At 72.8% G+C, this 54983-nt stretch carries 52 protein-coding genes, 1 tRNA gene, 1 pseudogene and 1 riboswitch (2 of these 55 running past the window's edge); of the genes and pseudogenes, 20 read left to right on the top strand and 34 right to left on the bottom strand.

What is annotated here, in order from left to right; all coding sequences use genetic code 11:
• A protein-coding gene (locus R2D22_RS17905; protein WP_318104749.1) for a SpoIIE family protein phosphatase crosses the window boundary here: on the bottom strand, positions 1-830 show its 5' portion. 1255 nt of this gene lie to the left of the window's left edge; the window shows 830 of its 2085 coding nt (coding positions 1-830); the start codon lies at positions 828-830; its stop codon lies beyond the left edge, outside the window.
• 135 nt (positions 831-965) lie between these two features.
• Between R2D22_RS17905 and aspS the strand changes: the two genes are divergently transcribed.
• Positions 966-2786: an aspartate--tRNA ligase gene (aspS, locus tag R2D22_RS17900; protein WP_318104747.1), complete on the top strand. Its 1821-nt coding sequence runs from the start codon at positions 966-968 to the stop codon at positions 2784-2786.
• An 83-nt stretch (positions 2787-2869) separates the two neighbouring features.
• Here aspS and R2D22_RS17895 read toward each other — a convergent pair whose 3' ends face one another.
• Complete coding sequence (locus tag R2D22_RS17895; RefSeq protein ID WP_318104745.1) at positions 2870-3406, bottom strand: helix-turn-helix transcriptional regulator; 537 nt, start codon at positions 3404-3406, stop codon at positions 2870-2872.
• Between R2D22_RS17895 and R2D22_RS17890 the strand changes: the two genes are divergently transcribed.
• Positions 3368-3446: transfer RNA gene (locus R2D22_RS17890), tRNA-OTHER, on the top strand. The two genes, R2D22_RS17895 and R2D22_RS17890, sit on opposite strands and share 39 nt — an antisense overlap.
• Positions 3447-3691: 245 nt before the next feature.
• Here R2D22_RS17890 and R2D22_RS36135 read toward each other — a convergent pair.
• Positions 3692-3853: pseudogene (locus R2D22_RS36135) on the bottom strand (HTH domain-containing protein); the annotation flags it as partial.
• A 108-nt stretch (positions 3854-3961) separates the two neighbouring features.
• Between R2D22_RS36135 and R2D22_RS17885 the strand changes: the two are divergent.
• Positions 3962-4540 (top strand): TIGR03086 family metal-binding protein, encoded by a 579-nt coding sequence (locus R2D22_RS17885; RefSeq protein ID WP_318104743.1) that lies wholly within the window; start codon positions 3962-3964, stop codon positions 4538-4540.
• Positions 4541-4621: 81 nt separating this feature from the next.
• On the opposite strand, the gene metG is transcribed toward R2D22_RS17885, so the two are convergent.
• The 5 genes from metG to R2D22_RS17860 form a co-directional block, all read right to left on the bottom strand.
• Complete coding sequence (gene metG / locus R2D22_RS17880) at positions 4622-6232, bottom strand: methionine--tRNA ligase (RefSeq protein ID WP_318104740.1); 1611 nt, start codon at positions 6230-6232, stop codon at positions 4622-4624.
• Between the two features lie 56 nt (positions 6233-6288).
• Entirely contained in the window at positions 6289-6750 is a 462-nt protein-coding gene (locus R2D22_RS17875) for a DUF4913 domain-containing protein (protein WP_318104739.1), read from the bottom strand.
• On the bottom strand, positions 6747-10817 hold the full coding sequence (locus tag R2D22_RS17870) for a trypsin-like peptidase domain-containing protein (RefSeq protein ID WP_318104737.1): 4071 nt from the start codon (positions 10815-10817) through the stop codon (positions 6747-6749). The genes R2D22_RS17875 and R2D22_RS17870 overlap by 4 nt, the downstream gene beginning before the upstream one ends.
• Before the next feature lie 30 nt (positions 10818-10847).
• Positions 10848-11165 (bottom strand): trypco2 family protein, encoded by a 318-nt coding sequence (locus R2D22_RS17865; protein ID WP_318104736.1) that lies wholly within the window; start codon positions 11163-11165, stop codon positions 10848-10850.
• Positions 11166-11297: 132 nt separating this feature from the next.
• Complete coding sequence (locus R2D22_RS17860; RefSeq protein WP_318104734.1) at positions 11298-12911, bottom strand: VWA domain-containing protein; 1614 nt, start codon at positions 12909-12911, stop codon at positions 11298-11300.
• Between the two features lie 258 nt (positions 12912-13169).
• Here R2D22_RS17860 and R2D22_RS17855 point away from each other — a divergent pair, with 258 nt between their 5' ends.
• On the top strand, positions 13170-15254 hold the full coding sequence (locus tag R2D22_RS17855; protein ID WP_318104732.1) for a PhoX family protein: 2085 nt from the start codon (positions 13170-13172) through the stop codon (positions 15252-15254).
• A gap of 141 nt (positions 15255-15395) precedes the next feature.
• Here the strand turns inward: R2D22_RS17855 and R2D22_RS17850 are convergent, their stop codons facing one another.
• The 8 genes from R2D22_RS17850 to R2D22_RS17815 form a co-directional block, all read right to left on the bottom strand.
• Positions 15396-16367 carry a hypothetical protein gene (locus tag R2D22_RS17850; protein WP_318104731.1) on the bottom strand — a complete coding sequence of 324 codons (972 nt, stop codon included), beginning with the start codon at positions 16365-16367 and terminating at the stop codon, positions 15396-15398.
• A 38-nt stretch (positions 16368-16405) separates the two neighbouring features.
• The gene (locus R2D22_RS17845; RefSeq protein WP_318104730.1) at positions 16406-17878 is read right to left on the bottom strand and encodes an APC family permease; all 1473 of its coding nucleotides are present in this window, start codon (positions 17876-17878) and stop codon (positions 16406-16408) included.
• Between the two features lie 194 nt (positions 17879-18072).
• Complete coding sequence (locus R2D22_RS17840; RefSeq protein WP_318104729.1) at positions 18073-20043, bottom strand: FUSC family protein; 1971 nt, start codon at positions 20041-20043, stop codon at positions 18073-18075.
• 104 nt (positions 20044-20147) lie between these two features.
• The gene (locus tag R2D22_RS17835) at positions 20148-20384 is read right to left on the bottom strand and encodes a DUF2630 family protein (RefSeq protein WP_318109837.1); all 237 of its coding nucleotides are present in this window, start codon (positions 20382-20384) and stop codon (positions 20148-20150) included.
• Positions 20385-20411: 27 nt separating this feature from the next.
• A complete protein-coding gene (locus R2D22_RS17830) occupies positions 20412-21443 on the bottom strand; it encodes an endonuclease/exonuclease/phosphatase family protein (protein ID WP_318104728.1) in 1032 nt (343 codons plus the stop codon).
• 4 nt (positions 21444-21447) lie between these two features.
• Positions 21448-21885, bottom strand: coding sequence for a hypothetical protein (locus tag R2D22_RS17825; protein WP_318104727.1), 438 nt, complete (start codon positions 21883-21885; stop codon positions 21448-21450).
• Positions 21886-21893: 8 nt separating this feature from the next.
• Positions 21894-22319 carry a DUF7144 family membrane protein gene (locus R2D22_RS17820; RefSeq protein WP_318104726.1) on the bottom strand — a complete coding sequence of 142 codons (426 nt, stop codon included), beginning with the start codon at positions 22317-22319 and terminating at the stop codon, positions 21894-21896.
• A 121-nt stretch (positions 22320-22440) separates the two neighbouring features.
• The gene (locus R2D22_RS17815) at positions 22441-23028 is read right to left on the bottom strand and encodes a hypothetical protein (RefSeq protein WP_318104725.1); all 588 of its coding nucleotides are present in this window, start codon (positions 23026-23028) and stop codon (positions 22441-22443) included.
• 323 nt (positions 23029-23351) lie between these two features.
• Here R2D22_RS17815 and R2D22_RS17810 point away from each other — a divergent pair, with 323 nt between their 5' ends.
• From R2D22_RS17810 to R2D22_RS17800, 3 genes are all read left to right on the top strand, one after another.
• The gene (locus R2D22_RS17810; protein ID WP_318104723.1) at positions 23352-23771 is read left to right on the top strand and encodes a hypothetical protein; all 420 of its coding nucleotides are present in this window, start codon (positions 23352-23354) and stop codon (positions 23769-23771) included.
• A 113-nt stretch (positions 23772-23884) separates the two neighbouring features.
• Positions 23885-24868, top strand: coding sequence for an ATP-binding cassette domain-containing protein (locus tag R2D22_RS17805; RefSeq protein ID WP_318104720.1), 984 nt, complete (start codon positions 23885-23887; stop codon positions 24866-24868).
• Positions 24865-25734, top strand: coding sequence for an ABC transporter permease (locus R2D22_RS17800; protein ID WP_318104719.1), 870 nt, complete (start codon positions 24865-24867; stop codon positions 25732-25734). The genes R2D22_RS17805 and R2D22_RS17800 overlap by 4 nt, the downstream gene beginning before the upstream one ends.
• Here R2D22_RS17800 and R2D22_RS17795 read toward each other — a convergent pair whose 3' ends face one another.
• The 3 genes from R2D22_RS17795 to R2D22_RS17785 form a co-directional block, all read right to left on the bottom strand.
• Positions 25735-26109: a VOC family protein gene (locus R2D22_RS17795; protein ID WP_318104718.1), complete on the bottom strand. Its 375-nt coding sequence runs from the start codon at positions 26107-26109 to the stop codon at positions 25735-25737.
• Positions 26110-26206: 97 nt separating this feature from the next.
• Complete coding sequence (locus tag R2D22_RS17790; protein WP_318104716.1) at positions 26207-26830, bottom strand: FMN reductase; 624 nt, start codon at positions 26828-26830, stop codon at positions 26207-26209.
• A gap of 6 nt (positions 26831-26836) precedes the next feature.
• The gene (locus R2D22_RS17785) at positions 26837-27913 is read right to left on the bottom strand and encodes an LLM class flavin-dependent oxidoreductase (protein WP_318104714.1); all 1077 of its coding nucleotides are present in this window, start codon (positions 27911-27913) and stop codon (positions 26837-26839) included.
• A 109-nt stretch (positions 27914-28022) separates the two neighbouring features.
• On the opposite strand from R2D22_RS17785, the gene cbiE reads away from it, so the two are divergent.
• Both cbiE and cobM read left to right on the top strand, forming a co-directional pair.
• Entirely contained in the window at positions 28023-29303 is a 1281-nt protein-coding gene (gene cbiE / locus R2D22_RS17780) for a precorrin-6y C5,15-methyltransferase (decarboxylating) subunit CbiE (protein WP_318104711.1), read from the top strand.
• Positions 29300-30049: a precorrin-4 C(11)-methyltransferase gene (cobM, locus tag R2D22_RS17775; RefSeq protein WP_318104710.1), complete on the top strand. Its 750-nt coding sequence runs from the start codon at positions 29300-29302 to the stop codon at positions 30047-30049. Before cbiE ends, cobM begins: the two co-directional genes overlap by 4 nt.
• Positions 30050-30058: 9 nt before the next feature.
• Here cobM and R2D22_RS17770 read toward each other — a convergent pair whose 3' ends face one another.
• The 3 genes from R2D22_RS17770 to R2D22_RS17760 are packed head-to-tail and all read right to left on the bottom strand — an operon-like array spanning position 30059 to position 31779.
• Positions 30059-30337 carry a type II toxin-antitoxin system RelE family toxin gene (locus tag R2D22_RS17770; protein WP_318104709.1) on the bottom strand — a complete coding sequence of 93 codons (279 nt, stop codon included), beginning with the start codon at positions 30335-30337 and terminating at the stop codon, positions 30059-30061.
• A gap of 3 nt (positions 30338-30340) precedes the next feature.
• Positions 30341-30622: a type II toxin-antitoxin system Phd/YefM family antitoxin gene (locus R2D22_RS17765; RefSeq protein WP_318104707.1), complete on the bottom strand. Its 282-nt coding sequence runs from the start codon at positions 30620-30622 to the stop codon at positions 30341-30343.
• Positions 30623-30660: 38 nt separating this feature from the next.
• The gene (locus R2D22_RS17760) at positions 30661-31779 is read right to left on the bottom strand and encodes a cobalt-precorrin-5B (C(1))-methyltransferase (protein ID WP_318104705.1); all 1119 of its coding nucleotides are present in this window, start codon (positions 31777-31779) and stop codon (positions 30661-30663) included.
• A 12-nt stretch (positions 31780-31791) separates the two neighbouring features.
• On the opposite strand from R2D22_RS17760, the gene R2D22_RS17755 reads away from it, so the two are divergent.
• Positions 31792-32520, top strand: coding sequence for a cobalt-precorrin-6A reductase (locus R2D22_RS17755; protein WP_318104703.1), 729 nt, complete (start codon positions 31792-31794; stop codon positions 32518-32520).
• Between the two features lie 4 nt (positions 32521-32524).
• On the opposite strand, the gene R2D22_RS17750 is transcribed toward R2D22_RS17755, so the two are convergent.
• From R2D22_RS17750 to R2D22_RS17735, 4 genes are all read right to left on the bottom strand, one after another.
• Positions 32525-34570: a fibronectin type III domain-containing protein gene (locus R2D22_RS17750; protein WP_318104701.1), complete on the bottom strand. Its 2046-nt coding sequence runs from the start codon at positions 34568-34570 to the stop codon at positions 32525-32527.
• A 144-nt stretch (positions 34571-34714) separates the two neighbouring features.
• Entirely contained in the window at positions 34715-36199 is a 1485-nt protein-coding gene (locus tag R2D22_RS17745; RefSeq protein WP_318104699.1) for a precorrin-2 C(20)-methyltransferase, read from the bottom strand.
• Positions 36196-36849 (bottom strand): precorrin-8X methylmutase, encoded by a 654-nt coding sequence (locus tag R2D22_RS17740; RefSeq protein ID WP_318104697.1) that lies wholly within the window; start codon positions 36847-36849, stop codon positions 36196-36198. The genes R2D22_RS17745 and R2D22_RS17740 overlap by 4 nt, the downstream gene beginning before the upstream one ends.
• Positions 36846-38075: a cobalamin biosynthesis protein CobG gene (locus tag R2D22_RS17735; RefSeq protein ID WP_318109835.1), complete on the bottom strand. Its 1230-nt coding sequence runs from the start codon at positions 38073-38075 to the stop codon at positions 36846-36848. Before R2D22_RS17735 ends, R2D22_RS17740 begins: the two co-directional genes overlap by 4 nt.
• Positions 38076-38153: 78 nt before the next feature.
• Positions 38154-38293: riboswitch (cobalamin riboswitch) on the top strand.
• Between the two features lie 71 nt (positions 38294-38364).
• Between R2D22_RS17735 and cobN the strand changes: the two genes are divergently transcribed.
• The gene (cobN, locus tag R2D22_RS17730) at positions 38365-41970 is read left to right on the top strand and encodes a cobaltochelatase subunit CobN (RefSeq protein ID WP_318104696.1); all 3606 of its coding nucleotides are present in this window, start codon (positions 38365-38367) and stop codon (positions 41968-41970) included.
• Here cobN and abc-f read toward each other — a convergent pair.
• Entirely contained in the window at positions 41967-43547 is a 1581-nt protein-coding gene (abc-f, locus tag R2D22_RS17725; protein WP_318104695.1) for a ribosomal protection-like ABC-F family protein, read from the bottom strand. The genes cobN and abc-f overlap by 4 nt on opposite strands.
• Positions 43548-43651: 104 nt before the next feature.
• Positions 43652-43999 carry a DoxX family protein gene (locus R2D22_RS17720; RefSeq protein WP_318104693.1) on the bottom strand — a complete coding sequence of 116 codons (348 nt, stop codon included), beginning with the start codon at positions 43997-43999 and terminating at the stop codon, positions 43652-43654.
• Between the two features lie 92 nt (positions 44000-44091).
• Here R2D22_RS17720 and R2D22_RS17715 point away from each other — a divergent pair, with 92 nt between their 5' ends.
• The 3 genes from R2D22_RS17715 to R2D22_RS17705 all read left to right on the top strand — a co-directional run bounded on the left by R2D22_RS17715 (position 44092) and on the right by R2D22_RS17705 (position 45951).
• Positions 44092-44532: a MarR family winged helix-turn-helix transcriptional regulator gene (locus tag R2D22_RS17715; protein ID WP_318104692.1), complete on the top strand. Its 441-nt coding sequence runs from the start codon at positions 44092-44094 to the stop codon at positions 44530-44532.
• A 94-nt stretch (positions 44533-44626) separates the two neighbouring features.
• A complete protein-coding gene (locus R2D22_RS17710; RefSeq protein WP_318104691.1) occupies positions 44627-45589 on the top strand; it encodes a DUF1648 domain-containing protein in 963 nt (320 codons plus the stop codon).
• A 2-nt stretch (positions 45590-45591) separates the two neighbouring features.
• Positions 45592-45951, top strand: a complete 360-nt coding sequence (locus R2D22_RS17705; protein ID WP_318104690.1) for a GntR family transcriptional regulator — start codon at positions 45592-45594, stop codon at positions 45949-45951.
• A 260-nt stretch (positions 45952-46211) separates the two neighbouring features.
• Here R2D22_RS17705 and R2D22_RS17700 read toward each other — a convergent pair whose 3' ends face one another.
• Positions 46212-46790, bottom strand: coding sequence for a histidine phosphatase family protein (locus R2D22_RS17700; protein WP_318104688.1), 579 nt, complete (start codon positions 46788-46790; stop codon positions 46212-46214).
• A 134-nt stretch (positions 46791-46924) separates the two neighbouring features.
• On the opposite strand from R2D22_RS17700, the gene R2D22_RS17695 reads away from it, so the two are divergent.
• The 4 genes from R2D22_RS17695 to R2D22_RS36130 all read left to right on the top strand — a co-directional run bounded on the left by R2D22_RS17695 (position 46925) and on the right by R2D22_RS36130 (position 49577).
• Positions 46925-48124: an RNA-guided endonuclease InsQ/TnpB family protein gene (locus R2D22_RS17695; protein ID WP_318104686.1), complete on the top strand. Its 1200-nt coding sequence runs from the start codon at positions 46925-46927 to the stop codon at positions 48122-48124.
• A 261-nt stretch (positions 48125-48385) separates the two neighbouring features.
• Positions 48386-48616 carry a CbtB domain-containing protein gene (locus tag R2D22_RS17690; RefSeq protein ID WP_318104682.1) on the top strand — a complete coding sequence of 77 codons (231 nt, stop codon included), beginning with the start codon at positions 48386-48388 and terminating at the stop codon, positions 48614-48616.
• A 14-nt stretch (positions 48617-48630) separates the two neighbouring features.
• Positions 48631-49413, top strand: a complete 783-nt coding sequence (locus R2D22_RS17685) for a CbtA family protein (RefSeq protein WP_318104681.1) — start codon at positions 48631-48633, stop codon at positions 49411-49413.
• 89 nt (positions 49414-49502) lie between these two features.
• Positions 49503-49577 (top strand): 50S ribosomal protein bL37, encoded by a 75-nt coding sequence (locus R2D22_RS36130; RefSeq protein WP_411977145.1) that lies wholly within the window; start codon positions 49503-49505, stop codon positions 49575-49577.
• A gap of 88 nt (positions 49578-49665) precedes the next feature.
• Here R2D22_RS36130 and R2D22_RS17680 read toward each other — a convergent pair whose 3' ends face one another.
• Positions 49666-50214 (bottom strand): hypothetical protein, encoded by a 549-nt coding sequence (locus tag R2D22_RS17680; protein ID WP_318104679.1) that lies wholly within the window; start codon positions 50212-50214, stop codon positions 49666-49668.
• A 78-nt stretch (positions 50215-50292) separates the two neighbouring features.
• Positions 50293-50814, bottom strand: coding sequence for a hypothetical protein (locus R2D22_RS17675; RefSeq protein ID WP_318104677.1), 522 nt, complete (start codon positions 50812-50814; stop codon positions 50293-50295).
• Between the two features lie 132 nt (positions 50815-50946).
• Between R2D22_RS17675 and R2D22_RS17670 the strand changes: the two genes are divergently transcribed.
• Positions 50947-51612 (top strand): TetR/AcrR family transcriptional regulator C-terminal domain-containing protein, encoded by a 666-nt coding sequence (locus R2D22_RS17670; protein ID WP_318104676.1) that lies wholly within the window; start codon positions 50947-50949, stop codon positions 51610-51612.
• Positions 51613-51699: 87 nt separating this feature from the next.
• Here R2D22_RS17670 and R2D22_RS17665 read toward each other — a convergent pair whose 3' ends face one another.
• Positions 51700-52353, bottom strand: a complete 654-nt coding sequence (locus R2D22_RS17665; RefSeq protein ID WP_318104673.1) for a histone deacetylase — start codon at positions 52351-52353, stop codon at positions 51700-51702.
• Between the two features lie 89 nt (positions 52354-52442).
• Between R2D22_RS17665 and R2D22_RS17660 the strand changes: the two genes are divergently transcribed.
• Positions 52443-53258, top strand: a complete 816-nt coding sequence (locus R2D22_RS17660) for an alpha/beta fold hydrolase (RefSeq protein ID WP_318104672.1) — start codon at positions 52443-52445, stop codon at positions 53256-53258.
• Here R2D22_RS17660 and R2D22_RS17655 read toward each other — a convergent pair.
• Both R2D22_RS17655 and R2D22_RS17650 read right to left on the bottom strand, forming a co-directional pair.
• Positions 53245-53838: a GNAT family N-acetyltransferase gene (locus tag R2D22_RS17655; RefSeq protein WP_318104671.1), complete on the bottom strand. Its 594-nt coding sequence runs from the start codon at positions 53836-53838 to the stop codon at positions 53245-53247. The genes R2D22_RS17660 and R2D22_RS17655 overlap by 14 nt on opposite strands.
• Before the next feature lie 71 nt (positions 53839-53909).
• Positions 53910-54983: the 3' portion of an alkene reductase gene (locus tag R2D22_RS17650; protein WP_318104670.1), read on the bottom strand. Its footprint extends 27 nt past the window's final position; 1074 of the gene's 1101 nt are visible here — the last part of the coding sequence; the start codon falls outside the window, past its right edge; its stop codon occupies positions 53910-53912.

Genomic DNA, 54983 nt, shown 5'->3' with positions numbered 1-54983 from the left:
ACGGACCGCTCGTCCGGGGTGAAGGCGACCGGGTGCTTGAAGGCGGCCATCCAGGCGCCCATGGTCCGGCCGGCGACGGTCAGCGGCAGGAACGCCCAGGACTCCCGCCCGAACCGTTGCGCCAGCGGCCAGGTGGTGGGGAAGCGCCGCTTGTACTCCTCCGGCGAGGGCAGGTAGATCGCCCGCCCGTTCCGGGCCGCCTCGGCCGCCGGATAGTCCGTGTCCAGGGACATCTCGGTGAACGGGCCCTCGTCGCCCTCGCTGTGCCCGTGGTGGCCGATGACGGTGAGCCGGTCGCCCGCCACGCCGAAGACCGCGAGGCCGTCCGGCGAGAACCCCGGCATGGACAGCGACGCGGCGACCCGCAGCACCTCGGCGGTGGACCGGGCCTCCGCCAGGGCCCGGCCCGCGTCCAGCAGGAACGCCTCGCGGGAACGGCGCCAGTCGCCGGTGATCGGGGTGCGCGCGGCGGTGCCGGGCTGGGGCTCGGCGACCTCCTGGAGGGTGCCGACGAGCTGGTAGTCGCCGTCCGCGATCAGCGGCTTGGAGCGGCTGCGCACGGTACGGATCACCCGGCCGTCCGGGGCCATGATCCGCAGCCGGGCCTCGGCGAGGGTGCCCTCCGCCACGGCGAGGTTCACCACGCCGTCGATCTCGTTCCAGTCGACGGGATGAAAACGGGAGCGCACGGCCGCCTCGGTGAGCCGGGCGGGCTCGGCGGGCAGCCCGAGCAGCCGGGCGGCCTCGGCGTCGAGGGTGACGATCCCGGTTGCGTTGTCCCAGCGCCACAGGCCGGTCGCGATCGCGGCCAGGACGTCCTCGGTGCGCATTGCCCCACTTTATGAATATCGGACCGCAGGTCGCCACTGAGAGTATTCGATGAGCGATCTTGGGACGCCCGGTACCCTTGACGGGCCTGGATACGTCCGGGCTCCCCACCGATTCCGAAGACTGGATGAACGACGATGCATCGGTACAGGTCCCACACCTGCGGCGAGCTCCGCGCCTCTGACGTCGGCACCGACGTCCGGCTGAGCGGCTGGCTGCACAATCGGCGCGACCTGGGCGGCATCCTCTTCATCGATCTGCGCGACCACTACGGCATCACCCAGCTGGTCGCGCGGCCCGGCACCGCCGCCGCCGAGGTGCTCGACAAGCTGACCAAGGAGACCGTCGTCCGCGTCGACGGCAAGGTCGTCTCCCGCGGCGCCGAGAACGTCAACCCCGAGCTCGCGACCGGCGAGATCGAGATCGAGGCCGCCGAGGTCGAGGTCCTGGGCGCGGCCAAGCAGATCCCCTTCACCATCAACGCCGACGACGGCGTCAACGAGGAGCGGCGCCTGGAGTACCGCTTCCTCGACCTGCGCCGCGAGCGCATGCACCGCAACATCATGCTGCGGTCCGCCGTCATCGCCTCGATCCGCTCGAAGATGGTGGCCCTCGGCTTCAACGAGATGGCGACCCCGATCCTCGCCGCGACCTCCCCCGAGGGCGCCCGCGACTTCGTCGTCCCGTCCCGTCTGAACCCGGGCAAGTTCTACGCGCTGCCGCAGGCGCCGCAGCAGTTCAAGCAGCTGCTGATGATCTCCGGCTTCGACCGGTACTTCCAGATCGCGCCCTGCTTCCGCGACGAGGACGCCCGCGCGGACCGCTCGCCGGGCGAGTTCTACCAGCTCGACGTCGAGATGAGCTTCGTCGAGCAGGAGGACGTCTTCCAGCCGATCGAGAAGCTGATGACCGAGCTCTTCGAGGAGTTCGGCGGCGGCCGGCACGTCACGTCCCCGTTCCCCCGCATCCCGTTCCGCGAGTCGATGCTCAAGTACGGCAACGACAAGCCGGACCTGCGCACCGCCCTCGAACTCGTCGACATCTCGGACGTGTTCGAGAACTCCGAGTTCAAGGCCTTCGCCGGCAAGCACGTGCGCGCTCTGGCCGTCCCGAACACCGGTGACCAGCCGCGCAAGTTCTTCGACAGCCTCGGCGACTTCGCGGTCGAGCAGGGCGCGAAGGGCCTGGCCTGGGTTCGCGTCGGCGAGGGCAACGCGCTGACCGGCCCGATCGCCAAGTTCCTCACCGAGGAGAACGTCAAGGTCCTGACCGAGCGCCTCGGCCTCGAGCCGGGCCACGCGCTGTTCTTCGGCGCGGGCGACTTCGACGAGGTCTCCAAGATCATGGGCGCGGTCCGCGTCGAGGCCGCGAAGCGCGCCGGCCAGTTCGAGGAGAACGTCTTCCGGTTCGCCTGGATCGTCGACTTCCCGATGTACGAGCGGGACGAGGAGACCGGCAAGATCGACTTCTCGCACAACCCGTTCTCCATGCCGCAGGGCGGCCTGGAGGCCCTGGAGACCCAGGACCCCCTGGACGTCCTCGGCTGGCAGTACGACATCGTCTGCAACGGCATCGAGCTGTCCTCGGGCGCGATCCGGAACCACGAGCCCGAGATCATGTTCAAGGCCTTCGAGATCGCCGGCTACAGCCGCGAGACCGTCGAGCAGGAGTTCGCGGGCATGCTCCGCGCCTTCGAGTACGGCGCCCCGCCGCACGGCGGCATCGCCCCGGGCGTCGACCGCATCGTGATGCTCCTCGCCGACGAGCCGAACATCCGCGAGACGATCGCCTTCCCGCTCAACGGCAACGCCCAGGACCTCCTCATGGGCGCCCCGACGGAGCTCGACGAGGCCCGCCTGAAGGAGCTGAACATCCAGCTCCGCAAGCCGGTCGCCAAGGAGAAGCCCGCCGACGGGCGCCCGGTGACCGAGGCGGTCCACCCGGAGGCCGGCCGCTGAACGGCTGAGCAGTCGTAGCGCCGAGGGGCCCGGGATCGTGACGATCCCGGGCCCCTCCGCCTTTTCCGGCGGGCCGGTGCACGTCAAGGACGTCCCGCGTCCCGGCGTCGCCCGTACAGCTCCGTGACGGCCGCGGCCGCGGCCGCCAGTTCCTCCCGGGCCGCCGGCGGGTCCAGTACCTCGATGTCCGCGCCGAAGGGGAGGAGGGAGCGGACCGCCTCCACGACGGGGAACGCGAGCCGCACCTCCGTCCATCCGTCGTCGCGGGGGACCGGGGCGGCGACCACGTTCCCGGCCTGGAACCGCAGGAACATGTCCAGCCGGTCCTGGCGCACCAGGCAGGTCGTCGGCAGGGCGTCCGGGACGCGCTCCACCCGTTCCCGCAGCGTCGACCAGACCTCGGCGAGACCGATTCCCCGGCGCCGGCGCACCGGCTCCTCGGACACCACGGCCTCGACCACCCGGTCCGCGCGGAACAGCCGGGGTTCGCCGTCGCGGTCGGCGGCGAGGTACCAGACGCCCGCCTTGTTCACGAGGCCGTACGGGTCGACGGTGTAGTCGCGCGGTACGGTCTCGCCGCTGCGGCGGTAGCGCAGCAGCAGGCGCTTGTCCGCGAACACCGCCTGCTGCAGGACGCCGAGTTCGACCTCGGCCGCCGCACTGCCGCCGCGGGTCCAGCGCGCCGGATCGACCAGGATCCGCTGGCTGGTCGCCTCGGCCGCCGGGCGGTGCCCGGCAGGCAGTGAGGCCATCACCTTGCGCAGCGCCGAGCCGATCGCGCCGCCGAGCCCCAGTGCCTCGTACGCCCCGTCGGCGGTGAGGACGAACAGGGCGCGGGCCTCGTCACCGGTCAGTCCGGGGACGTCGGTGCGGTAGCCGGGCAGCAGCCGTACGCCGCCGTTGCGGCCGCGCTCGACCCAGACCGGCACGCCGGCGGCGGAGAGCGCCTCGACGTCCCGGTAGATCGTGCGGACCGAGACCTCCAGCAGCTCGGCCAGCTCGGGGGCCGAGGCTCCGCCCCGGGTCTGGAGCAGCAGCAGGATCGACAGCAGCCGGTCGGCCTTCATGAACGGTGGTCCTCGAATCCTGCCGGAGGGTGTCAGGTATCGGGCGGCAGAGTACTCAATGCCGGTCGGGGCAGGGGGCCCTGACCACCGATCGAGGAGTACCCACCGATGGACCGCACGTTCGATCCCCGTCCCGTCCTGCTGAGCGCCCTGGACCAGCTGGAGAAGCTGGCGGCCCGCCTCGACCCGGCGCGGCTCGACCGGCCGACCCCGTGCACGGAGTACGACCTGCGGGCCCTCCTGGGTCACACCCTCGGCGCGGTCCACCGCATCGCGTACGTCGGCGAGGGCGGCCGGGGCATGGACCTGCCGGCGGCGGCCGGCGCGATCGAGGACGCCGACTGGGGCGGCGCGTTCGGCCGGTCCCGCGACCGGCTGGCCGCCGCCTGGGCCGACGCGGCGAAGCTCGACCGGGAGGTCGAGGTGCCGTGGGGGCGCGTCCCCGGCCGGGTCGCACTCGGCGGCTACGTGATGGAGGTGGTGACCCACACCTGGGACATCGCCCAGGTGATCGACCCGGAGGGGGAGCTGGACGAGGAACTCGGCCACATGGCGCTCGGCATCGCGCAGAAGGTGCTGCCCGCCGCGCCGCGCGGCGGCGAGCTGCCGTTCGGCGACGTCCAGCCGGTCCCGGCCGACGCCGACGTACACACCAGGCTGGCCGGCTGGCTCGGCCGGAAGGTCTGACGCGGGCAGGGCTGACGCCCATGACGGAGCCCCGCACGGGCGTACCGTGCGGGGCTCCGATCGTGTCCGTTTCAGGCCGGACTACTGGTCCTTCTTCGGCTCCTCGAGACGCGGGAACAGCACCGCGCCCTTCGTGACCGTCGCGCCCGCTGGGAGCTGCCCCCACGTGCCCGCGTCCTGCACCGGCTGGGCCGGCAGGGCGCCCAGGGACGCCTCGGCGCCGAGGGAGTCCCAGAGGGCCTGCGAGGTCTCCGGCATGATCGGGTTCAGCAGGACCGCGACCGCGCGGAGCGACTCCGCGGCCGTGTAGAGGATGGTCGCGAGGCGGGCCCGGCCCTCCTCCGAATCGTCCTTGGCGACCTTCCACGGCTCCTGCTCCGTGATGTAGCCGTTGACCTGCTTCACGAAGTCGAAGACCGCCAGGATGCCGCCCTGGAAGTCCAGATCCTCGCCGATCTTCCGGTCGGCCTCGGCGACCGCCTTGGCCAGGCCCTCGTGGATCGCCTTCTCCGCGTCGCCGTCGGCCGTCGCGGCCGGCAGCTCCCCGCCGAAGTACTTGCCGACCATGGCGGCCACGCGCGAGGCGAGGTTGCCGTAGTCGTTCGCCAGCTCGCTCGTGTAGCGGGCGGTGAAGTCCTCCCAGGAGAACGAGCCGTCCTGGCCGAACGCGATCGCGCGCAGGAAGTACCAGCGGTACGCGTCCACGCCGAAGTGCGAGGTCAGGTCCTGCGGCTTGATGCCGGTCAGGTTCGACTTCGACATCTTCTCGCCGCCGACCATCAGCCAGCCGTTCGCGGCCACGCGACCGGGAACCGGCAGGCCCTGCGCCATCAGCATCGCCGGCCAGATCACGGCGTGGAAGCGCAGGATGTCCTTGCCGATCAGGTGCACGTTCGCCGGGAAGGTCTCGTCGAACTTCGCCGGGTTCTCGTTGTAGCCGACCGCGGTCGCGTAGTTCAGCAGGGCGTCGATCCACACGTAGATGACGTGCTTCTCGTCCCACGGGACGGGGACGCCCCAGTCGAAGGTGGAACGGGAGATCGACAGGTCCTCGAGGCCCTGCTTGACGAAGTTCACGACCTCGTTGCGGGCCGACTCGGGCTGGATGAAGCCCGGGTTGGCCTCGTAGAACTCGATGAGCTTCGGGCCGTACTCGCTCAGCTTGAAGAAGTAGTTCTCCTCCTTGAGGATCTCCACCGGCTTCTTGTGGACGGCGCACAGCTTGGTGCCGTCCTCGGCCTCGATGAGATCGCCGGGGAGCTTGTACTCCTCACAGCCCACGCAGTACGGACCCTCGTACCCGCCCTTGTAGATCTCGCCCTTGTCGTAGAGGTCCTGCACGAACTCCTGCACACGGTCCGTGTGCCGCTTCTCCGTCGTCCGGATGAAGTCGTCGTTCGCGATGTTCAGGTGCTCCCAGAGGGGCTTCCAGGCTTCGGAGACGAGCTTGTCGCACCACTCCTGCGGGGTGACGCCGTTCGCCTCCGCGGTGCGCATGATCTTCTGACCGTGCTCGTCCGTGCCGGTGAGGTACCACACCTTCTCGCCGCGCTGACGGTGCCAGCGCGTGAGCACGTCGCCTGCGACGGTCGTGTAGGCGTGGCCCAGGTGAGGAGCGTCGTTGACGTAGTAAATGGGGGTCGAGACGTAGAACGCCTTCGCCCCCTGCTTCTCGGATCCAGTGGCCGCCATGGTCGAAATCCTATCGGCCCTCCGGTGATCCACTCACCGCGATTACGGGCGGGCGCTCAGGGGCGGTCCACCTCGGGGGCGTCCAGGTCGAACGGGTCCTCGGTGACGAGCATGTACACAGGGTTGTCCAGAACGCCCGGTGCGACGGGCGTCACGGGCAATGCCGGCAGGGAGACGTGCTCGCCCGCCGCCTTGCAGGCGGCGAACGGCCCTGTGACGGGGTTCAGCAGCACCGCCAGGTGGGGGTCGGCGTGATGCAGCCACCAGGTCGACATGCCCAGCGAGCCGTCCGTGCACAGGTACTCGAAGGCGCGCCACATGGCATTGAGCCGGACGAGAGCCGCCGCGTGCCTCCACCAGTCCGGACACCAGGCGTGCACCGGCCCTGTCGTGTCACGCCCGAGGACCTCGGCGAGGTACTCCGTGACGAACGCCTCCAGGCTGGTGAAGACCAGGCGCACGCTCGGCTCCTCCTCCAGGAGGCGGCGGTCCTCGTCGTCGACGTGCTCGATGCTCATCCGTTCCTCCGATGGGTGACGAGGGGGCTGTGCCCCGCCCGCACGGCCGACGCGTCGTCCGGCCGTCCGAGCCGCTCCAGTACGCGGGCGAGGACGCCGACCGCGTTCCGCAGGGCCTGCTCGTGCGGACTGCGCCGCAGCAGTGTCACGGCCTCCTGCGCGGGGGCCAGAGCCTGCGCAGCGGCGCGCGGGTCGCTGTGCCGTGCGCAGGCCAGCAGGACCTCCGCCTGCAGGTGCAGGACGTGGGAGAGGTACGGGACGCCCTCCGTTCCGGCGGCGACGCCCCGCCGGGTCCTCGCGACCGCCCTGCGGGCCAGGTCCCGTGCCTCCGCGTACTCCGCAGCGCTTCGGGCCGTACGGGCACGGGCCTGCGCCAGGCAGATCAGGGCCGCTGCCGTCGGCGTGGGCTCCGTCTCATGCCGCGCCGCCTCCAGGGCGAGTTCTGCGGAGCGGGCGGCGCCCCGGTAGCGGCCGGCCAGCAGCAGGGCGTCGGCCAGCCGCTCGGCCCGGTGGCGGAGAACGGCGTACTCCTCGGGGCTGGGGCGCTCGGCCACCGCGCGCCGCTGGATGGACACTGCCTGCGCCAACAGTCGCCGTCCTTCCGCGGGGCGGAACGAGACCACGCTTTCGCCCAGCTGGAACGCCCAGTTCCCCAGGGCCGTGGGGTCGACCGGCCCTCCGGGCCGGAGCAGAAGCGGCCCCGCTCGGCGCAGCAGCACCCGCTCGGCCGCGGGCCGACCGGCGTCCGCGTAACAGGCCGCCAAGCGCAGGAGTGCGTCCGCCAGGTCGGCCCGCGAGTCCCGAACGTTGTCGGGCTCTGTCTCCGGCTGCTCCGCCTTCGCCCGCCCTTCCGTCTCCGCGCGCTCCGCCGTGGCTTCCGTCTCCGCCTCCTCCCGTACGCCGCGGCGCAGCGCGACCGCCTCCCACAGGGGTTCCGCCGCCTCGGCGTACCGGCCCAGTTTCATCAGACAACCGCCCAGGTCGTACGCCGACCACGCGAGCTGGCGGTCCACGTCCGTGCTCCGGGGCAGCTTCCGGCGCACCTCGTGCGCCTTCCGGTAGTACCCGGCTGCCTCCTCCCACTGGGTCTCGGCCTGCAGACTCATCCCGTGCCAGTAGAGCGAGTAGCCCAGCTGCTCCAGGCGGCGGCGCTCGGGGATGCTCCGAGAGGCGCGCAGTACGGCCACCGACTCGGCGAACGTCCGCTGCGCCTCCTCCTGCCGGGTCGCGTAGTAGTGGATCTGACCCAGGCGGAAGAGGTCGAGCGCGAGTTTCTCCGCGTACACGCTCGGCAGGTCGTGCGCGCGGCGGCGGCGGATCGCGACGGCCTCGCCGCACAGGGCGGTGGCCTCCTCCAGTCGCTCGGACCGCCGGTAGTTGGACGAGAGCAGTACCAGCGCGCCGGCCAGCTTCGACGCGTTGGCGTCCCGGTTCGCGGCGGCGAGGTGCCGCCACAGCGAGACGGCTTCCTCGACGGCTTCCACGGCCTGCTCGTACTCGCCGTCGTTCCAGAACAGGACGCTGGAGTCGCGCAGCGCTTCGGCGAGGAGACTCCGATGCGGTCCCGGCCGCTCCCGCTCCAACTGCCGGCTCAGTCGCAGGGCCTCCTGCGTATGCGCGTCGGACTCCTGCCGCTCGTCGGTGTGCCACAGCACGATCGCCGTGTCGATCAGGCTCCGTACCAAGGCGGGGCGTTGTCGCTCGGGGTCGGCGGCGGCCAGCCGGCGGTGAATGGCGAGTGCCCGCAGGACCGGCTCCCGCGCCTCCTCGGACCGGTCCAGGAAGTCCAGACAACTGGCCTGCAGCGCCAGGGAGGCGGCCAGGTCGGCCTCGTGCGCCGACGGGTCGGCGGCGGCCAGCTGCTCGCGCATGCGCACGGCGGTGCCCGCGCGTTCGAGCGCCTCCCGGTCGCGGCGCAGGCTCAGGGTGCGGCGGGCGAGGTTGTGGTGGGCCCAGGCGAGGTCGGCCTCGGTGATGTCCGTGTTGCCCGCCGTGCGTTCCTGCTCGTACACGGCGAGCAGGTCGGCGGCGATCCGGGCGGCGAAGCGGGCCAGGACGTGCGAGGTCTCCGGCAGGGCGGCCGACGTGCGGCGGAGTACTGCCGCGCTCAGCGGGACGGTGTCGAGAGCCCTGTGCAGCCGGGCCAGGACGATGCCCGCCTCGTCCGGCCGGTCCGCGTTGGCGTGGGCGACGACCGAGCGGGTCAGCACGGTCAGGGCCTGGACCAGCTGGTCGTCGGTGGCCTCGCGGAACAGCGAGGGCAGCAACGCCGGGTCCGCGATCACCTCCTTGGACGCCTGGAACTCGGCCACGCGGTCCGGCTGCAGCAGCCCCCAGTACCGGCCGTGCGAGGACGGGTAGAGCTCGTGGAGCCAGTCCGCGAGCGGGGCGTGCAGCCGGGCCCCGACGCCGGGGATACGGGCGACCGTGCGCAGCGCCTCGGCGCGGTCGGCCGCGCCGAGGAGGCCGGCCGTGGCCACGGCGGTCCGCAGCACCGGCAGGTCGCGCGGGCCGAGGCCGACGGACTCTGCGGTGTTCTCCCAGTACCGCTCCTCGTGCCGCAGCAGGCCGTCCTGGAGCGTGTCGAGGTCGTCGGCGAGCGGCCGCGGGCCGAGCTGGAGCAGGGCGGTCAGGGCGCTCATCTGGACCGTCAGGGCCGCCTCGAAGGCGGCTCGTCTCCGGCGGGTCGCGGGCCGGACCTCGCGGGCGAGGGCTTGCCAGTCGACGTCGCCGTGGCCGGGGACGTGGCCGAGCAGCGGCGCGAGGTCGGCGGCTGCCAGCGCGAAGGCCTCGTCGCGGGCCTCCACGGTGGCGTCCAGGGCGTGCAGCCGGACGACCGGGGCGGTGCTCAGGATGTCGTGCACGACGCCGGACGCACCGAGCGCGGCGGTCTTCCAGGTGCCTTCGGAGCGGGCCAGGAGCAGGATGCGGAACCGGCGGCCGGCTCGCCGGGCCTCGGCGATCAGCTGGCGTACGAGCCGGGGCTGCATCTCCGCGTAGTCGACGACCACGAGCGCGTCGACCTGGAGCGCGGCCAGTGGGCGCAGGTCCGGCTCCGCGCCGGGACCGCCTGCCGCCAGGTCGGAGCGGAGCTGGCCGGCGGCCCAGCCGCGGGCCCGCAGCGCGGCCGTGAGCCAGCGCGAGAGCCGGGTCTTGCCCTGGCCGGCGGGGCCGACCAGGGCTCGTACGGAGAGGATCTCCGGGTCCTGCTCGCACCAGGCCATCAGCTCCTCGCACACCTCCGCACGGCCGCGGAAGGCGACCGCCTCGGTGTCGGCGCGCAGCAGCATCAGCGGGGAGCGCAGGTCCCGTTCGGGCGGGGCCGGGTCGAGGAGCCCGGCGAGTTCGGCGGCCTCCAGCTCCGGGGCGACGGAGGAGTGCCGGGCCACGAGGGCGCGGAAGCCGGGGTCGGCGACGAGCGCGCGGGCGCGGGTGGCGGTCAGCCGGGCGCCGGTGCGGGCGTGGCGGTCGTGCCGGACGACCCCGACGAGCAGGTGGTCCCGGAAGACGGCCGCGCCGGACATGCCCGACCAGGGGGAGCCGGTGGCGTCCCCCTCCGAGCCGTACGGGGAGTGGGTGCTCAGCAGCTCGTAGCGGTGCGCGCCACCGCCGGTCAGCGGGTTGATGCGGGCGGCGAGCTGCTCCGCGGCGCGGCGCGGCGGACCGCCCGGCTCCGGCACCGTCCGGCCCATGCGGGGGAAGCCCAGGCAGCTGACCGGCTGTTCGACGGCTGCGGTGACCAGCAGGCCCCAGCGCTGCACGCGGCGGTTGGGGTTGCCGGCGAAGGAGGGCGGGGGCCGCCAGTCGTCGTCGGTCACCTCGACGAGGGCGGCGTCCGCCGCCTCGTCCTCGCGCCGCCAGCGCACCGCCGCGCGCCACGGGCGAGGCTCCGCCGCCGCGTCGGCGACGAGCCCGGGACCGGGCAGCGTCACGGTGATCTCCGTGCCCCGCGGGACGACGTGGGCAGCGGTCAGCACCAACCGGGGCGCGACGAGGTAGCCCGAGCCGAACCCTGCGGGCCCGTCGCCGAGGTGCGCGCGTACCTGCACGGCACGGTCCATCTCCATGCGCACCCCCGTACGCGCCGTTTCCGCTTCCTACTCGGTGTCGCCGATCGCCGTGTCGCCGCCGTCGGCGCGCTGCGGGCGGAGCTTGAGGGCGATCCGCTGGACGGACCTGCGGCTGCCCTCCGTACGCCCTCTCGCCTCGACGATGCCGAAACGCAGCCCGCCGCCGCCCTCGCGGGTGCGGACCAGTTCCGTCTCGAACTCGACGGTGATCTCGTCCACGCCGAACCGGACTTCGGACGTCCGCGCCCGGCGCTGTGCCTCGGCGACCTGGGTGCGCAGGAGGTCGAGTGCGTCGGCCAGGTCGAGCCAGTCCTCGCCGTCGTGGGTCGTGCCGTTGGTGGTCATCGGTATTTCCCCCGTCTGTACACGGTCAACACCCTTGAGTAACAACGGATTTGGGGTGGTGAATGGTTCCCGTGGTACGAAAACGGCGGAGCCCGCCCCGGAAGGGGGCGGGCTCCGCGGCAGTGGCTTCGGTCAGGCCTCGTAGCCGTCCAGAAGGCCCTTGAAGAACGCCGGGTGCGGGGTCTCGGCGGGGGTGGGGCCGGCGTGGAAGAACGCGGCGTTCGGGACGTCCAGCTTGCGGAGGTAGTCGAAGCCCTTCGCGTCCTCCTCGCCGAACGCGACGAACCGCCAGTGCAGCGGGCGGTCCGCGGCCTCGGCGAGCGCCTTGGTGGCGGCGGTACGGGACTCGGGGGCGCCGTCGGTCTGGAACACCACGAACGCGGGGCGGTCGGCGCCCGCCTTCTCGTGGTGGGCCAGCACCTCCGCGATGGCGCGGTCGTAGTTCGTACGGCCCATCCGGCCCAGGGAGTCGTGCAGTTCGGCGATGCGGCCGTCGGCGTTGTCGAGGGTGAGGTCGCCGGTGCCGTCGACCTCCGTCGAGAAGAACACGACCGGGACGGTCGCCTCCTCGTCGAGGTGCGCGGCGAGCGCGAGCGCCTGGTCGGCGAGGTGCTGGACGGAACCGTCCTTGTAGAAGCCGCGCATCGACAGCGACCGGTCGAGTACGAGGTACACGGCGGCACGGCTCCCCGAGAGCCCCTGCCGCTTGAGCACGGCCCCCGCGGCCTTGTACGCCTCCACGACCTGCGGCGCCCGAGCCTTGACCCGAGCCAGGGTGACGGCGGGCTTCCCGCCGGCCGCGGCGACGGCCTCCGGCTCGACCTCGGCGGGGGTCTCGTCCTGCGCCTCGGGCGCGGACGCCTCCGGCTGGGTCGCCGTGGCCTCGTCGGCGACGGACGCGTCGGTGGCGGCGGCCACCGGCTCGACCTCGGCGGGGGTCCCGGTCGCCTCCGTGGCAACCGCGGTCTCGTCCTGAGCCTCCGGGGCGGTCCCGACCTCGGCGGTCTCCACCAGGGCGGTGAGCTCCTCGATCGTCACCGGCGCCTCGTCCTGGACCTCCGCCTCAGCGGGCTTCCGCTCAGCCTCGTCCTCGACGTCAGCCTCGGCCTTCGGCGCGGCCTCAGCCTCCGCCGTCGGCTCGTCCTCGACGCCGGCCTCAGCCTCGGCCTTCGGCTCGGCCTCGGGAACGACCGCTTCGGGGCGCTCGGTCGCCTCGACCTCGGCGGCCTCCGCCGTGGCACCGGCCTCGGACGCAGCCTCGTCCTGGACCTCCGCCTCAGCGGCCTTCGGCTCAGCCTCGTCCTCGACGTCAGCCTCGGCCTTCGGCGCGGCCTCAGCCTCCGCCGTCGGCTCGGCCTCGACGTCAGCCTCGGCCTTCGGCGCGGCCTCAACCTCAGCCGTCGGCGCAGCCTCGGCCTTCGCCTCGGCCTCCGCGTCCGGCTCCGCCTCCGTCCTGGCCTCCGGGACCTTCGGGTTGTCGAAGGCCGCGGCGACCAGTTCCTCCGCGGCCTTCTCGGCCTGGCTCTGGGCCGGGGCCGCGGCCTTCTCGGCCTGGCTCTGGGCCGGGACCGTGGCCTTCTCGGGCTGGCTCTGGGCCGGGACCGTCGGCTTCGGGGTCTCGGCCTCGGCCTCCGCCGCCTTGGACGGCGGGCCGTCCGTCTGGGGCGGGACGGAGGTTGCCGGCGACTCGTTCTGCTCTTCACGGTCGCGTCCGAACACCTTGCGCAGCAAACTCCGGATGCCCATGGGCGAGGCCTTTCGCATGAGTGGGGTGCCGAGTATGTCCGTACTGGGGGAATCATCCCTGGCCAGGGCGGACACGTAAGGTTAGCGGCCTGCTGTGTCGCCGCCCGCGCCCCGGTCGACCCTTCGTCGCGCCCGGTCGCTCCGGGTTCATCGGGCGTTCATTCCACGGCCGCTCACGAGCACATCTGCGCGCATAGCGTCGCCGCCGAACATATTCCCGACACATTGTCGGCGCGGAGTGCGCCGAAGGAGGACCACGTGCGCAAACTGCTGCCGCTCCTGAGCACCAGCACCCACGCAGGCGGCCGTTCCGCCCTCACCTGCCGCTTCCGCTGCGGTGACGCCTGCTTCCACGAGGTGCCGAACACGAGCGACAACGAGTACGTCGGTGACGTCATCGCCGGTGCGCTGTCGCGCCGTTCGATGATGCGCGCCGCCGCGGTCGTGACGGTGGCGACCGCCGCCGGCACCGGTGTCGCCATGAGCGGCGCGCCCGCCGCCGAGGCCGCCACCGCGACGGACACCTTCGGCCGCGCCGACGGCGCCCGCGGTCTCCGCTTCGCGCCTGTCGCGCCCAACACCGCCGACCAGGTCACCGTCCCGGCCGGCTACAGCCAGAGCGTCGTGATCCGTTGGGGCGACCCGATCCTCCGCGGCGCCCCGGCCTTCGACGCGAAGAACCAGACCGCCGCCGCCCAGGCCGGTCAGTTCGGCTACAACAACGACTTCCTCGCCCTGCTCCCGCTGGACGACTCTTACGCGCGCCGCCAGGTCCTCGTCTCGAACCACGAGTACACCGACGAGGTGCTCATGTTCGCGAACTACGACGCGGACAACCCGACCCGCGAGCAGGTCGAGATCGCCTGGGCCGCGCACGGCCTCGGCGTCGTCGTGGTCCAGGAGGACCACCGCAGCGGCAAGCTCACCCCGGTCCGCCGCCACGAGCTGAACCGCCGCCTCACCGCCACCAGCGAGTTCCGCCTGACCGGCCCGGTCGCGGGCAGCGACCTGGTGAAGACGTCCGCCGACCCGACCGGCACCAAGGTCCTCGGCACGCTGAACAACTGCTCCGGCGGCACCACCCCGTGGGGCACCACCCTCCACGGCGAGGAGAACTTCAACCAGTACTTCGCCAACGGCGGCGCCGTGACCGAGCCGGTCCAGGCCGCCCGCCTGAAGCGTTACGGCATCGGCGGCGCCGCGTCCGAGCGCAAGTGGGAGCGGTTCGACAAGCGCTTCGACGTCCTGCAGGAGCCCAACGAGGTCAACCGCTTCGGCTACGTCGTCGAGCTCGACCCGTACGACCCGACCTCCACCCCGCGCAAGCACACCGCGCTGGGCCGCTTCAAGCACGAGGGCGCGCAGCCGCGACTGACCGAGGACGGCCGCCCGGTCGTCTACACCGGCGACGACGAGCGCTTCGACTACTTCTACAAGTTCGTCTCCAGCAAGCGGATGAAGAAGGGCACGTCGCGCGCCGCCCGCGCCCACAACCTCACGCTGCTCGACGAGGGCACGCTGTACGTCGCCAAGCTCACCGGCGACTCCCCGGTCGCCGAGATCGACGGCAGCGGCAAGCTCCCCGCCGACGGCGAGTTCGACGGCACCGGCGTGTGGATCCCGCTGGCCACCGCCACCGCGGACGGCGCCGTCTCGCACGTCGAGGGCATGACCGCCGAGGAGGTCTTCGTCTTCACGCGCCAGGCCGGTGACAAGGTCGGCGCCACGAAGATGGACCGCCCCGAGGACATCGAGCCGTCGCCGCGCACCGGCCGCGTCTACGTCGCGCTGACCAACAACAAGGACCGCGGCGCCGCGGGCAAGGCCGCGGCGGACGAGGCCAACCCGCGCAACGCCAACAAGCACGGCCAGATCCTGGAGCTCGCCGAGCACTGGAACGACCCGGCCGCGACCGGCTTCGCCTGGCGCCTGTTCCTGGTCGCCGGCGACCCGAACGACCCGGCCACCTACTTCGCGGGCTTCCCGAAGGACAAGGTCAGCCCGATCTCCTGCCCGGACAACGTGGCCTTCGACGCGCACGGCAACCTGTGGATCTCCACCGACGGCAACCAGCTCGGTTCGCACGACGGCCTGTTCGGCGTGGCCACCCGGGGCGATCGCCGCGGTGAGCTGAAGCAGTTCCTCACCGTCCCGCGCGGCGCCGAGACCTGCGGCCCGCTGGTGCAGGACCGCCGCGTCCTGGTCGCCGTGCAGCACCCGGGCGAGATCGACGGCGCGTCCGTCGAGAACCCGCAGTCGGTGTGGCCCGACGGCCCGGGCAAGATCGTCCGCCCGGCCGTCGTCGCGGTCTACCGCACGGACGGCGGCAACATCGGCGTCTGACGCCGTGCCGGTGCCGAACCGGTGACACGCCGAGAGGCGCGGGTCCGTCCGCCCGCGCCGACCGGTGACTGGGGCGCGGCTCCGTCCGCCCGCGCCGACCGGTGACGGGGGCGCGGGTCCGTCCACCCGCGCCCCTTCCCGCTACTCCGGCTCCAGGCCCTCCCGGAACCGTACGAACTGCTCCTCCGGCTCCCCCGTGTACGCCCACGGCACCCACGCCGCCCGCGTCCCGAGCATCCCGAGCACCCGCCGGGCCAGTTCCACCTGGCCCGCGTAGCACGCCGCGTGCGCCAGGTAGTTGAGGTCCGCGACCTCCTCCGGCGCGACCGGCCGGCCCGGGTCCCGGCCGCCGATCCACCGCTCGAACGTGCGGCGCAGCTCCGTCACCGCCAGCTCGTGCTTCCAGTGCTGGTCGAAACCGCGCACCGGTCCCCGGCCGCGCGCCCCGTCGGCGATGTAGCGGTACTCCTCCACCCGCGCGACCTGCACGAGCACCGGCAGCGGCGATCCCGGTGGGGCGACCCCGGCCGCGCTGCGCGCGAAGTCGTACATCGCGCCGTGCGTGCCGTGCCATCGCGCCGACCAGTACCGCATGACCTGCGCGTGGCCCTCCGTGTTGTACGGGTCGCGGCGGCGCAGTTCGTCGAACCAGTGCCGCAGTTCGCCCCGGGCGACCCCGCCCTCGTACAGCCGGGCCACGGTCAGCAGCGACACCCACGGCATCGGGTCGGCGGGCGCTGCCTCGGCGGCGCCCAGGCAGGCGTCGACCGCCGCGTCGAGCCGGCCGCGGTCCACGGCGGTGCCGCGGCCGACGGCGATCGCCTCGTTGAAGACCCGGACCACCTCGGTGGCCGCCCGCAGCACCGCCGCGTCCGGGTCGCCCGGCTCGGCGGCCCGCCACGCCTCGGCGACGGAGCTGTCGGCGGCGGCGTGCGACAGCAGCCGCAGCCGGTGGGTGCGGCGCGGCCAGTCCGCCCCGGTCGCCCGCAACAGGTCGCGGACGCCCTGCCAGCGGCCGATGACCATGTCCTGGCGCGCCTCGGTGAGTGGGCGGTCGCCGTGGTCGGGGTCGAAGTCCGGGACGAAGCGGGCGGGTCGGCGGCGCGCGGCCATCGGGTCTCCTTCCGTCGAACGCGTCGGGCGGGCAGCGGTCAGAAGTCGGTCGCCGGCATGCCGTCGTCCCGGCGGGGGAGGCGCGGGCGGGGGGTGTACGGCCCGTCGGCGGCCAGCGCACGGGCCGCGTCGAGCTTGGCGGGACGGTAGTAGGCGCTGCCCTTCCTCCGGTACACGACCATGGGCACGAGGCCGGCGAGCAGGCCGCCGAGGCCGATGACGAGGGCGGTGGTGGACAGCGTGCCGAGCGATTCGACGAACACCCAGAGCATGAACGCCGAGCCGAGCAGCGGCCACGCGCCGCCGAGCAGGAAGTTCCGTACCGAGCCGAGCAGCATGCCGCGGTACGCGACGACCGCGGCGAGCCCCGCCAGGCCGTAGTAGAACGCGATCTGCAGGCCGATCGCCGCGACCGCGTCGCGCAGCACGCTCTGCACCGAGCCCGCGGCGGCCGCCGCGGCGAACAGCACCATGGCCGCTCCGCCGACGGCGGCGATCGCCACCCACGGGGTGTTCCAGCGGCGGTGCACGGTGCCGAGCGAGGCCGGCAGCGTCCGGTCCCGGCCCATCGCGAACAGCGAGCGGGTGACCTGGATGAGGGTGGTCTCCAGGGTGGCGACCGTGGACAGCAGGACGGCCGCGACGAGCAGCTTCCCGCCCGCGCCCGGCCAGATCTCGTGGCCGAGCACGGCGAGCACGTTCGCCCCGCTCGCCTCGATCCGCTCCGCGCTCACGATCACGTTCACGGCCACCGTGACCGCCTCGAACAGCAGGAAGACCACGCCGACGCCGACGAGCGCGGCGAGTCCGGCGGTGCGGCGGCTGTCCCGGGTCTCCTCGCTGAGGTTGCTGGTGACGTCCCAGCCCCAGTAGTAGAACGCGGCGATCAGCGCGCCCGAGGCGAAGCCGGCCGGTCCGTCGAAGTGCCCGAGGCCGAACCACGACCAGTCGAAGGCGGTCGCCGCGCCCCGGTGCAGCAGCGCGGCCAGCAGGAACACCAACAGGATCGCGATCTCGACGCCGGACATGAGGAGTTGGGCGCGTACGGTGAGCCGCGCGCCGCCGAGCACCACCAGCAGCATCATCAGGAACCAGCCCGCGCCGACGGCGGCGGCGAGCGGGGTGTTCCCGGCGAGGTCCTGGTCGATCAGGGAGAGCGTCAGCACCCCGGCGGGCAGCGAGCCGGCCACCATGAACACGGTCGCGGAGACCACCAGCGCCCAGCCGGACAGGAAACCGAGGAACGGGTGCAGGGTGCGGCCCACCCAGGAGTACCCGGCGCCGGCGTTGACGTCGATCCGGCCCAGCCGGGCGTAGGCGAGGACGATGCCGAGCATCGGGATCGCGCAGTACAGCAGCGCGGCGGGGCCGGCGAGGCCGACGGTGCCGAAGAGGACGGCCGTGGTGGCGGCGAGCGAGTACGCGGGGGCGCTGCCGGCGACCGCCATCACGATGGTGTCGAACGTGCCGAGGACATTGGGCTGGAGCCCTCTGCCGGTGGAACTGCGCATGGCGGATGTCCTTGGGTGAGCCGGAAGCCCGGAGGTGGTGCAGGACGATAGGGGGCGTGCCTCCGGTTCGGGTGTCCGCCGGTGCGCGCGGGAGATGGAGCGCATGCTAGCCGCCCCGTCGGCTCGTGGTGGCGGCGGTGGCCAGGATTCCGCAGGATGGGACAGCCGGGGGGTCGACGGCCCCGCCGGGCGTACTACTTGGGGCCGGGATCGGCGATCGCACGGGCGGCCCGTACCTCCTGGCGCAGCGGCTGCAGCACACTGTCGTCGGGGCCCGTCAGATCGGTCCGCACCGCGAACAGGACCTCGGACTCCCGCACCCCGGCGGAGAGTTCGCGCAGCTCGCGCTCGATCGCGGCGGCCTCGGCAGGGTCCGGCGGCGGGGCCCCGTGGTCGACGCGGACCCGGGCGGCGGTGGTGGCGTCCACGATCCGCTCGACGGCGACGAGCAGCGGCCACCAGGCGGCGGCCCGCGTCCCGGTGGGCGGCGGCTCGGTCAACGCCCTCTGGAACTCGGCCCGTACGGCGGACAGGTCCCGGTAGAGCTTGCGCCGGGAGCGGACCCGGGCGGCCTGGTCGCCGGACTTCTTCCCCGGCCCGTCGGGGCGTTCGGGGGCGAAGGCGAGGGCGACGTAGCGGGCCGTGTCGGCGATCGCGTCGGCGAGCCGGTCGCCGATCCGGGTGTGCCAGGACTCCGGCCAGAGCAGGTAGCCCGCGACCAGCGAGATCCCGCAGCCGATGAGGGAGTCGTACAGCCGGGGCAGGATCAGGTCGAAGCCCTGCCGGTTGATCAGGTCGGACAGCAGCAGGATGACCGGGGTGATGGCCGCGGTCTGGAAGGCGTACCCCTTCGCCGAGAACGCCGGGATCAGCGCCGCCAGCACCATCATCACCGGCACGTCCCACCAGCCGCGCGGCACCTCCGCGAGCACGACCGCCGCCGTCACCAGGCCGAACGCGGTGCCCAGCGCACGCAGTACGGCGCGCGAGAACACCGAGCCGAAGTCCGGCTTCATGACGAAGGTGACGGTGAGCGCGACCCAGTACGAGCGGGGCACGTCGATCAGCGACACCAGCGACTGGGCGAGCCCGATGCACAGCGCGAGCCGCAGCCCGTACCGCCAGGACTGCTCGGAGAACAGCACCGAGCGGGCGGTGCGCCGCACCCGGACCCGCAGCGCGGCGGGCCGGCCGAGCCGGTCGTCGACGTTGTACGGGTTCGGCTCGGCCTTGTGGACGACGGTGGCCGCGTACCGCAGCGCCCGGTCGACGGCCCGTTCGGCGGGCCGCTCCGGCTCGGGCAGGGCGAGGTCCGGTGCGCCGGTGCGCCCCTCCTCGACGGCGTCGGCCAGGTCCCGGACGGCGGCCGGGATCTCCGGCGGCAGCGGGCCGATCAGCCGGCCCCGCAGGTTGGCCGCGGGTGCGGCCTCGACCAGCGGGATCAGCGCGTTGAGCTGGGCGAGCAGCCGGATCAGGACCGGTGCGCGGCCGTGCTCGCGGGCCCGCCGGGCGAGCACCAGGTCGTACGACTGGTTGAGGGCCTGGGTGACCTCTCGGCGGCGTTCCTCGTACTCCTCCGATCCGGCGGCCTCCAACAGGTCGGCGACGGCCCGGTAGGCGGCGGCCACCGAGCCCTTCTCGGGCGCGCCGCGGCGCAGCGGCCACCCCAGCAGGGTCAGCACGAGGACGACGACCCCGCCGAGGCCGAGCAGCAGGGCGGGCAGCCACCACGGGTCGGGCATCGGCAGCCCTGCGCCGACGACCGTGTTGAGGAGGAGCAGCAGTCCGGAGACCGAGGCGATCGCGCCGATCGACGAGATCATGCCGGAGACCAGCGCGACCAGGGTGACCACGGCGACCGCGGTCCAGCCGTGCCCGAACACCAGGGAGCCGAGGGTGACGCCGAGGGCGCCGAAGAGCTGGGGGACGGCGATGTTGAAGACCCGCATGCGGTACGCGTCGGCGGTGTCGCCGATGACCCCGGAGAGCGCGCCCATGGAGACCAGTGCGCCGTACACGGGCCGGTCGGTGGCCATGCCGACGGCGAGCGGTGCGGACAGCGCGATCGACGCGCGGGCGACGGCGGCCCAAGGGATCGGCGCGGGCTGCGGGCGCAGGCCCTCGGTGAGCCAGGCGGGGGGTGCGAGCCGTGCGGGTCGTGCCATGCGCCAACCCTAGGCCCGGGCCCGGCGCGGGCGGCCGGTTCGTCGCACCACCGGCCTGCGTCGTGCGGCCGGCTCGCGTCGTGCGGCCGGCTCTCTTCGCACGGTCAGCTGCGGTAGCCCTCCACCTCGGAGGCCGGGCGCACCGCCGCCGTGTCCGGGTCGTCCCCGTACTCCTCCTTGGCCCGGCGCTGCCGCAACAGGTCCCAGGCCTGGTCCAGTTGCACCTCCAGCTCCGCGAGCCGGGTCAGCTCCTCCGGGAGCAGTCCGCCGGTCCGCCGCCGCAGGATTCGTTCCTCTTCGACGAGCGCTCCGATGTTGTCCAGGATCTGCTCGTTGTTCATGGGGCTCATGCCCTCAAGCGTGACAAATCAACCGTCCGCGTGCAGGTCGAGATCGGCCAGCACGGCCCGGTGGTCGGTGCCCGCCAGATCCAGGAACCGGGTCCCGCGCGCGGAGAAGTCCCGGCCGGCCAGCACATGGTCGATCTGCGTGTACGTCGGCACGGCCCCCTCCCGCGGCCAGGTCGGGGTCCGCGCCTCCCCCGTCAGACGGGCCGCGTCGTGCAGGCCCGTGTCGAGGATGTCCCGGAACGCCGCGTGGTCCTGCGAGGCGTTGAAGTCGCCGGCCAGCAGGACGGGCCCGGCGGGCACGGCCGTGGCGGCCCACGACCGCACCCGCCCCAGCTCCGCGCGCCACCCGTCCACCTGTCCGGGCAGCGGCGGCAGCGGGTGCGCCAGCCGCAGGCGTACGTCCCGGCCGCCGATCCGGGCCTTCGCCCCGGGCATCCCCATCGCGGCGGGCAGCGGCGGCTCCGCCGTGAGCGGGTAGGCGCTGAGGATCGCCGAGCCCGTCGAGCCGGCCCCGTCGACGGTCACCCGGTACGGCAGACGGTCGCGCAGCCCGTCCGCGAGGGTCCGTACGCAGGCCGGGTCGCACTCGGTGACGAACATCAGCTGCGGCCGCTCGGCGCGTGCGGCGGCCAGCAACCGGCCGGTCGCCACGCCGAATTCGACGTTCGAGGCGAGCACCCGCAGCCGTGCGACGACCGGTCCGTCGGCCCCGGTGGAGCCGGGCCCGTACCCCTGGAGGTACCAGAGCGTCCCGGCGAGGGCGGCCGCGGTGATCCCGACGAGCGTCCGGCTGCGCGCGGCCAGGGCGAGCGGCAGCGCGACCGCGGCCGGGACGGTGAGCCACGGCAGCGCGGACAGCAGCTGCGGTACGGGGGTGAAGGCGTCGGTGCCGATCAGTCGGCAGGCCGTCACCACGACGGGGACGGCCACGAGCAGCGCGGCGGCCCAGGCGGCGACCGCCCGCACACCCCGACGCGGACGGGGGCCGGGGGGCGCGGGCGGTGCGGCGCCTGGGTCGGGACCGGGGCGGGAACCGGGGTCGGGGTGCACGCGGTCAGTGTCGCAGCGCCTGCCCGATCTCCGCCTTCGTCTCGCCGGACAGCGAGCGGTTGCTGCGGGCGGTGCCCGTCTTGGACTTGCCGGGCTCGACGCCGTCGATGTTCAGGACGACCGTGTCGAGCAGGTTGCCGTCCGGGTCGCGGAAGTCGACCTTGATCGTGTAATCGGCGCTCTTGTCCTGGGGATTCGTCGCGGTGATCTCGGCGACCGTGCGGTCGCCGTCCACCGAGGTGGCCCCGGCCTTCACCTCCTCGGTGGCCTTCACCCCGTCCTTGACCTCGTCCATCTTCTTCTCGGCGGCCGAGGCGGCCGCCGCCGTGGCGGAGGAGACGACGCCCCCGACCACGTCCCCGGCCTCGTCGCAGCCGGAGACCCCGAGGGCCAGGGCGGCGGCGAGGGCGAGTACGGCGCTGCGTCGTGGTGCTGAACTCACGGGGCGCCTCACATCCGGGTGGCGTCGTGGCCGTACGCCTCGTCGGTCGCCAGCGCCCAGATCACGAAGACCGAGATGGCCATGGAGAACAGGGCCCACCAGGGCTGGTACGGCAGGAACAGGAACTGGGCCACGATGTTCAGCGCGGCCAGCGAGATACCGGCGATGCGGCCCCACTCGGCGCCCTTGAGGATGCCGTAGCCCGCGATGGCCACGACGATGCCGAGGACCAGGTGGATCCAGCCCCAGGTGGTCAGGTTGAACTCGAAGACGTAGCTGCCGATGCGGGCGTAGACGTCGTCCTCGGCGATGCCTGCGATGCCCTGGAAGATGTCCATGATGCCGGTGACCAGCATCAGGACGCCGGCGAACAAGGTGCCGCCGGCGGCCCATCCACCGGCGGTGCTGCTGCGGGGTGCGGTGTTCTGGCTCATGACCACATCGTCCGGTCGTTGGTGCAGCACCGAACTTTCTGCTGGGCCGAACGGGTGAGTGCCCCACCACGGGAAGGCGTGGCGGGGCGCTCGGGGCCGCTCGGAGAGTGGTGCGCGGGGTTCAGCGCGCGCCGTGGCGGCGGTGCAGCGCGAGCGCGACGCCCGCCGCGCCCGCCGCGACCAGCGCGCCGCCGCCCGCGAAGAGCAGCCGGCCGTCGGTGGTCTGCGGCAGTTCGGCGCCGGCGGCGACGCCGCCCTGCGGCACGACGATGGTCTGCGCGCCGGTCTGTGCGCCCGTCTGCGTGGCCGGCTCGGCGGCGGGCATCGCCGACGAGGTGACGTCGCACTTCGGGGCCGCGGGGAACGCGAGGGTCGACCAGGGGATCGGGCCGCCGTACTGCCGCATCTGGAAGGACGGGACGGACGGGGCCGGGTCGAGCAGGCCCTTGATGCGCGCGCCGCCGTAGAACGCGGTGTCGTGCTTCTTGTCGAGGCTCGCGAGGACCTTGCCGCGCAGCGAGACCTCGGCGACCGGGCCCTTGGGGCCGTTGCTCAGCTTGACGTCGAGCCCGTGGAAGCCGGCGCCGGCCGTGCGGGTCGCGGTGCAGCCCTCGACGCGGTCGGTCAGGTCGCTGCGCACCTCGGTGTCGAGGTAGGAGCTGAGCGTGCCCCGGGTGTCCAGGGTGACCCAGTCCGTGGAGAACTGCATGCCCCGGTGGACGGAGGAAGAGCCGCATGCCGCTGACGTCTCGTTCGGTCGGGGCCGTTGAGTTCTGGCCGGCTGCACGAACGAATTTATGGATCTTGTGTGAGTGAGGCGTCCGTTCCGTGTCACGGGCGTGTGACACGTAGTGGCGAACGCGGTTGCCCCCATGATTCTGGACGGCGCGCCGGCGCTGCCCGGGGCGCTGTTCGAGATCGACGCGGTGGCGGTGCGCCCCGCCGTCGGCTGATCCAGTTGCGCGGGCGGGGGCTCCGGGTGTGCCCTGGAGGGTGAGGTTTCCAGGGGGCGAGCGCGAAGGAGCTCCTGCCATGGCCGCACACGCAGCGGTGCCGATACGGCGCCACGTACGGCACTACGAGGGCGTGACCCGCGGCTGGGGCTTCCCGGTCACGCTGGGCGTCGTCTACGGCCTCTACACGTCGACCGTCGCACGCGGCGGCGGCGGATGGTCCTGGGGCCAGCTCTGGCTCGGCCTGATCTCCGGAGCGGTGCTCGCGGGCGCGGTCTACGCCGTGCACACCGTCGGGCCGCTGCTGCCCCGCGAACTGCACGCGGCGGCCTGGGGCGTGGTCGCGGGCGGCGCGGTCGGCTTCCTGTTCAGCCTGTCCGACGCGAGCATCCTGTCGTCGTCCGTGCTCGGACTGATCATCATGGCGGGCACGACGCTCGGCATGTTCTACATGTACTACACGCACGAGGACGCCCGGGGCAGGCCGATCAGGAACTGACAGCGGGCCCGGGCCGGGGCGCGGGCGGGCCGTCCGGCAGTCCTCTGGCATCCCGTCCCCGGAGGACGGAGACTGGGGAGAGCGGCCCGAACGCCCCGGCCCGGAGGATGCGCATGTCCGACCTCGCCATCGAGACCGACGGACTCGTCAAGGTCTTCGGCGCCAACCGCGCCGTCGACGGTGTCGACCTGCGGGTCCCGGCCGGGACGGTCTACGGGGTGCTCGGGCCGAACGGCGCCGGGAAGACTACGGCCGTGAAGATGCTCGCGACCCTGCTCCGCCCGGACGGCGGCAGCGCCCGGGTGTTCGGCCGGGACGTGGTCCGCGACGCCGACGCCGTACGCGACCGGGTCGGCTTCATCGGCCAGTACGCCTCCGTCGACGAGGACCTCACCGGCACCGAGAACCTGGTCCTGCTGGGCCGGCTGATCGGCTTCACCCGCCCCGCCGCGAAGGAGCGGGCGGCGCAGCTGCTCGCCGCGTTCGGGCTCGCCGGGGCGGCCGACCGGCAGGTCAAGAACTACTCGGGCGGCATGCGGCGGCGCATCGACATCGCGGCCTCGCTCCTGAACGTTCCCGACCTCCTCTTCCTCGACGAGCCGACCACGGGGCTCGACCCGCGCAGCCGTAACCAGGTCTGGGACATCGTGCGGGCCGTCGTCGCGCAGGGCACGACGGTGCTGCTCACCACGCAGTACCTGGACGAGGCGGACCAACTGGCCTCCCGGATCGCCGTGATCGACCACGGCAGGGTCATCGCGGAGGGCACGAAGGGCGAGTTGAAGGCGTCCGTGGGCTCGGGTTCGGTGCACGTCCGGCTCCGGGAGGCGGCGCAGCGGCCGGACGCGGAGCGGGTGCTTGCGACCGAACTGCGGGCGCTCGTCCAGCTGGACCCGGACCCGGTGGCGCTCACCGCGACGGTGAACGGCCACGGCACGGACCTGGGCGCGGCGGAACAGGCGGCGCGGGCGCTGGCGGAGCTGGCCCGGGCCGGGATCACGGTCGACAACTTCGCCCTCGGCCAGCCCAGCCTCGACGAGGTGTTCCTGGCGCTGACCGACGGGCGGGACGAGGGACGGAAGGGCACGGAGGCATGACGACGGCGACCACCGGCACCGGGACGGACAAGGACACCGCGGCCCTGGACTTCGTCGCGCCGAAGGCCGACGAACTCGCCGCGCTGCTCGCCGGACACGAGCGCCCGCAGCGCCCCGGCGCGCTGTCCGCGTCGCTGACCTTCGGATGGCGGGCGATGCTGAAGATCAAGCACGTGCCGGAGCAGCTCTTCGACGTGACCGCGTTCCCGATCATGATGGTGCTGATGTACACGTACCTCTTCGGCGGTGCGCTGGCCGGCTCGGTCTCGGAGTACATCCAGTTCCTGCTGCCGGGCATCCTGGTGATGAGCGTCGTGATGATCACGATGTACACCGGGGTGTCGGTCAACAACGACATCGACAAGGGCGTCTTCGACCGCTTCCGCACCCTGCCGATCTGGCGCCCGGCGCCGATGGTCGGCTATCTGCTCGGCGACGTGGTCCGCTACGTCATCGCCTCGGTGGTGATGCTCTCCGTCGGCCTGCTCATCGGCTACCGGCCGGCCGGCGGAGCGGCGGGCGTCCTGCTGGGAGTGGCGCTGCTCCTGGTCTTCTCGTTCGGCTTCTCGTGGATCTGGACCATGTTCGGCCTGCTGCTGCGCAGCGAGAAGTCGGTGATGGGCGTCTCGATGATGGTCATCTTCCCGGTCACCTTCCTCTCCAACGTGTTCGTCGACCCGAGCACGATGCCCGGCTGGCTGCAGGCCTTCGTCAACAACAACCCGGTGACGCATGTGGCCACGGCGGTGCGCGAGTTGATGGCGGGCGAATGGCCGACGGCGGAGATCGCCTGGTCGCTGGGGTGGTCGGTGCTGTTCGCGCTGGTCTTCGGCGCGGTGACGATGCGGCTGTACAACCGGAAGTAGTCAGGCGGCGTCGCGCGGGGTGGTCTGCTGGACCGCCCAGCGGTTGCCGTCGGGGTCGGCGAAGTAGACGAAGGAGCCCCAGGGCTGGTCGTCGATGGGGCTGACGTCGATGCCCCGGCCGGTGAGGTCGGCGTGCGCCTCCTCGATGTCCTTGACGACGACCTGCATGTTGTCCAGCGAGCCCGGGGTCATCTCCGTGATGCCCTTGCCGAAGGCGATCGAACAGGCAGAGCCGGGCGGCGTCATCTGCACGAAGCGGATGTCGTCGCTGACGGTCACGTCGTGGTCGGCGTTGAACCCGACCTGCTCGTAGAAGGCCTTGGCACGGTCGACATCGGTGACGGGGACGCCGATCAGTTCCAGCTTGATGTCCATGGGGGCATCATGCTCCCGACCGGCGTCCCGCGCTCCCGGGCGGATCTCTTCCGGACTCCCGTGGGACTCCGTCGAGACCCCTTTCGGACCCCGCGATTCAGTCGAGCCGCAGGTCGGCGAGCTGCCGCTCGAACGGCACGACCTCGTCGAGGTCCTGCGTCCGGGCCGGACGGGCGGCCACGGCCGTGGCCAGTTCCGCGCCCGCCCGGGTGATGCGGGCGGGGAGGCCCTCGGTGTACTCGTCGCCGCCGGAGCCCCAGTCCTCAGAGGCCGCGTAGACGGCCGTGGGGATCACCTGGGCGCGCAGATAGGCGAAGAGCGGCCGCAGGGCGTGGTCGAGGACCAGGGAGTGGCGGGCGGTGCCGCCGGTGGCGGCGACCAGGACCGGGGTGCCGGTCAGGGCCGCCGGGTCGATCAGGTCGAAGAACGACTTGAACAGGCCGCTGTACGACGCGGTGAACACCGGCGTCACCGCCACCACGCCGTCCGCGCCCGTCACCGTGTCGATCGCCGTCTGCAGCTTCTCCGAGGGGAAGCCGGTGACGAAGTTGTTCGCGATGTCGACGGCGAGGTCGCGCAGTTCGACGACCTCGACGTCGACCGCGTACTCCTGCTCGGCCAGCCGGTACCGGGCCGCCTGGAGCAGGCGGTCGGCGAGCAGCCGGGTGGAGGACGGCGAGCTGAGGCCGGCCGAGACGGCGACGAGCTTCAGGGTCTGCATGGCTGCTCAAGCCTCCTTCGTGGTCACTGCGGGGTGGAGCGGCGCGGTCGACGGGACGTCCGCCGGGCGCAGGTTCGCGAACTCCTTGCGGAGCACCGGGACGACCTCCTCGCCGAGGATGTCGAGCTGCTCCAGGACGGTCTTCAGCGGCAGACCGGCGTGGTCCACCAGGAAGAGCTGGCGCTGGTAGTCGCCGACGTAGTCGCGGAAGGACAGGGTGCGCTCGATGACCTCCTGCGGGGAGCCGACGGTCAGCGGGGTCTGGCTGCTGAACTCCTCGAGCGACGGGCCGTGGCCGTAGACCGGCGCGTTGTCGAAGTACGGGCGGAACTCCCGTACCGCGTCCTGCGAGTTCTTCCGCATGAAGACCTGGCCGCCGAGGCCGACGATCGCCTGCTCGGGGGTGCCGTGGCCGTAGTGCGCGTACCGCTGCCGGTAGAGCCGGATCATCTTCTCGGTGTGCTGCTTGGGCCAGAAGATGTGGTTGGCGAAGAAGCCGTCGCCGTAGTACGCGGCCTGCTCGGCGATCTCCGGGGAGCGGATGGAGCCGTGCCAGACGAACGGCGGGACACCGTCCAGCGGGCGCGGGGTGGACGTGAAGCCCTGGAGCGCGCTGCGGAACTTGCCCTCCCAGTCGACCACGTCCTCCCTCCACAGCTTGTGGAGGAGCGCGTAGTTCTCGATGGCGAGCGGGATGCCCTGCCGGATGTCCTGGCCGAACCACGGGTAGACCGGGCCGGTGTTCCCGCGGCCCATCATCAGGTCGACGCGGCCGTCGGCGAGGTGCTGGAGCGTCGCGTAGTCCTCGGCGATCTTCACCGGGTCGTTGGTGGTGATCAGCGTCGTGGACGTGGACAGGATCAGGTTCTCGGTGCGGGCCGCGATGTGGCCGAGCAGGGTCGTCGGGGACGACGGGACGAACGGCGGGTTGTGGTGCTCGCCGGTCGCGAAGACGTCCAGGCCGACCTCTTCCGCCTTCAGCGCGATGGCGACGGTGTTCTTGATGCGCTCGTGCTCGGTGGGGGTGCGGCCGGTGGTCGGGTCGGTCGTCACATCGCCGACGGTGAAAATGCCGAACTGCATCGTGATCGCCTCTCGCGCTGATTGTTGAAAGTTGAACTGACTGCCTCAACGGTACCCCCTCGCGCCCTATTCCCGGGCCCTTCGGGTGATCCGGCTCACCTCGGAGGTCATGTTCCGGTCACGTAGAGTTCCGGGCGTGAGCTCAGGACCCCCTTCCCCGCCCCCGCGCCCCGTATCGGTCGTCGGCATCGGCGCGGACGGCTGGGACGGACTCCCCGAGGCCTCCCGCAGGGTGCTCCGCGAGGCCGAGGTGCTGATCGGCGGCCTGCGCCAGCTGCAGCTCGTGCCCGCCGACGACTGCCCCGGCGAGCGCGTCACCTGGCTGTCCCCCCTGCGCCCGACCGTCGCCGGCCTGATCGCCGAGCACGACGGGCGCCGGATCGCGGTGCTCGCCAGCGGCGACCCGACGTTCTACGGCATCGGCCGGACCCTCGCCGAGACCGTCGGCGCCGACCGGCTCCACGTCCTGCCGCACCCGTCCTCCGTCTCGTACGCCTGCGCCCGCCTCGGCTGGCCGCTGGAGGACGTCGAGATCGTGACGCTGGTGGGCAGGCCGGTGGCCTCGCTCGTCGCCGCCCTCCACGACGGCCGGCGGCTGCTGGTCCTCAGCGCGAACCGGCACACCCCCGGCGCCGTCGCCGCGCTGCTGAGGGAGAAGGGGTACGGCGGCAGCCGGATGCGGGTGCTCGAACAGCTCGGCGGCCCGTACGAGCGGACCGTCGACGGCACGGCGGGCGGCTGGGACGACGACGAGCGGCTCGACGCCCTGAACGTCGTCGCGATCGACTGCGTCCGCGACCCCGACGCGCTCCGCCTCGGCGCCGTGCCCGGCCTGCCGGACGAGGCGTACGAGCACGACGGCCAGCTCACCAAGCGCTACGTGCGCGCCGCCACCCTCGCGGCCCTCGCCCCCGCCCCCGGCGAACTGCTCTGGGACGTCGGCGGTGGCTCCGGCTCCATCGGCATCGAATGGATGCGCACGCACCGGACGTGCCGGGCGATCGTCGTCGAGAAGCACCCCGAGCGCGCCGAGCGGATCGGCCGCAACATGCTCGCGCTCGGCGTGCCGAAACTCCGCGTCGTCACCGGCCCCGCGCCCGAGGCCCTGGCCGGACTGCCGGTTCCGGACGCGATCTTCATCGGCGGCGGGCTCACCGCCCCCGGTCTGCTCGACGCCTGCTGGGCCGCGCTGCCGACCGGCGGCCGGATGGTCGCGAACACCGTGACCCTGGAGTCCGAGGCGCTGCTCGCCGAGTGGTACGGCCGGCACGGCGGCGAGCTGGTCCGGCTCGCGGTCGCGACGGCCGTCCCGGTGGGCGGCTTCACCGGCTGGCGCCAGGCGATGCCGGTCACCCAGTGGTCCGTAACGAAAGGTTCTGAAGAGGGATGACCGTCTACTTCATCGGCGCCGGCCCCGGCGCGGCCGACCTGATCACCGTGCGCGGCGCGCGCACCCTCGCGTCCTGCGGGGTCTGCCTGTACGCGGGCTCGCTCGTCCCGCGTGAGCTGCTCGCCGAGTGCCCGCCGGACGCGCGGCTGATCGACACCGCGAACCTGGACCTGGACCGGATCGTCGCCGAGATCGTCCGCGCCCACGAGGAGGGCCACGACGTGGCCCGGCTGCACTCCGGCGACCCGTCCGTCTTCAGCGCGGTCGCGGAGCAGATGCGGCGGCTCGACGCGGCGGGCATCCCGTACGAGGTCGTGCCCGGCGTCCCGGCGTTCGCCGCGGCCGCGGCGGCGCTGAAGCGGGAGCTGACGGTCCCGACCGTCGGCCAGACCGTCATCCTGACCCGCATCGCCCAGCAGGCCACCCCCATGCCGGAGGGCGAGGACCTCGCCACGCTGGGCCGCAGCGGCGCGCTCCTGGTCCTGCACCTCGCGGCCCGCTACGTGGACCGCGTCGTCGCCGAACTGCTCCCGCACTACGGCGCCCAGTGCCCGGCCGCGGTCGTCGCGATGGCCAGCCGCCCGGACGAACTGATCCTGCGCGGCACCCTCGACGACATCGCCCAGCAGGTGAAGGACGCCGGCGTCACCAAGACCGCCGTGATCCTCGTCGGCCGCACCCTGGCCGCCTCCCAGTTCCGCGACAGCCACCTCTACGACCCGGCCCGGGAGCGGCACGCCTGCTGAGGGGGGCGGTCACAGCCCCCGGTAGACGTCGCGTCGGTGAGCGACGGTGAGCACCCAGACGACGAGCCGGCCGTTCTCGACGGTGTACACCACTCGGTAGTCGCCGACTCTCAAGCGCCAACGTGTGTCGTGGCCCTGGAGCGCCTTGACGTCCAGAGCCGCGATGTCACCGGCGGTCAGCGCCTGTTGCAGCTCGGTGAGGCGGTGGAGGATCCGCCGGGCGTCCGTGAGTGGAATCTTGAGCAGGTCTCGCTGCGCGTGCGGAGTGAACCGCGTGACGTAGCCCATGCGTCAGGCGTGATGGTCGCGGAGGGCCGCGGCCATCTCTTCCAGGGACACCGACCCGTCGAGGCCCTCGGCCTCCGCCCGGTCGGCGAGGCGGTTCAGCCAGGCGTCCTCGGCGTCGTCCGCGAGTCGGCGCATCCGCTCGTACTCCGCGATGTCGATGACGACGGCTTCCTGCCTGCCGCGGCGCGTGATGATCGTGGGCGTCTCGTCCCTTCGGGCACGGTCTATGACGTCCGCGAGGTGCTTGCGGACCTCGGCCATGGACTCGATCACAGGCTCGCTCATGTATCAAATGTAGCGGATGTACATCTGATACGTCTCTGCTACGGCCCCTTCGGGGCCGAGCGGCCTACCATTGTTCCCGCGCGGTCGATGCAGACGACGTCGACCGTGACCGGGGCGCCGCGCAGGACGGACAGGGCCTCGTCGCGGGCTCGGGCGGCCACCGCGTCGCCGAGGGGGACGCCGGCAGCCTCGCAGAGGCGGAGGGCGGCGAGGCCCGTGTTGGCGGCGGCGATCTCGGCGGCCAGCGGCTCGGACGCGCCCACCGAGCGCGCGAGGTCCGCCAGGAAGGGCTTGTCGACCTGGGAGCGGGCCGAGTGCAGGTCCAGATGCCCGGCGGCGAGCTTGGACAGCTTGGCGAAGCCGCCGCACAGGGTGAGCCGGTCGACCGGGTGCTGCCGGACGTACTTGAGGACCGCGCCCGCGAAGTCGCCCATGTCGAGCAGGGCGATCTCGGGGAGCTCGTACAGCTCCGTCACCGTCCGCTCGGACGTGGAGCCCGTGCACCCCGCGACATGCGTGAGACCGCCGGCCCGTGCCACGTCGACGCCCCGCCGGATGGAGTCGATCCACGCCGAGCAGGAGTACGGGACCACGATCCCCGTCGTGCCGAGGATGGAGAGGCCGCCCAGGATCCCGATCCTCGGGTTCCACGTGGAACGTGCCAGCTCCTCGCCGTGGTCGACGGAGACCGTGATCTCCACGTCGCCCGTGCCGCCGTGCGCCGCGGCCACCCGCGCCACGTGGTCGCGCATCATCTGCCGCGGCACCGGGTTGATCGCCGGCTCGCCCACCTCCAGCGGCAGCCCCGGCAGCGTCACCGTCCCCACGCCCGACCCGGCCCGGAACACCACTCCGGAACCGGCCGGCAGCAGCCGGACCGTCGAGCGGACCAGCGCGCCGTGTGTCACGTCCGGGTCGTCGCCGGCGTCCTTGACGATTCCGGCCATGGCCGCGCCGGCGGTCAGTTCCTCCGCCGCCAGCGCGAAGGACGGCGTCTGGCCCTTCGGCAGCGTGATCGTCACCGGGTCCGGGAAGTCGCCGGCGAGCAGCGCCGTGTACGCGGCGGTCGTCGCCGCGGTCGCGCACGCCCCGGTCGTCCAGCCGGGCCGCAGACCGGTGTGCTTGAGTTGGGCGTCGCGCCCGCCGCCTGAACTCATGAAGGGACTCCCGTGCACGTTCTCATTCTCGGCGGGACCGCCGAGGCCCGCGCCCTCGCCGGGCTGCTGGCCCCGCAGGTGCGGGTCACCAGCTCGCTCGCCGGGCGGGTGGCGAACCCGCGCCTCCCCGAGGGCGAGGTGCGGATCGGCGGCTTCGGCGGCCCGGACGGGCTCGCGCGGTGGATCGGCGAGCACGGAGTGGACCGGGTCATCGACGCCACGCACCCCTTCGCCGAGCGGATCAGTTTCAACGCGGCCCGGGCGGCCGCTGCCGCCCATGTTCCCCTGCTCGCGCTGCGCCGCCCCGGCTGGGTCCCGGTCGAGGGCGACGACTGGCACGAGGTCGGCTCGCTGGAGGAGGCGGCGGCGGCACTGGACGGGCTCGGACAGCGCGTGTTCCTCACGACCGGCCGCATGGGGCTCGCCGCCTTCGCGGACCGCCCGCAGTGGTTCCTCGTCCGGTCTGTGGACGCCCCGGAGCCGCCGATGCCGGCCCGCACCGAAGTGCTCCTGGACCGGGGCCCGTTCACCCTCGACGGCGAGCGGGAACTCCTGCGCGCCCACGGCATCGACGTGCTCGTGACCAAGGACAGCGGGGCCGCCGCGACCGCCCCGAAGCTCGCCGCGGCCCGCGAGGCGGGAATGCCGGTCGTCGTCGTCCGCCGCCCGCCGGTGCCGGCGGGCGTGGAAACGGCCGGCTCCGTGGCGGAGGCGGCCGCTTGGGTCACGCGTACGAACTAGTCCGTCAGACCCAGTCCCGGAAGATGCTGTACCAGGGGTACGTGCCCACCACGGTGCCGTCGGCCGTCACGGCCTCCAGCGTGTAGAAGTACGTGTTCTGCTTCGTCGCCGTGGCGTCCTCCCACATCCCGGTCGTGGTCGGCAGCAGCCCCTCGTGCTGCGGCTGGTACGCCCCGGCGGCCGGGTTCCACCGGCTGACCCGGTAGCCGGCGACCGTGTCGCAGACCGCGGTGTCGGTGCACTTCCAGGTGACGGTCGGCCGGGTCGTGATCGTCGTGCCGTGGCCCAGCGCGCCGAGCGTCCAGTTCTTGGTGACGGTCACGGACGGCCGGACGTCGAGCTCGGTGGCCTCGACGACGGTGACCTTCGGGTCGCTCGGGTGCAGCTTGTTGTTCCAGCGGTCCACGGCGACCACCGCGTAGACGTGCTTCGTGCCGTCCGGCAGATCGCCGCAGAGGGTCGCGAGCGGGTTGCTCGGGTTGTCCCAGCAGCTGTCGGGGCCGAGCCACTTGACCGTGCCGTCGGCCTCCCGGACGCCCTTCCACACCACGTACTCGTCGATGTCGTCCTCGGGCGAGGCGGCCCAGCTCACCACCATGCCGTCGGCGCGCGGGGTGACCTTCACGCCGGTGACCGGGCCGGGCGCCACGGTGTCGCCCGTGCGGACGACGACCGGTGTGGAGTACGCCGACTCGTTGCCGCCCGGGTCCACCGCGGTCACGGCGTACGTCACGTACGTGTTCATGGGCATGCCCAGGTCGACGCATGTGCCTCTGTTGCTCGCCTCGTTGCTCTGCTCCTCGTCGCAGGTCACCTGGGTGCGGGCGGCAGGGTCGAAGGTCTTGCCGGGCGAGCGGTACACGCGGTAGTGCCCGCCGTTGTCCCAGTCCTCGTACCAGCCGCCGCCGGGCGCGGTCCAGGACACGGAGGTGGCGCCGGGAACGGCGCCGGCGTACACGCCGGTCGGGGCCCCCGGCGGCATCCGGTCGACGCCGTCACTGGTGACCGTCGCGTACGCCCCCGGGTTGCCGAGCGCGTCGAGGGCGCGGACCCGGTAGTACCGCGTCGTGTTCGCGGGCGCGTCGGCCCGGTAGGTCGCCGTGGTGGTCGAGCCGAGCAGCTCGAACGGGCCGGTGGCCGCGGACGAGGCGTACACCTCGTACTTCGCCGCGTCGGAAACGGCCTGCCAGTTCAGGGTGGCCCACCACCCGTCGCCGACGGAGACCGTGAGACCCGTCGGGGCCACCGGGCCCGTGAGGTCCGCGGTCTTCGCCGTCACGTCGAGGCTTCCGGCGGACTCGTTGCCGGCCTTGTCGACGGCGCGGACCTCGTAGAGGTACGTCTGGCCGGTCGTGGGCGGGGTGTCGACGAAGGTCGGGGTGGTGAGCAGCGAGGTGCCGCTGACCTTGGCCCACTGGGCGGTGCTCAGCCGGCGGTACACGCGGTACCCGGCGAGGTCCATCTCCTTGTTGGCGGCCCAGCGCAGCGTGGTCTTCAGCGTCGTGGTGTTGTACGTGGCGGTGAGACCGGTGGGGTACAGCGGCTTGACGGTGTCGACGCCGGTCGCGGTGCGCGGGGCGTAGGTGAACCCGGCGTACGCGTAGCCGGTCCAGGCGACGTAGTCCACGCGGATGGTGTGCTTGCCGGCCGGGATGCTCAGGTCGAGCGTCTTGCGGGCGGTGGTGGAGACGTTCTTCCACAGGTCGATCTTGCGCACGCCGTCGACGTAGACGCGCATGCCGTCCTGCGTCGCCGCGTTGAAGGTGAACGGGCCGCCGGAGCCGAAGTCGCGGGTGAGCTGCCAGCGGATGGAGAAGTTGTCGTTCGGGAGCGTGACGCCGGCCGGGTCGCCGCTGCCCATGTTCTCGGCGATGGCCGAGTCGCACGCGGTCAGCTTCGGGGTGCCGCTGAACGAGGTGTTCGCGAAGTACTGCGCCGTCCAGACCGGAGAGGTGCAGGTGACGGCGGAAGCCGGGGTGGCGGTCAGCAGACCGCCGGCCGTGGCGAGGGCGGCCGTCAGGGCTGCCGCTCCCAGGCGGTTACGAGTCATCACAGAAAGTGGGGTCCTTTCCGGACCGACGTGGAACACGTGAAACGTAGTGATGCCTGTGTGACTCGTGAGGCGGGGGCAGGGTTGCCCCTGCCCCCACTCTTTCTTGCACGGTGTTCGGACGCCCGCGGCGCGGCCGAGGTCTCAGCCGTACCGGCGCGGCGTCCAGGCGATCGTCCGGCCGTCGCCCCGCTCCACCGCCCGCGTCTGCGACGAGCCGATCAGCAGCAGCGTGCGCATGTCGACCTCGGACGGCTCCAGCGTCTTCAGCGTCACCACCCGCACCGACTGCTCCGGCCCGCCGACGTCCCGCGCCACGACCACCGGGGTCTGCGGCGAGCGGATCTCCAGGAGCAGGTCACGAGCCGCCGCCACCTGGTGCGTACGGGACCTGGAGCCCGGGTTGTAGAGGGCGATGACCAGGTCGGCGGAGGCGGCGGCGCGCAGCCGGGCCTCGATGACGTCCCAGGGCTTGAGCCGGTCGGACAGCGAGATCGTCGCGTAGTCGTGGCCGAGCGGCGCGCCCGCCGCCGCGGCGGCGGCGTTCGCGGCCGTCACGCCGGGCAGTACCCGCACCGGCACGTCCGCGTACTCCGGCTCGCAGGCGACCTCCAGGACCGCCGTCGCCATGGCGAAGACGCCCGGGTCGCCGCCGGACACCACCGCGACCTTCCGGCCGCGCCGGGCCAGGTCGAGGGCGAACTCGGCGCGCTCCGACTCGACCTTGTTGTCGGAGCCGTGCCGGATCTGCCCGGGGCGGAGCACCGGCACCCGGTCCAGGTAGGTGGTGTAGCCGACCAGGACGTCGGCGTTGACGAGCGCGCCGCGCGACTCGGGGGTGAGCCACGGCGCGCCGGCGGGGCCGGTGCCGACGACGGTGACCTCGCCCACCTCCCGTACGCGAGGCTCCTGGTCGATCCGGGACGGCAGCACGGCCACCGAGAAGTACGGCACGGACTCCGGGTCCACGTCCGCGAGCCGGCCGGTCCGCTCGCCCGCCATCGTGGCGCGCTCCACGTACCGCGCGTCCTCCAGCCGGCCGGCCCGCTCCAGGGCACGCCTGACCGCCGGGAAGGTCCGGCCGAGCTTCATCACGACCGCCGAGTCCGTGCCGGCCAGACGGGCCGTCAGCTCGTCCTCCGGCAGCGTGCCGGGGACGATCGTCAGCACCTCCTCGGCCTCGCACAGCGGCTCCCCAAGCCGGGCGGCCGCCGCGCTGACCGAGGTGACACCGGGGATGACCTCGGTGTCGTAGCGGTCCGCGAGGCGCTTGTGCATGTGCTGGTACGAGCCGTAGAACAGCGGGTCGCCCTCGGCGAGCACGGCGACCGTGCGGCCCGCGTCGAGGTGCGCGGCGAGCCGGGCCGACGCCTCCTCGTAGAAGTCGTTCAGCGCGCCCCGGTAGCCGCCGGGGTGGTCGGTGGTCTCCACCGTGAGCGGGTACATCAGCCGCTCCTCGATGTGGTCCTCGCGGATGTGCTCCGCGGCGATCGAGCGCGCTATGGAGCGGCCGTGCCGCGCCGAGTGGTACGCGACGACGTCGGCGGCGGCGATGGCCTTCACGGCGGCCACGGTCATCAGGTTCGGGTCGCCGGGGCCGAGCCCGACCCCGTACAGCTTTCCGCTCATGCCTGGATCTCCGCTTCGTGCGCGAGGGCGTTGATCGCCGCCGCGGTCATGGCGCTGCCGCCGCGCCGGCCCCGTACGACCAGGTACTCCAGGCCGAGTTCGCTCGCCGCGAGCGCGTCCTTCGACTCGGCGGCGCCGATGAAGCCCACCGGGATGCCGAGGACGGCGGCGGGCTTCGGCGCGCCCTTGGCGATCATCTCCAGCAGGTGGAAGAGCGCGGTGGGCGCGTTGCCGATGGCGACGACCGAGCCTTCGAGGCGGTCCCGCAGCACTTCGAGGGCGGCGGCGCTGCGGGTCGTGCCCAGCTTCGCGGCCAGCTCCGGCACCGTCGGGTCGGACAGTGCGCAGAGCACCTCGTTGTCGGCGGGCAGCCGCTTGCGGGTCACGCCGCTTGCGACCATCTGCGCGTCGCACAGGATCGGCGCGCCAGCCTGCAGGGCGGCGCGGGCCTTCGCGACGACACCGGGTGAGTAGGCGAGGTCCCGGACGAGGTCGGTCATGCCGCAGGCGTGGATCATCCGTACCGCGACCTGGCTCACGTCGGCGGGCAGGCCGGCGAGATCCGCCTCGGCGCGGATCGTGGCAAAGGACTGGCGGTAGATCTCCGCCCCGTCCTTCTCGTAGTCGAACATCCTGGTGCTCTCGCTCATCTCGTTGTGCGGGCCGTGGCGACGGCTTCGGGCAGGGAGGTACGGGGGACGGGGACGCCGTCCACCAGGTAGCCGCCGCCCTCGGCGGCGAGCACGTCGACCCAGTCGCCGTGCGGGTGTCCGCAGCGGCGCTCGCAGCCGGAGTAGTGGACGGGGAGGCCGGGGACGCCGGGCGCCGCGTCGGCGCGGACGTCCGCCAGGGACTTGGCGCAGCCGGGCCGCCCGGTGCAGGCGCTGACGCCGGCCCAGGGGGAGTCGGGACGGACGATCAGTCCGGCGGCGGCGAGTTCCGGCAGCCGTGCGACGGCGTCCGGGCCCACCACGACCGCCCCGCGCCACGGCGTCAGCCGCACCTCGTCGGCGGGCAGCAGCGCCCGCAGTTGGGCCGAGGACAGTCGCCCGAGCGGCGCGAGCGCGTACCCGGCGCGCTCCCCCAGCCCGCCGGGGGCAGGCGGCGCGCCGTTCGGGACCGGAGGCGGTACGGGCACGGGCTCGGCGTCCACCCGGGCGCGCGCGACGGCGGCGGGGAGGTCGGGTACGTGCCCTTCGGGCAGCTCCCGTACGCGCCAGGCGCCGTTCCCGGCGGCCTGCGCGACCCGCAGAAACGCGTCCGCGGCCGCGAGCGCGGCTCGTGGCGCGTCCGAGGCCGCGAGGCGGAACGCCCGGCCGCCGACGTACAGCAGGGCGGCGTCCCCCGGTCCTGCGATCAAGGTCACATCGCCGCCGAGCCCCGCCACGTCCCCGCGGCCGTCGTCCAGGACGAAGAGGAAACGGCCGGACAGGGCCGCCGTCCAGGGCTCCGCGCACAGCAGCGCGTCCAGCGTCCGGGCCCACAACTGCACGTCCGCGTGGCCGAGTCCGTCGAGCGCGGCGGCCGGGGAGGCGACGATGTTCCGGATGCGTTCGTGGCCGGCGGAGGGCAGCAGGCCCGCCTCCGTCAGCAGCCCGGCCAGTTCCGCCCCGCAGCCGTCGCCGAGGCCGCGCAGCTCCGCGTTGCCGCGCGAGGTGATCGTGATCCGCCCGTCGCCCAGCGACTCGGCCGCGGCGGCCAGGACCTCGACCTGACGCGACGTCAGGCGACCTGCGGGCAGGCGCAGTCGGGCCAGACGCCCGTCGTCGGCGGGGTGCAGGCGCAGCGCCCCGGGGCAGGCGTCGCCTCGGTCCCTTATGAGAGGTTCGCCCGACTCGGGCGAGGTGTGTGGGGTGGGCGGCATGGCGGCGAGCATACCCACGGGAAACCGGCGTTCCACGAGGTGTGATCCGGTCGACTCCACGGCTCCGCCCGCCTCGCCGCGGCCAGGATCTACTATGCAGACGGCATGGGGTCCCAGGACCCCGGGGAGGAAGCCCGGTGAGAATCCGGCGCGGTCCCGCCACTGTGAGCCGGCCCCGCCGAAAGGGGACGGTGAGTCAGGAACTCCCTTCCCCAAGCTCTCGGCTTCGCTCGAGCAGGGGATGCCCCAACCCACACGACCACCCGGGGCGCGGACAACCCCGAGGAAGGCCTGCGCTCGCATGCGAATTCTGTTGCTGTCGCACTCCGACACCGACCTGCTCAGTGCCCGCGCGGCCGGCGGTCCGGTCGAGTACCGGTTCGCCAACCCCTCCCGGCTCCCCGCGGCCGACCTGCCCGGGCTGCTCGACGACGCCGGCCTCGTCGTCGTCCGCCTCCTCGGCGGCGTCCGCGCCTGGCAGGAGGGCCTCGACGCGATCCGCGCCGCCGGGAAGCCGGTCGTCGTGCTCACCGGCGAACAGGCCCCCGACGCCCAGCTCATGGCCGCCTCCACCGTGCCGATCGGAGTCGCCACCGAGGCGCACGCCTACCTGGCGCACGGCGGCCCGGACAACCTGGAGCAGCTGGCCCGGTTCCTGTCCGACACCGTCCTGCTGACCGGCCACGGCTTCGAGGCCCCGGCCGCCGCCCCGACCTGGGGCCCGCTGGAGCGCACCCCGCGCACCACCACCGGCCCGACCGTCGCCGTGCTCTACTACCGCGCCCACCACATGAGCGGGAACACCGCCTTCGTCGGCGCCCTGTGCGACGCGATCGAGGACACCGGCGCGCAGGCCCTGCCGCTGTACGTGGCCTCCCTGCGCGCCCCCGAGCCGGAGCTGCTCGACCGCCTGAAGGGCGCGGACGCGATCGTCACCACCGTTCTCGCGGCCGGCGGCACCAAGCCCGCCGAGGCGCAGGCCGGCGGGGACGAGGAGGCCTGGGACGCGGGCGCGCTCGCCGCCCTCGACGTCCCGGTGCTCCAGGCCCTGTGCCTGACCGGTTCGCGCTCCGCCTGGGAGGAGAACGACGAGGGCCTCTCGCCGCTGGACGCCGCCAGCCAGGTCGCCGTCCCCGAGTTCGACGGACGCCTGATCACCGTCCCGTTCTCCTTCAAGGAGATCGACGAGGACGGCCTGCCCGCGTACGTCGCCGACGCCGAGCGCGCGGCCCGCGTCGCCGGGATCGCGGTGCGCCACGCCCGTCTGCGGCACATCCCGAACGCCGAGAAGAAGCTCGCGCTGGTCCTCTCCGCGTACCCCACCAAGCACTCCCGCATCGGCAACGCGGTCGGCCTGGACACCCCCGCCTCCGCCGTCGCGCTGCTGCGCCGACTGCGCGCCGAGGGCTACGACTTCGGCCCGGTCGAGGACATCCCCGGCCTGGTCTCCGGCGACGGCGACGAGCTGATCTACGCCCTGATCGAGGCCGGCGGCCACGACCAGGACTGGCTCACCGAGGAGCAGCTGGCCAAGAACCCGGTCCGCATCCCGGCCGCCGACTACAAGCGCTGGTACGCCGAACTCCCCGCCGAGCTGCGCGAGCAGGTCGAGGAGCACTGGGGCCCGGCCCCCGGCGAGATGTTCCTGGACCGGTCCCGCAACCCGGAGGGCGACATCGTCCTCGCGGCGCTGCGCCGCGGGAACCTGCTGGTCCTCATCCAGCCGCCGCGCGGCTTCGGCGAGAACCCGATCGCGATCTACCACGACCCCGATCTGCCGCCCTCGCACCACTACCTGGCCGCCTACCGCTGGATCGCCGCCCGCGCCGAGGACGGCGGCTTCGGCGCCGACGCCATGGTGCACCTGGGCAAGCACGGCAACCTGGAGTGGCTGCCCGGCAAGAACGCGGGCCTGTCCGCCGCCTGTGGCCCGGACGCCGCGCTCGGCGACCTGCCGCTGGTCTACCCGTTCCTGGTCAACGACCCGGGCGAGGGCACCCAGGCCAAGCGCCGGGTGCACGCCACCCTCGTCGACCACCTCGTGCCGCCGATGGCGCGCGCCGACTCGTACGGCGACATCGCCCGCCTGGAGCAGCTGCTCGACGAGTACGCGCAGATCAGCAGCATGGACCCGGCGAAGCTGCCGGCCATCCGCGCCCAGATCTGGACGCTGATCCAGGCCGCCAAGCTCGACCACGACCTCGGCCTGGAGGAGCGGCCGGAGGACGACGGCTTCGACGACTTCCTGCTGCACGTCGACGGCTGGCTCTGCGAGGTCAAGGACGCCCAGATCCGCGACGGTCTGCACGTCCTCGGCGGCGCGCCGACCGGCGAGGCCCGGGTCAACCTGGTCCTGTCCATCCTGCGCGCCCGTCAGATCTGGGGCGGTACGCAGGCCCTGCCCGGCCTGCGCGAGGCGCTCGGCCTGGACGAGTCCGCCGCCACCCGCACCACCGCCGACGAGGCGGAGGCGAAGGCACGCGAGCTGGTCGAGGCCATGGAGGCCGCGGACTGGAGCCCGGAGGCCGTCGCGACGGTCGCCGCCGACCACGGTCGGGCGGTCGCGGACATCCTCGACTTCGCCGCCCGTCAGGTCGTGCCGCGCCTTGCCGCCACCACCGACGAGCTGACCCACGCCGTGCACGCCCTGAACGGCGGCTTCGTGCCGGCCGGCCCGTCCGGCTCGCCGCTGCGCGGCCTGGTCAACGTGCTGCCGACCGGCCGGAACTTCTACTCCGTCGACCCCAAGGCCGTGCCGTCCCGCCTCGCGTGGGAGACCGGCCAGGCGCTCGCCGACTCCCTCCTGGAGCGGTACCGCACCGACAACGGCGACTGGCCGACCTCGGTGGGCCTGTCCCTGTGGGGCACGAGCGCGATGCGCACCGCCGGCGACGACGTCGCCGAGGCGCTCGCCCTCCTCGGCGTCCGCCCGGTGTGGGACGAGGCGTCCCGCCGCGTCAACGGCCTCGAGGCCATCCCGCTCGCCGAGCTGGGCCGCCCCCGCGTCGACGTCACGCTGCGCATCTCCGGCTTCTTCCGGGACGCGTTCCCGCACGTCATCGGCCTGCTCGACGACGCCGTCCGGCTGGTCGCCGGGCTCGCGGACGAGTCCGCCGAGGAGAACTACGTCCGGGCCCACGCGCAGGCCGACCTGGCCGCGCACGGCGACGAGCGCCGCGCCACCACCCGCATCTTCGGCTCCCGTCCGGGCACGTACGGCGCGGGCCTGCTCCAGCTGATCGACTCCCGCGACTGGCGCACCGACGCCGACCTCGCCGAGGTGTACACGGTGTGGGGCGGCTACGCGTACGGCCGCGGCCTCGACGGCCGCCCGGCCCGCGAGGAGATGGAGACCGCGTACAAGCGGATCGCGGTGGCCGCGAAGAACACGGACACCCGCGAGCACGACATCGCCGACTCGGACGACTACTTCCAGTACCACGGCGGCATGGTCGCCACCGTCCGCGCGCTGACCGGCACCGCGCCCGAGGCGTACATCGGCGACTCGACCCGCCCCGAGACCGTCCGCACCCGCACCCTCGTCGAGGAGACCTCCCGGGTCTTCCGCGCCCGCGTGGTCAACCCGCGCTGGATCGAGGCGATGCGCCGGCACGGCTACAAGGGCGCGTTCGAGCTGGCGGCGACCGTCGACTACCTCTTCGGCTACGACGCCACGACGGGCGTCGTCGCCGACTGGATGTACGACAAGCTCACCCAGGAGTACGTCCTCGACCCGGAGAACCAGGCCTTCCTGAAGGAGGCCAACCCCTGGGCCCTGCACGGCATCGCGGAGCGCCTGCTCGAAGCCGAGTCCCGGGGCATGTGGGAGAAGCCGGACCCGGAGACCCTGGCCGCCCTGCGCCAGGTGTTCCTGGAGACCGAGGGCGACCTGGAGGGCGACGACTAGGCGTTCGCCACCACCGGGGCCGTCAGTTCCAGCCGGCGGCCCCGGAACCCTTCCCGGATCCGGCGGTCGTGGGTGACGATCACCAGCGTGCCGGGGTAGCCCGCCAGGGCCGCGTCCAGCTCCTCCACGAGCCCGGGGGCCAGGTGGTTGGTCGGCTCGTCGAGCAGCAGCAGGTCGACGGGGCGGGTGACCAGGCGGGCCAGTTCCAGCTTCCGCCGCTGTCCGGTGGACAGCTCGCGCACGGGTGTCGCGAGGTCTCCGGCCGCGAACAGTCCGAGGGACAGCAGCTCGTCCGTCCGGTCGGCGCCGAACGCCTCGGCGACCGTGCGCGGATCGTCGGGCAGGGCGGTGTCCTGCCGGAGCATCCCGACCCTGGCCGGGGCGGACACCGTGCCGCCGTCCGGGGCGAGTTCGCCGGCGAGGACCTTGAGCAGGGTGGACTTGCCCGCGCCGTTCGGCCCGGTGACCAGGAGCCGCTCGCCGGGGTCCAGGTGCAGCGCGTCCAGGCGCAGCCGCCCGTCCACCCGTACGCCGGTGAGGTCGACGGGCGCTCCCTCGCCCGCGAGGTCCGCGTGGAACCGCAGCTGCTCCGGCGGTGCGGCGACCGGGCGCTCGGTGAGCCGCCGCAGCTGCTCGCGCGCCGCCCGGATCCGGCTCATCGCGCCGTGCGCCCGTGACCGGGCCCGGAACGCGCCCGCGCCGCTGAAGGCCGCCGGGGCCTTGCGCGGGATGTGCGAGAAGCGGTCGATGTTGCTGTCGGCGAGCGCCGCGTACCGGGCGGTCTCCGCCCGCCACTCCTCGTACTCCCGTTCCCAGCGGGCCCGTTCGGCGGCACGGCCGGTCAGGTAGCCGGCGTAGCCGTTGCCGTACCGGCGTACCGTGCGCCGCTCGTGGTCCACCTCCAGGACGGTCGTGGTGACCCGGTCGAGGAAGACCCGGTCGTGGGTGACGGCGACGACCGTCCCCCGGTGCGTGCGCAGCCGCTCCTCCAGCCAGGCCACCGCCTCGTCGTCGAGGTCGTTGGTCGGCTCGTCGAGCAGCAGCAGCTCGGGGTCGGCGGCGAGGGTCGCGGCGAGCGCCAGGCGGGAGCGCTGACCGCCGGAGAGCGTGCCGAGCGGACGCGTCCGGTCGAGCGGGGCGTGCTCACCGAGCTGCCGCAGCGTCGTCTCGACCCGCCGGTCGGCGTCCGCGCCGCCGCGTGCCTCGTACGCGGCGAGCAGCGCGGAGTATTCGTCGAGGTCACCGGTGGTGTCGAGCGCGGCCTCGGCCTCCCGGATCGCCCGCTCCAGCTCCCTTACGTCGGAGAGCGCGAGGTCGACGGCGTCGCCGACGGAGGCAGTGCCGGGCAGGTCCAGGGTCTGGGCCAGGTGGCCGAGGCCGCCGGGGGAGGCGACGGCGACGGAGCCGTTGTCCGGTCGCTCCTGGCCGGCGAGCAGCCGCAGCAGCGTGGACTTGCCGGAGCCGTTGTCGCCGACGACACCGACGCGCTCGCCGGAGCGGACGGTGAGCGAGACCCGGTCGAGGACGAGACGGTCGTCGTAGCGCTTGGTGACGTCGGAGAGTTGGACGCGGAACAAGGGCGCCTCCTGAAGCAGACAGACAACGAGACGAGACGTCTCGTTGCGGAGACTCTACGGCAGTCCGAAGGCGCCCGCAAGACGTTCCGTCTCGTTGGGCTGCGTCAGGCGGAGAGGAGGCGCAGGGTCAGGGCGACCAGGGCGAGCAGGGTCAGCACGACCACCGGGGCGACCTCGTAGTCCTTCTTGCGCAGGTGGGTGATCAGCGCGCCGATGAAGTAGAGGGCGACACCGATCGCCGCCGCGCCGCCGAGCGCCGGGACGGCGAGCCCGGCGAGCAGCCCGAGGGCGCCGGCGATCTTCGCGGTGGCCAGCCAGGGCATCCAGGAGTCCGGTACGTCGAGCTTGGTCATGCTGCCGACGACCTGCGGGTTTCTGGTGAAGGTCAGGAAGGCCGAGGCGGACAGCGCGAAGGTCAGCAGGACCGCGACGACGGCGTAGCCGATGAACATGGAGACACTCCAATAATAGGTCGAGCGGAATCGTTGAACGGTATCAATGATTTTCCGTTCTCCACAATGGAGCCGCTGTTACGGTGGGTGGCATGGCTGCTGAACCGTCCGACCGCCTCGGCTTTCTCCTCTCGTTCCGGGGTGAGCTCACCGGCGCCCGTATCCGTACGGCGCTCGGCGTCGCCGGACTGCATCCGAGGAACGCGATGACGCTGATGCAGCTGGCCCCCGGGGCCATGAGCCAGCGGGACCTGGCTGCCGTGTTGGAGGTCGATCCCAGCCAACTGGTGGCGATCCTGAACGAGTTGGAGGGGTCCGGGCTCGCGGAGCGCCGTCGCGACCCGGCCGACCGGCGCCGCCACATCGTGGAGATCACCGAGGCGGGCGAGGCGGCGCTGGAACGGGTCGACAGCGCGGTGAGCGAGGCGGAGCGCGAACTCTTCGCGAACCTCACGTCGGAGGAGCAGGACGTACTGCGCCGCCTCCTCGACCGCGTGGTCGTCGAGCGGGGCGACCACGACTGCAGCGAGTAAGGCGGCCGATTACCGTCCGGAGCACAGACGTGCGCGGTCATTGTTCTAGTAGAGTGCAAACAACTAGAATCGTAGAGACCTCGGGAGGCTCTCGATGAACCACGCAACCCGTCGCCCGGCCACCGACTCGACGCTCCGGCTGATGACCGCGCTGCCCTTCGTACTCGCCCTCGCGATGTACGGAGCGGCCCTCGCCGTCTGGTGGGACCGGCTGCCGGACCCCGTCGCCACGCACTTCTCGGCCGGCGGTGGAGGCCGCGCCGACGGCTGGACCGGCCTCACCGCCTTCGCGGCCATCGGCGCGTCCCTGCTGGTCGCGACCGGTGCCGGCTGGACCGCGCTGGTACGGCGCCGAGTGCTCTGGGGCGCCTGGGCGACCGCCGGGTTCACCGGCACACTGCTCGTCCTCCTGCTGCGGGACAACCTCGACGCGGCCGACGCGACGGGGGTCGTCTCACCGCTCGCGAACCTCGCGCTCGCGGCCGGCACGGCCGGGCTCGCGGCGCTCGCGGGGTGGGCGCTGAGCCGCCTCGTACCGGAGGAGACGCACACTGACGCGCCGGCCCCGGAGTCGTACGACCGGTTGCCGCTGGGCCCGAGCGAGGTGGCAGGCTGGTCCCGCGACGCCGGCTCGGGCACGCTGACGGCGCTCGGCGCGGCCTTCGTGCTCGCCGGGCTGGTCTCCCTCTTCCTCGGACCCTGGCCGCTCGCGCTCCTGCTGCTGGTGGTCGGTGTGCCCGGACTCGCCCTGGCCCGGATGCGGGTGACGGTCGACCGGCGCGGCCTGACCGTCGCGCCGGTGCTGACCGCCCGGCCGCGGATCCGCGTCCCGCTCGACGACGTCGCGGCCGCGACCGTGCGCGACGTCGACCCCGTGTCGGACTTCGGGGGCTGGGGCTACCGCGTCCGCGCCCACCGCACCGGCCTGGTGCTGCGCTCCGGCGAGGCCCTGGTCGTACGGCGGGAGGGCGGCCGGGAGTTCGCCGTCACCGTGGACGACGCGAAGACGGCGGCGGCCCTGCTGAACACGCTCGCCGCGCGCGGGGAAGGGGTCTGACCATGCTGTTCCGGGTGGATCCCGCCTCCGCCGTCCCGCTCGGCGACCAGATCGCCGCCTGCGTGCGCGGCGCCCTCGCCGACGGCACCGCCGAACCCGGCGAACGCCTGCCGGCGGCACGTCAGTTGGCCGACTCGCTGGGAGTCAACGTGCACACGGTCCTCCGCGGCTACCAACGCCTCCGCGAGGAGGGCCTCATCGAACTCCGCCGAGGCCGAGGCGCCGTCATCATCCCCGGCACGACGACACCAGCCAGAGCGAACCTGCTCGAACGAGTCAGAGAACTGGTGGCAGAAGCAAGAACATTGGGAGTGGCGGACGACGAACTGCTGACGTTGCTCCGGACGGAACTGAAGGGATAGCCGACGACGGACGGGAGCGGGGGACGTGGAGGGGGTGGCGTCCGGGACGTAAAGCGTGATTTGTGGCGCACGGAGCGGGGTCGGGATCCGAAGACCCCGAGGCGCCGTAAATCATGCAGTCCCGGACGTCACCCCCGGAACGGCCCCCGCGTCACCGAACACCACGGCACGAACATCACGGCACGAACCCCACGGCACGAACATCACGGCACGAACCCCACGGCACGAACCCCACAGCACGCACCCCGCGAACGCACCCCTCACCCCCTCCCCAGCGGCTCCCCGAGGCGCAGGTTCCACCGCCCGGCTCGCCCCGTCAGATGCGTCACGGACAACGGCCGCGGATCCAACCGCCACAGAACAGCGTCGTCCAGCCCCAGCGCATGCACCACCACCGCCCGCAACACATCCGGCTCGACGACCGCCACCACCCACCCCGGCTCCAGCCTTTCCACCCACGCCCCGACCCGTTCGCGCAGGGCCCGCAGGGACTCGCCGCCGTGCGGCGCGGCCGCCGGGTCGGCGAGCCAGGCCGCGACGGCCGGGCCCTCCGCCGCCGCCACCTCGTCGAGCCGCAGCCCGCGCCAACGGCCCATCGCGCAGCCGGCGAGCGCCTCGCGCGGCTCCGCCGCGCCACCGAGACCCAGCGCGTCCGCCGTCTCGCGGCACCGCACCGACGGCGAGACGCGCACCCGCGCGCCCTCGGTCCGCAGCGCCCCGGCCGCCGCCACAGCCGCCGCCGCCGCGCGGCCGGCCGGTTCCAGTGGCCCGTCGTCGAAACGGGCCTCGCGCAGCGCGGTGTTCATCGCCGGCGCGACGAGGGTGAGCCGTACAGTCATCTGATCTCCTCCGAAGGACGCTCCGCCCTCCAGGAGTGGGGCGAGGAACGGACTCTGGTAGCTCAGGCCGAGGAACGTCGCACGATTCAGGTGAATTAGCGTCAGATTACAAGCTCTCAGGCTAGTTTGTGAGAGTGACCTCGAGCCCTGTGAAGCGGGCATTCAAGTACCGCTTCCATCCGACTGATGCGCAGGCGTCGGAGCTGTCGCGCACGTTCGGGTGCGTGCGGAAGGTTTACAACATGGCGCTCGCGGCTCGTACGGAGGCGTGGGCCCGGCAGGAGCGGGTGAACTACAACGCCACATCGGCGATGCTGACGGCATGGAAGAAGACGGATGAGCTGGCCTATCTGAACGCGGTGTCATCCGTCCCGCTCCAGCAGGCGCTGCGGCATCTGCAGTCCGCTTTCGTCGGTTTCTTCGCGAAGCGGGCCGCGTACCCGCGCTTCAAGAGCCGGAAGAGGTCGCGGAAGTCGGCTGAGTACACCACCTCCGCGTTTCGGTTCCGGGACGGGCTGCTCACACTGGCGAAGATGGCCGAGCCGCTGGACATCGTGTGGTCGCGCCCAATTCCCGAGAAGGCGACGCCGTCCACCGTAACCGTCTCGCAGGACAGTGCGGGGCGATGGTTCGTCTCCTTGCTGTGTGACGACCCGTCCGTCAAGCCGCTCCCCGCGAGTGACGCAGGGATCGGGATCGACGTCGGCCTGGACCACCTCCTGACCCTCTCGACCGGGGAGAAGGTCGCCAACCCCCGGCACGAGCGCCGAGACCGTGCCCGTCTCGCGAGGGCTCAGCGGGAGCTGTGCCGCAAGGCCAAGGGCGACGGCGCCAACCGGCGCAAGGCCCGGCGGAAGGTCGCGAAGATCCACGCCCGGATCGCTGACCGTCGCCGGGATCACCTGCACAAGCTCACCACTCGACTCGTGCGCGACAACCAAACGCTCGTGATCGAGGACCTGACCGTGCGCAACATGGTCAAGAACCGGAGCCTGGCACGCGCCATCAGCGATGTGGCGTGGGCCGAGTTCCGGGGCCTGCTGGAGTACAAGGCTGCTTGGTACGGGCGGGAAGTGATCGCGGTGGACCGCTTCTTCCCCTCCTCCAGGCTGTGTTCCCACTGTGGTGCCCTCGCCGAGAGGATGCCGCTGAGCGTCCGTATCTGGACATGCGAGAGCTGCGGTTCGACCCACGACCGGGACGTGAACGCGGCGAAGAACCTCCTGGCCGCCGGGTTGGCGGTGTCTGTCTGTGGAGCCGGCGTAAGACCTCAACGGAGAATTCCGGGCGGGCCGCCGGCGAGGAAGCAGAAACCCTCACAGCGCAAGCCGTGAGAACCTCCCTCCGCCAGGAGGGGGAGAAGCCAAGGGTGATACATCCCTCACGCATACGGCTGGTCTTGGCGGCGACCGTCACACGCGGTACGGTCACGGCGACAATTCGACAACTCGACGACGGCGACACGGAAGTCCGGTGCAAATCCGGCACGGTCGCGCCACTGTGAGTCGCCCCCGGCGAAGGGGACGGCAAGTCAGACCTGACGACCGTCGTCGCGCACCACCGTATGGGACGCGAGTTCCCGAGGAGGTACCACCATGGCCGAGGCCGTCGCCCCCGCCGTCTCTTCCGCCACCCCTTCCGTCGCCGTACCGGCCGCTCTGCCGGTCCGCGCCGTCCTGCCCTGGGCCGTCTTCGGCGGTCTCCTGATGCTGATCGCCCTCTACTTCGTCGGCGCCGAGCAGGGCGCCACCTCGGTCTTCGCGGGCGCCGACGTGCACGAGTGGGTGCACGACGGGCGTCACCTGCTCGGCTTCCCCTGCCACTGAGGGGCGGCACGACCATGCACGGATCGACTGTCAGAAACCTGTTGGTCCGCGGCATGCTCGCGGGCCTGATCGCCGGACTGTTCGCCTTCACCGTGGCGTACGTCGCGGGTGAGCCGTCCGTCGACGCCTCGATCGCGGTGGAGGAGGCCGCGGCGGCCAAGGAGGCCGCCGCGCACCCCGGGCACCACGAGGCGGAGGCCGAACTCGTCAGCCGGGATGTCCAGTCCACGGCCGGCCTGGCCACCGGAGTCCTCGTCTACGGGGTGGCGCTGGGCGGCATCGCGTCCCTCGCGTTCTGCTTCCTGCTCGGCCGCACGGGGCGGTTCAGCCCGCGTGCGACGGCGGCGCTCACCGCCGGGGCCGCGTTCGTCACCGTCTACCTGGTGCCGTTCCTCAAGTACCCGGCGACCCCGCCGGCCGTCGGCAACCCGGACACCATCGGGAAGCGCACCACGCTCTTCTTCCTGATGATCCTGCTGAGCGTGCTGCTCGGCGTCGCCGCGACCATCGCGGGCCGCCGCCTCGCACCGCGCCTCGGCAACTGGAACGCGACCCTCGTCGCGCTCGCGGGCTTCGTCGCCGCGGTCGTGCTCGCGTGCGCGTTCCTGCCCGGCAACGACGACGCGGTCCAGGCCGGCTTCCCTGCTGCCGTGCTGTGGGAGTTCCGGATGGCGGCACTGGCCGTCCAGGTCACGCTGTGGGCAGTGTTCGGTGTCGCCTTCGGGTACCTGGCCCAGCGTCTCCTGGCGCCCGAGCCGGCGTCCGACGCGCAGCAGGCCCAGGTGGCCGCGGCCTGATCGGCCGCGGTGCGGATCGGGTGGGGCGCTCCTAGACTGACCAATGCCGCGCAAGTCCGGCACATCAGACAACAAGGAGGACATGCCCCATGTCCACGCGAGGCAACAAGCGACGCGCACGCAAGAAGAAGAAGGCGAACCACGGCAAGCGCCCCAACGCGTAGCGCGTGACGCCGTACGCCTGACACGCCGAAGCCCCGGACCGAGGTCCGGGGCTTTCGTGCGTTCACGCCGGGGGCTGCTCGGCGTGGCTCAGCCGAAGTACGCGGCGGCGCTCGGCGTGGCCAGCAGGGCGACGACCAGGAGCGAGCCGAGCGTCGCGAGCGGGAAGCGCACCAGGACCAGGGCGCGCAGCCAGCGCGGGAAGCCGGAGTTCGCGGCGGCGATGACGGCCTTGGCGTCGACGGTGCGGGCGGCGGGGTGCTCGGACCGCTTGAACGCGGCCTCGGTGTACTTCACCGCGAAGACCTGGCCGGCCGTGATGAAGCCGACGACCAGGAAGATCAGGGGTTCGGCGATCCAGGAGGCGAGCCGCGCGCCGCCGTGGGCGGCGAGGGTGAGCGAGGCGAGCGCGGTCAGGAGCGCGCCGATGGAGAGCGCGAACCCGAACTCCCAGCGCTCCTCCTCGAACCGGATGCCGTGCCGGGCGAGAACCTCGGGCGGGTGGCCCTGGGCGGCGACCTCGGCCTCGGCGGCCCGCTGGGCGGCGGCACCGGTGAACCAGACGGTGACCGGGATGACGAGGAAGAGGGCGGCGAGGGCGAGCTGGAGGGTGGCGGCGAGGGCGATGGTGAGCGGCATGGCGGGGTCTCCTGGAGGCGAGGTCTTGCACTAAGTTCAAGTGGTGGGCAGGCGTAGCCCGGGTTCATCGGCGTCGTGTCAGGCGGCGATCGCGGTCAGGGTGATGGCGAGCGCGGACCCGGCGAAGACGACGGTGTGGCGGACGTTCTGCAGGATGCGGGTCCAGGCGGGGAACGCGTCCTCGGCGGCCTTGAGCAGCGCGGGGACGTCGATCGCCAGCAGGCTCGGGTCGTTCTTGCGGGCGAACGCGGCCTGGACGGACTGTGCGGCGGTCAGCTGGCTGTAGAGGATGACGCCGTTGCCGAGCAGGACCAGCGACTGGAGGATCCAGGTCAGCAGGTGCCCCCAGTCGTTGCCGGCGAAGTTGAGCCCGGCGAGGACGGCGACCAGCGCGGCGATCGAGACGGGTGCCCAGGTCTCGTGGCCGCTGGCGTCGAACCGCATCCCGTTCTCCTCCAGGACGGTGTCCCGGGCGCCCTGGCGGCGGAGTTCGGCCTTCGCGGCGACCTTGGCGCGGTCGCCGACCTTGTGGCGCAGCACCGGGATGCTGACGAAAGCGGCGGAGACGAGCAGCTGGGCGAGGGCGGCGACGGTGTTCATCGGTTTCTCCTTCGAGGTGTTCCGTGAGTGACTTGCACTGTGTTCAAGTAGAACGTAGTCGAGGACTTGAACAGCGTGCAAGAGAGTTCTCGAACTTTGTGCAAGTCGATGTCGGCGCCCTATCGTGAGCGCATGCCGCGCGACACGCTGACCAAGGACCAGATCGTCAGGACCGCCATCGAGCTCCTGGACTCCGAAGGGCTGGAGGGCCTCAACATGAGGGCTCTGGGGCAGCGCCTCGACTCCGCCGCCACGGCGGTCTACTGGCACGTCAAGAACAAGGACAACCTCGTCACGCTGGCCGGCGACGAGGTCTGGAACGAGATCCGGCTGCCCGACCTGGACGTCGTCGACTGGCGCACGGCGGCCGCCTCGATGGCGACGGACCTGCACGGGATGTTCAGCCGCCACCCCTGGCTGGTGCAGGCCTTCGCGAGCCACCTCTTCTTCGGCACCGCCAAGTCCCGCCTCGACGACCACACCCTCGCCGTCTACGAGAAGGCCGGCTTCACCGGCCCCGACGCGGACCGCGCGGCGGCGAGCGTTTTCACGTACGTCCTCGGCAACGCGCTGGGCGCCGCCGCCACGGCCTCGCTCACCCGCAGGATCGAACGCGGCGGCGGTGACGCGGAGGCGTCGTTCGCGGCGACGATGAAGGAGGCCGCCGAGACGGCCTCCCGCTTCCCGCGGCTGCGCGCCCGGATCGGCTCGACGGAGTACGCCGGTAGCCCCGACGAGTCCTTCGAGTTCGGCCTCGACGCGGTCCTGGACGGCCTGGAGGCGCGCCTGAAGCGCTGACGTTCACGCCGGCGGCGGGCGTCCGGGGGCCTCACGCCGGCGGCGGGCCGCCCCGGCCCTCAGGCCGGTGACGCGGCGTCCGGGTCTTCAGGCCTGCGCCGCGGCGTCCGGGTCCAGAAGGGCCAGCACCTGCTCCGGCGCCCAGTGGCCCGCGGCCCCGGGGCGGCCGGCGAGGTAGCCGGCGATCTCGTCCGGCCCCCAGGTCCCGGTCTCGTGCAGCCCGGCGGCGAGATGCCGTACGTACGCGGCGGACGGCGCCAGCGGCGGCACGTCCGCCATGTTCCACGGCGCGGTGAACGTCAGCAGCGGGACCCCGTCGAGCGCCCCGGCGCACACCAGCGTCTCGTACCGGCCCGGCCCCAGCGCGACCCGGCCGCGCGCGACGACGTCGTCCAGGTCGAGGCCGACGTCGGGGTCGGTCCCGGGCTCCCGCTCCATCTCCTGGGCCACGATGTCGCCGAACTGCCCGGCGCCCACCAGATGCGCCCGCGCGTACGCGACCCCCGGCGCGCTCGGGTCGTAGAACGCCCGCCCGCCCGACCACACGGCCGACTCGGTCGCGAAGTACACGCACCCCGGCAGCACCACGCCCGCCGACCGCACCGGCTCCGAGGCGTCCCGGCAGCCGGGATACACCCGATCGGTCCCCGGCGGTGACCCGCCGGCCAGGTAGCACCGCAGACGGGCGGCGTGCATGTTGGACCCGTACGCCACGTACCAGACGAGCCGCCGGTCATCCATCGGCACACCTCCGGAGTCTCTTCCGTCCCGCTCCCGATTATCGGCCCGTCGCTTCCCTTCCTACTCTGGAGAAGACGTGAGGAGGCGGAATGTCGACCGTCGCCGTGCACAGCGCCGTCCTGGGCGAGGGACGGCCGACCCTCCCGTACGCCGAGGCCGGCGGCCCGGACGGCACGCCGGTCGTGCTGGTCCACGGCTACGTGGACTCGTGGTGGACGTTCGAGCCCATGCTCCGGCGTATGCCGTCCGCGCTGCACGCGTACGCCCCGACGCAGCGGGGCCACGGCGACGCGGAGAAGCCCGAGGAGGGCTATCTGCCCGAGGACTTCGCCGACGACCTCGTCGCGTTCCTGGACAGCACGGGGATCGAGCGCGCCGTGCTGGTCGGGGGCTCCAGCGGAGGAGTGCAGGCCCGGATCGTCGCGGGCCGCCGCCCGGACCGGGTGGCGGGCCTGGTCCTCCTGGGCGTACCGGCCTCCCTCGCGGACAAGCCCGGGGCGGCCGAGTTGCGGGAGCGGCTGAGCGCGGCGGAAGACCCGGTGGACCGCGCGTTCGTGGAGGACTTCGTCCGCGGCATGACGGAGGTCCCGATCGCCCGCGGCTTCCTGGAGACGATCGTCGACGAGAACCTGAAGGCCCCGGCCCGCGTCTGGCGCGAAACGCTGCACGGCCTCCTGGAGACCGACCTCCTCGCCACCCTCACCGGCATCCTCGTCCCCACGCTGGTCGTCTGGGGCGACCGCGACCCGATCCTGCCCCGCGAGGACCAGCAGAGGATCCTCGACACCATCCCCCTCTCCCGCCTCCTCGTCCACGAGGGCGCCGGCCACGTGCCCTACTGGGAGAACCCGGACCGCGTCCTCCGCGACATCGCCGCCTTCGCGGCCGAGGTCATGCCGAGCTGACCTGGGCCAGGGCGCACCGGTCGCCGGGCTCCAGCAGGTGGTCGGGCAGGGCGAGTTCGGTGGCGGGGCGCTGGGCCAGCCAGCCCGAGCGCCGGTGGGACGGGGCTTCGGTGCGGACGTGGTCGAAGCCCAGGCGCTCGTAGTAGGCGTGGAGGTCCGTGTTCGTGCGCCAGGTATCGATACGGACCCACTCCCGGCCCTCCAGCGCGGCGACGCGGGAGGCCCAGTCCAGGACCCGGACGCCGAGCCGCTGCCCCTTCGCGGCCCGGGCGACGATCAGTTTGTACAGGTAGAACCCGGACTCCGGCCGGTCGTCGGCGGTCCAGAAGTCGCGGTCGGCGGGCCCGCGGCTCACCGTCGCGAGGATCTCGCCGGTGTCGCCGCCCACGACGACCCAGGACCGCCCGTCGTCGATCGCCGCCCGCCACTTCCCGATCGCGGTGCTCCCCGTCTCCGGATCGCTCCACTGATCCGTCCCCTTGGTGCTGAGCCACCGCTCCGCCTCCGTCCGAAGAGCCATCAGCGCGGGGACGTCCACGGCACGGGCGGGGCGGATGTGTTCGGTCGGTTGCGGCTTCATGGGCACTCGCGCCTCACTCCGGCAGGGGTCGGTGTTCGCACGGTCAGACGCGTGCCCCTGAGTTGTAGCCGTTACGCATGCGATTTCGCGAGCGCGGGGTAGTCGGTGTAGCCCGCCTCGCCGCCCACGTACATCAGGCCCTTGTCCTGCAGGGGGTTGAGCGGCGCGCCCACGCGCAGCCGTTCGACCAGGTCGGGATTGGCCAGGAACGCCCGGCCGAGGGAGACCAGATCGGCTCCCGCGGCCAGGAGCCGCTCGGCCTCGTGCCGGCCGCCGTCGGCCGGCAGCGGACCGGGCCACGGCAGCGCCGGGTTGGCGATCAGCGTGCCCGCCCACTGCTTGCGGATGCGCTGGAAGAGCGACTGGTCGGGGTCGGCGAACACCACGTGCAGGTAGGCGAGTCCGCTGTCGGCGAGCGCGTCGACGAGCGCCGGGTACACCTCCTCCGCGTCGTCCTCGTGCATGCCGTTGGCCGTGACGCCGGGGGCGATGCGCAGGCCGACCCGCTCGGGGCCGACCGCGTCGGCGACGGCCTCGACCACCTCGCGTACGAACCTGATGCGACCGGCCACCGAGTCGCCGTAGGCGTCGGTGCGGTGGTTGGTCCCCGAGGCCAGGAACTGGTGGAGCAGGTAGCCGTTGCCGCCGTGCACCTCCACCCCGGCGAAACCGGCGTCGATCGCCCGGCGGGCGGCGGCGGCGAAGTCGGCCACGGTGGCCCGGATCTCGTCGACGGTCATCTCGTGTGGTACGACGGCGGGTTGGTGGCCGTGGGGCGTGAAGATCGTGTCGGGGAGCGGGACCGGCGAGGGCGCGACGGGCCACAGGCCGCCGCTGTTGTCGGGGTGACCGATCCGGCCGCCGTGCTGCAGCTGAAGGAACATGCGGCCGCCCGCGGCGCCGACCGCCTCGGTGACCTGCCGCCAGCCGGCAACGTGCGCGTCGTTGTGGATCGCGGTGATGTTCGGGTACGTCTGCCCGACGGCGTTGGGCGTCGAGGCCTCGGCGACGATCAGCCCCGCGGAGGCGCGCTGCGCGTAGTACGTGGCCATGATCGAGGTCGGAACGCCGTCGTCGGCGGCCCGGTTGCGGGTCATCGGCGCCATCACCAGGCGGTTGGGCAGGTCCAGGGCGCCGATTCGGGC

It is taken from the genome of Streptomyces sp. HUAS YS2, from assembly GCF_033343995.1.
GTDB lineage: Bacteria > Actinomycetota > Actinomycetes > Streptomycetales > Streptomycetaceae > Streptomyces > Streptomyces solicathayae.
This window is presented reverse-complemented; position numbering and strand designations above follow the sequence as displayed.

Bases quoted from the DNA above. Each gene is read 5' to 3' on its own strand.
- aspS (WP_318104747.1), top strand. From the start codon at position 966: ATGCATCGGTACAGGTCCCACACCTGCGGCGAGCTCCGCGCCTCTGAC.
- R2D22_RS17885 (WP_318104743.1), top strand. From the start codon at position 3,962: ATGGACCGCACGTTCGATCCCCGTCCCGTCCTGCTGAGCGCCCTGGAC.
- metG (WP_318104740.1), bottom strand. From the start codon at position 6,232: ATGGCGGCCACTGGATCCGAGAAGCAGGGGGCGAAGGCGTTCTACGTC.
- R2D22_RS17875 (WP_318104739.1), bottom strand. From the start codon at position 6,750: ATGAGCATCGAGCACGTCGACGACGAGGACCGCCGCCTCCTGGAGGAG.
- R2D22_RS17870 (WP_318104737.1), bottom strand. From the start codon at position 10,817: ATGGAGATGGACCGTGCCGTGCAGGTACGCGCGCACCTCGGCGACGGG.
- R2D22_RS17865 (WP_318104736.1), bottom strand. From the start codon at position 11,165: ATGACCACCAACGGCACGACCCACGACGGCGAGGACTGGCTCGACCTG.
- R2D22_RS17860 (WP_318104734.1), bottom strand. From the start codon at position 12,911: ATGGGCATCCGGAGTTTGCTGCGCAAGGTGTTCGGACGCGACCGTGAA.
- R2D22_RS17850 (WP_318104731.1), bottom strand. From the start codon at position 16,367: ATGGCCGCGCGCCGCCGACCCGCCCGCTTCGTCCCGGACTTCGACCCC.
- R2D22_RS17845 (WP_318104730.1), bottom strand. From the start codon at position 17,878: ATGCGCAGTTCCACCGGCAGAGGGCTCCAGCCCAATGTCCTCGGCACG.
- R2D22_RS17840 (WP_318104729.1), bottom strand. From the start codon at position 20,043: ATGGCACGACCCGCACGGCTCGCACCCCCCGCCTGGCTCACCGAGGGC.
- R2D22_RS17835 (WP_318109837.1), bottom strand. From the start codon at position 20,384: ATGAACAACGAGCAGATCCTGGACAACATCGGAGCGCTCGTCGAAGAG.
- R2D22_RS17820 (WP_318104726.1), bottom strand. From the start codon at position 22,319: ATGAGCCAGAACACCGCACCCCGCAGCAGCACCGCCGGTGGATGGGCC.
- R2D22_RS17815 (WP_318104725.1), bottom strand. From the start codon at position 23,028: ATGCAGTTCTCCACGGACTGGGTCACCCTGGACACCCGGGGCACGCTC.
- R2D22_RS17810 (WP_318104723.1), top strand. From the start codon at position 23,352: ATGGCCGCACACGCAGCGGTGCCGATACGGCGCCACGTACGGCACTAC.
- R2D22_RS17805 (WP_318104720.1), top strand. From the start codon at position 23,885: ATGTCCGACCTCGCCATCGAGACCGACGGACTCGTCAAGGTCTTCGGC.
- R2D22_RS17800 (WP_318104719.1), top strand. From the start codon at position 24,865: ATGACGACGGCGACCACCGGCACCGGGACGGACAAGGACACCGCGGCC.
- R2D22_RS17795 (WP_318104718.1), bottom strand. From the start codon at position 26,109: ATGGACATCAAGCTGGAACTGATCGGCGTCCCCGTCACCGATGTCGAC.
- R2D22_RS17790 (WP_318104716.1), bottom strand. From the start codon at position 26,830: ATGCAGACCCTGAAGCTCGTCGCCGTCTCGGCCGGCCTCAGCTCGCCG.
- R2D22_RS17785 (WP_318104714.1), bottom strand. From the start codon at position 27,913: ATGCAGTTCGGCATTTTCACCGTCGGCGATGTGACGACCGACCCGACC.
- cbiE (WP_318104711.1), top strand. From the start codon at position 28,023: ATGTTCCGGTCACGTAGAGTTCCGGGCGTGAGCTCAGGACCCCCTTCC.
- cobM (WP_318104710.1), top strand. From the start codon at position 29,300: ATGACCGTCTACTTCATCGGCGCCGGCCCCGGCGCGGCCGACCTGATC.
- R2D22_RS17770 (WP_318104709.1), bottom strand. From the start codon at position 30,337: ATGGGCTACGTCACGCGGTTCACTCCGCACGCGCAGCGAGACCTGCTC.
- R2D22_RS17765 (WP_318104707.1), bottom strand. From the start codon at position 30,622: ATGAGCGAGCCTGTGATCGAGTCCATGGCCGAGGTCCGCAAGCACCTC.
- R2D22_RS17760 (WP_318104705.1), bottom strand. From the start codon at position 31,779: ATGAGTTCAGGCGGCGGGCGCGACGCCCAACTCAAGCACACCGGTCTG.
- R2D22_RS17750 (WP_318104701.1), bottom strand. From the start codon at position 34,570: ATGACTCGTAACCGCCTGGGAGCGGCAGCCCTGACGGCCGCCCTCGCC.
- R2D22_RS17745 (WP_318104699.1), bottom strand. From the start codon at position 36,199: ATGAGCGGAAAGCTGTACGGGGTCGGGCTCGGCCCCGGCGACCCGAAC.
- R2D22_RS17740 (WP_318104697.1), bottom strand. From the start codon at position 36,849: ATGAGCGAGAGCACCAGGATGTTCGACTACGAGAAGGACGGGGCGGAG.
- R2D22_RS17735 (WP_318109835.1), bottom strand. From the start codon at position 38,075: ATGCTCGCCGCCATGCCGCCCACCCCACACACCTCGCCCGAGTCGGGC.
- cobN (WP_318104696.1), top strand. From the start codon at position 38,365: ATGCGAATTCTGTTGCTGTCGCACTCCGACACCGACCTGCTCAGTGCC.
- R2D22_RS17720 (WP_318104693.1), bottom strand. From the start codon at position 43,999: ATGTTCATCGGCTACGCCGTCGTCGCGGTCCTGCTGACCTTCGCGCTG.
- R2D22_RS17715 (WP_318104692.1), top strand. From the start codon at position 44,092: ATGGCTGCTGAACCGTCCGACCGCCTCGGCTTTCTCCTCTCGTTCCGG.
- R2D22_RS17710 (WP_318104691.1), top strand. From the start codon at position 44,627: ATGAACCACGCAACCCGTCGCCCGGCCACCGACTCGACGCTCCGGCTG.
- R2D22_RS17705 (WP_318104690.1), top strand. From the start codon at position 45,592: ATGCTGTTCCGGGTGGATCCCGCCTCCGCCGTCCCGCTCGGCGACCAG.
- R2D22_RS17700 (WP_318104688.1), bottom strand. From the start codon at position 46,790: ATGACTGTACGGCTCACCCTCGTCGCGCCGGCGATGAACACCGCGCTG.
- R2D22_RS17690 (WP_318104682.1), top strand. From the start codon at position 48,386: ATGGCCGAGGCCGTCGCCCCCGCCGTCTCTTCCGCCACCCCTTCCGTC.
- R2D22_RS17685 (WP_318104681.1), top strand. From the start codon at position 48,631: ATGCACGGATCGACTGTCAGAAACCTGTTGGTCCGCGGCATGCTCGCG.
- R2D22_RS17680 (WP_318104679.1), bottom strand. From the start codon at position 50,214: ATGCCGCTCACCATCGCCCTCGCCGCCACCCTCCAGCTCGCCCTCGCC.
- R2D22_RS17675 (WP_318104677.1), bottom strand. From the start codon at position 50,814: ATGAACACCGTCGCCGCCCTCGCCCAGCTGCTCGTCTCCGCCGCTTTC.
- R2D22_RS17670 (WP_318104676.1), top strand. From the start codon at position 50,947: ATGCCGCGCGACACGCTGACCAAGGACCAGATCGTCAGGACCGCCATC.
- R2D22_RS17665 (WP_318104673.1), bottom strand. From the start codon at position 52,353: ATGGATGACCGGCGGCTCGTCTGGTACGTGGCGTACGGGTCCAACATG.
- R2D22_RS17660 (WP_318104672.1), top strand. From the start codon at position 52,443: ATGTCGACCGTCGCCGTGCACAGCGCCGTCCTGGGCGAGGGACGGCCG.
- R2D22_RS17655 (WP_318104671.1), bottom strand. From the start codon at position 53,838: ATGAAGCCGCAACCGACCGAACACATCCGCCCCGCCCGTGCCGTGGAC.